The following is a 54,942-nucleotide window of genomic DNA, read 5'->3' as shown; positions in this document are numbered from 1 at the left end:
GACACGCGCCGTAGGGATTGTTGAACGAGAACAGGCGCGGCTCGATCTCGGGGATGGTGAAGCCGGACACCGGGCAGGCGAACTTTTCCGAGAACAGCATGCGCTCGGGCCCGCTCTTGTCGTGGATCTTTGCGGTCTTCTTCTTTTCCTCGGCCGGCGCCGCAGCGGGCGCATCGGCGAATTCGACGACGGCAAGGCCCTCGGCGAGCTTCAGCGCGGTCTCAAAGCTTTCGGCGAGACGCTGGCCGATGTCGGCGCGCACCACGATGCGGTCGACGACGACGTCGATGTCGTGCGGAAACTTCTTGTCCAGCGTCGGCGCTTCCGCGAGCTCGTGGAAGGTGCCGTCGATCTTGACGCGCTGAAAGCCCTTCTTGAGCCATTCGGCGAGCTCCTTGCGGTACTCGCCCTTGCGGCCACGCACGACGGGGGCGAGCAGGTACAGGCGCGTGCCCTCGGGCAGCGCCAGCACGCGGTCGACCATCTGCGAGACGGTCTGGCTCTCGATCGGCAGGCCGGTGGCCGGCGAATAGGGTACGCCGACGCGCGCCCACAAGAGGCGCATGTAGTCGTAGATCTCGGTGACGGTGCCGACGGTGGAGCGCGGATTCTTCGAGGTCGTCTTCTGCTCGATCGAGATCGCCGGCGACAGGCCGTCGATCTGGTCCACGTCGGGCTTCTGCATCATCTCCAGGAACTGGCGTGCATAGGCCGACAGCGATTCGACGTAGCGGCGCTGGCCCTCGGCATAGATGGTGTCGAAGGCGAGCGAGGATTTGCCGGAGCCGGAGAGGCCGGTGAACACCACGAGCTTGTCGCGGGGAATCTCGACGTCGATGTTCTTGAGGTTGTGCTCGCGCGCGCCACGGATCGTAATTGCGCGCAGGCTGGAGCCCGCGTTCTGTTGTTGGCGCTTCGCCTTGATCACTTCATCCATCCCGGTGGTCCCTAGGGAATCCCAAAGACGCGCAACCGCGCCAAGGGTGAAGGCGCGCTTTGCCCGGAACCGGGATCGGCGCCGATGGGGTTGTCAGCGAACGTAGGAAGAACAGCGACGGATTTCCAGTGCGAGTTGCGAATCGTCAACGGATTGTTGGCGTGCTGGCGGCATCTGGCAGCAGCAGGGCGTGCGGAACTGCGCTGAATGTACCGCCAAAACAAAAAGGCCGGCGCGAGGCCGGCCTTTCGTGACGATGTGACGTCGAAGCTCAGTACTTCGCCACGACCGGGCCGCCGAAGGTGTAGTTGAGGCGGACAGTGCCCATGTCGACGTCCTGCTTGATGCGGTCGATACGGTCGTTGACGCCGAGAACCGTAAAGCTGACATCGCGGCCGCCCATGAACAGATGGTCGTATTCGATCGCAACGGACCAGTTCGGCGCGAAGCCGAATTCGAGGCCGGTGCCGACCACGCCACCCCAACGCGTCTCACTTGCGCTGTCGATGACCACGCCGCCGAACAGGCCGTTGTATTTGGCGTGCGTGACGGCCGCGCCACCCTTCACGTACCAGAGCACGTTGTTCCAGGCATAGCCGACCTGGCCGGTGAACAGGCCGAGCGCATCGATCTTTGTCTGGTTGACCAGCGGCGCGAGCGCTGCGGGCGAGCTCGTGTTCGAGCCCTTCAGGTTGGCCCAGTCGCCCTGAGCTTCGAGGCCGAATACCCAGCTGGCCGACTGCCAGCGATAACCGATTTGGCCACCGACGAGGCCGCCGGTCGCATTGTGACAGCCCTCAGCGGTAACGGGGACGGCCACGCCGAGGACCGAGTTGAGATCCCAGCAGTTGCGGCTCGAGGCGCCGCCGCCGTTGAGGCCGATATAGAAGCCGGACCAGTTGTAGACCGAGGCCACAGCGATCGGCGCCTTGGTATAGGGGCGGGCCGCCAGGTCGGCCGCCGAGGCAGGTGCCAACGCGCTGAGTGCGAGCAAACTGGCTGAAGCCAGCACAATCCTCTTCATTTCAAATTCCCCAGTTTCGTTTCTCTTTGTCGGCAAAAAGCAGCGGACCTAACGACCCAACTGATGGCATTGCTTTACACTATTAAATCCAAAGGTTGTGTCACCGAGGCGCCACACCTCTCCAAAAACGCTAGCGAGCGGCTGGACTGGATACTTAGGCGCGAAAAACAAAAAGGCCGGCGCGAGGCCGGCCTTTCGTGACGATGTGACGTCGGTGGCGAAGCTTAGTACTTCGCGACCACCGGGCCCCCGAAGTGATAGTTCACGCCGACCTGCACGGTGTGGAAGTTGAGCGTGCCGGTGGGGAGGGCGCCCGAGAAGTAGGTCTCGCCGCCGAGGCTGCGATAGAGGTACTCGCCCTTGACCGACCACTGCGGCGCGAAGAACGCTTCGACGCCCGCACCGACGGTCCAGCCGGAGTGCCACTTGCTGTCCGACGCGGTCACGCCGAGAGCGGAGAGGCTGATCTTGTTGTCGATCCAGGCGTAGCCGCCGGTGCCGTAGAACAGGACGTTGTCGACGGCGTAGCCGATGCGGCCGCGCACGGTGCCCATTGCATCGGTCTTCGAGGTCGCGGTTGCGGTCACAACGCCGAAACCGGGGACGACAGAGGCGCCGGTCGCCGTAGCGCTGACGTCAGCCCAGGCGCCATCGGCCTCGACACCGAACACGACGTTGCCGGTCTGCCAGTTGTAGCCGGCGGTGCCGCCGACGAAGCCACCCTTCATCTTCGGGTCGCCCGAAGCGTTTTCCCAGGCGCCGCCGCCAACGATACCGATGTAGAAGCCGGTCCAGTTGTAGACCGAGGCCACAGCCACCGGAGCCTTCGTGTACGGGCGAGCCGCAAGATCGGCAGCCGACGCGGGGGCGGCAAGAGCGAACAAACAGGCCGAAGCCAACAAAACCTTCTTCATTTTCAACCTAATCCCAGTCCCAGTTTCTGTTGTGCCTTCCACGGTAGGGAAGGGCATCGGACGCTGCGGTCCAACTGATGTCGTGCTTACACCAGCAAAGCTGCAAGTTGTGTCTCTCAAAAGCCACAACAATCACAAAACGTAATGGTTACTGACTGATTGAATTGGAAGTCGCAGCAAAAAGGCCGGCGCGAGGCCGGCCTTTCGTCAGAAGACAAACTCTGCTTGCGATCAGTACCTGCCGATGATCGGGCCACCCCAACGGTAGTTCAAGCGGACGAGAGCCATATCGACGTCCTGGCGGACGCGTTCGGTCTGAACGAACGCGCCGGCGAAGTTGAAGTCGACGTTACGATCGCCAAGGAAGATGTGATTGTACTCGACGCCCACCGACCAGTTCGGGGCGAAGCCAAATTCGACACCCGCGCCGACCGTTCCGCCCCAGCGGGTTTCGTTGGCCGAACCGAAGACAGTGCCTGCACCCACGAATCCTGGCGCGACGATGAGGTCGTATCTGTCGTCCACTACGGCGGCGCCACCCTTCACGTAGAACAAAACGTTATTCCAGGCATAGCCGATCTGGCCGGTAATCAGGCCGAAGGCATCGATCCGCGTACGGTTCTGCTGACCCAGGGCAGTCGGGCTGATGTTGTTTCCGCTGAAGTCAGCCCAGTTACCCTGGCCTTCCACGCCAAACACCCAATTGGCTGACTGCCAGCGGTAGCCGACCTGACCACCAACCGTGCCGCCGGATGCGTCATGGCAGCCATCGGTGACCAGCGTGCCGACCACCGGTGTCACGAAGTCCCAGCAATTGCGGCTCGTACCCCAGCCACCGTTGATGCCGATGTAGAAGCCGCTCCAGTCGTAGATGGCGGCGACCATCGGCGGGGGAGCCTTGGTATAGGGGCGTGCAGCGAGATCCGCCGCGCTTGCGGGAGCCGCCAGGCTCAACGCCATTGCACCGATTGCACCAATCAAAATCTTATTCATTGCAGTCTCCCCAGTTTCGATCCGCTTCTTGAAATTTCCCGAAGCGGCCAATCAGGCGCGACGCCCATATGAACTTAATTCCAAGGCAAACGTAGCTTAAGCGGGAGGCAGAGTCCGTCGCCGAAATGCAACAGTCGCAAGGCAACTGCAACGTGTGTAACTTGATGAATGTTAAGTGCCTTTGGTCGTTTGCGGGAACCGGGAAAAGTTCCATCCAGCGCAAACTATGGTTCCATTCAGCGCAAACTATTTGGGCAGCACGTGGGTACCGTCCGGCCCAAACATTTCGCACGCGCACGAGCAGGAACAAATCTGGAACGGACCGGTGGCCGATGCTATATATGGGGATAACCTGAGGGCTGATGGGCTGATCGGTCCGCGCAAGCGTATAGGGTCGCCTCAACAGGTTGCAGAGGACCGCGGGGCGCGGTCGGGCCTTATGAATTCAGCGGCATTCGGAGTGGAGAGCGGCGATGGCGGGAAGCGTCAACAAAGTCATTCTGGTTGGAAATCTCGGCAAGGATCCTGAAATCCGCCGCACCCAGGACGGGCGGCCGATCGCGAATTTGAGCGTCGCGACCTCGGAGACCTGGCGCGACAAGAACAGCGGCGAGCGCAAGGAAAAGACCGAGTGGCATCGCGTCGTGATCTTTAATGAAGGGCTCTGCAAGGTCGCCGAGCAGTACCTGAAGAAAGGCGCCAAGGTTTACATCGAGGGCGCGCTCCAGACCCGCAAATGGACCGACCAGAGCGGCGTGGAGAAGTACTCCACCGAAGTCGTGCTCCAGGGCTTCAACTCGACGCTCACGATGCTCGACGGCCGCGGCGGCGGGGGAGGCGGCAGCTTCGGCGAGGAGCCGGGCGGCGATTTCGGCTCCTCCGGTCCCGTCAGCAGTGCGCCGCGCCGCGCCGTTGCTGCCGGTGGCGGTGGCCGCAACAGCGACATGGACGACGACATCCCGTTCTGAGCGTGGGGATAGATCGAAGTGAGTTTCGATCTGTTTGTCGATCGGTTCGAGAACGGACAATCGATCGGAGCAAGCACCGAGGAATTCGAGCGAGTTTTCGGGCCATTCGAGGTCGAAAGAGACGAGACTCGCTCGTTTCGGCGCCTTCGGTTTAGTGATCGGGGCGAAGCCGACGCCTACGTCAGCGGCGCTGGCGCCTGTATGTTTAATCATTTCGGCGGCGAAGAATTCTTCGAGCGCCTGTTTGAATTTCTCACCGAGACGGGCCGCGTTGCATACTGGCCCGGCGCAGACTGCGCGGCCGCAGTTGCGAACCCGATATCCCTTTCCCAGCTGCCGGCTGACATGCGGCGGAGCCTGCGGCCCGCTGTGGTTCACTCGCACTCCGAACTGATGCTGAGGATTTTAGCCTAGCCAGCAAATGTGTGGTTATTCAGCGTCGGGTCACTCGCGGCAGTCTCATTCGATCTGGCAGTATTGCTTGCCAATCTTTTGACGAAGCTTGGAATTCTAGCCTTCGTTGAGGTTCAGCTTGAGCTTTTTGACGCCGCTCGATGTTAGTGATATTAACTTCATGTTAATGATATTTACATCGCATGCGCCGGCGCGGTTGGCGCGATGATTGAAGGGCCCACTCATGAGCCTCGCGCCGCTGCTTCAGGCTGCTCCAGCGATCCCGCTGCATGCCTTTGCCGCCATGGCCGCCCTGGTGCTCGGCCTGGTCCAGTTCGCGGCTCCCAAAGGCACGCTGCCGCACCGGACGATCGGCTGGATCTGGGTGGTGCTGATGGCGGTCGTGGCCGCCTCCTCGTTCTGGATCCACCAGATCCGTCTGGTCGGACCGTTCAGCCCGATCCATTTCCTGTCGATCTTCACGCTGGTGGTGCTGCCGCTCGCGGTATGGCGGGCGCACACCCATCGCGTGGCCGATCACCGGCGCATGATGATCTTCATCTTCGCCGGCGCGCTGGTGGTGGCGGGCCTGTTCACGTTGCTGCCGGGGCGCATCATGCACCACGTGATTTTCGGGGCGTAAGGGGCGGTTTCGGGCGGCTCGTCCGGGCCCCGCCCAGGGCGGTGCCGGAGAGGGCGTAAGTCTCTGGAAAAACAGTCGGAAAAAGCGCTTCCCTTTACCCCCGCAAGGGTGGTTATCAGGGGCTCGATGCGCTATATGATTCCCAGATAAAACCTCACCGGATTTCCCCTTGGCTGACGACGACGACAAGCCCGGCGACCAGCCGGCGCAACCCTCGGATATTCGCCCCGTCTCCATCTTCGAGGAGATGAAGAAGTCCTATCTCGACTACGCCATGAGCGTGATCGTGGCGCGGGCGCTGCCCGATGCGCGCGACGGTCTGAAGCCGGTGCATCGCCGCATCCTGTACTCGATGAACGAGCAGGGGCACACACCCGACAAGAAATACGTCAAGTCCGCCCGCGTGGTCGGCGACGTCATCGGTAAGTATCATCCGCACGGCGACCAGTCGATCTACGACGCCATGGTCCGCATGGCGCAGGACTTCTCGATGCGCGTGCCGTTGATCGACGGCCAGGGCAATTTCGGCTCGGTCGACGGCGATCCCCCGGCCGCCTATCGATACACCGAAGCGCGCCTGACGAAGGCGGCGCTGGCTCTGCTGGCCGACATCGACAAGGACACCGTCGACTTCCAGCCGAACTACGACAACAACGAGACCGAGCCATCGGTCTTGCCGGCCAAGTTCCCGAACCTTCTCGTCAACGGCGCCGGCGGCATCGCGGTCGGCATGGCGACCAACATCCCGCCGCACAATCTCGGCGAGGTCATCGACGCCTGCGTCGCGCTGATCGACAACCCTGCGCTCACCATCGACGAACTCATCAACATCGTGCCGGGACCCGATTTCCCGACCGGTGGTGTCATTCTCGGACGCGCGGGCATCCGCGCCGCCTATCACCTCGGCCGCGGCTCGATCGTCATGCGCGGCAAGGTCGCGATCGAGACCATCCGCAAGGAGCGCGAGGCGCTCATCATCACCGAGATTCCCTACCAGGTGAACAAGGCGACGATGGTCGAGCGCATCGCCGAGCTGGTCAAGGAAAAGAAGATCGAGGGCATCGGCGACCTGCGCGATGAATCCGACCGCGACGGGTACCGCGTCGTCATCGAATTGAAACGCGACGCCGTGGCGGATGTGGTGCTGAATCAGCTCTACAGATTCACGCCGCTGCAGACGAGCTTCGGCGTCAACATGGTGGCGCTCGACAGCGGCCGTCCGCGGATCATGCATCTGAAGGACCTGCTGGCCATCTTCGTCGACTTCCGTGAGCGGGTCGTCACGCGGCGCACCAAGTACCTGCTCGCCAAGGCGCGCGATCGCGCCCATATCCTGGTCGGTCTCGCGATCGCTGTCGCCAATATCGACGAGATGATCCGCGTCATCCGCACCTCGCCCGACCCGACCACCGCCCGCGACACCCTGATGTCGCGCGACTGGCCGGCCCGGGACGTCGAGGACATGCTGACGCTGATCGACGATCCGCGTCACCGCATCAGCGCCGACGGCACGATCCGGCTGTCGATGGAGCAGGCGAGGGCCATTCTCGACCTGCGCCTTCAGCGCCTCACCGCACTCGGCCGTGACGAAATCCGCGACGAGCTCGACAAGCTCGCCGGCGAGATCGCCGATTATCTCGACATCCTACGCTCGCGCGAGCGCGTGCTGGGTATCATCAAGACCGAGCTTGCCGAGGTGAAGGCCGAGTTCGCCACCCCGCGCCGCACCGTGATCATCGAGCAGGAAGGCGAGGTCGAGGACGAGGACCTGATCCAGCGCGAGGACATGGTCGTCACCGTCTCGCACGCCGGCTATGTCAAGCGGGTGCCGCTGTCGGCCTATCGGGCGCAGCGCCGCGGCGGCAAGGGCCGCGCCGGCATGCAGACCCGCGACGAGGATTTCGTCTCGCGCCTGTTCGTCGCCTCCACGCACACGCCGGTGCTGTTCTTCTCGTCACGCGGCCAGGTCTACAAGGAAAAGGTCTGGCGCCTGCCGATGGCCGCGCCGAACGCGCGCGGCAAGGCGCTGATCAACATCCTGCCGCTGGAGCAGGGCGAGCGCATCACCACCATCATGCCGCTGCCCGAGGACGAATCGACCTGGGGCAACCTCGACGTGATGTTCGCGACGACAGGCGGCAACGTCCGGCGCAACAAGCTGTCCGACTTCGTCGACGTCCGCCGCTCCGGCATCATCGCCATGAAGCTCGACGAGAACGAGTCGATCGTCGACGTGCAGATCTGCACCGAGCGCGACGACGTGCTGCTGACCGGCGCCGGCGGTCAGTGCATCCGCTTCCCCGTCACCGACGTGCGCGTGTTCACTGGGCGTACCTCGATGGGCGTGCGCGGCATTGCGCTTGGCGAGGGCGACAAGGTGATCTCGCTGGCGATCCTGCGCCATGTCGAGACCTCCTCGGACGAACGCTCGGCCTACCTGAAGATGCGCCGTGCGGTGGCCGGCGAAGCCACGGCCGAGGAGCCGGCAGTGGACGCCGAGGCCGAGGAGACCTCCGGCAGCTTCCAGCTCGCCCAGGAGCGCTATGTCGAGATGTCGGCGGCCGAGCAGGTCGTGCTCACCGTCTCCGTCAACGGCTATGGCAAGCGGACCTCGTCCTACGAGTACCGCACCACCGGCCGTGGCGGCAAAGGCATCGTCGCCATGAGCGTCAACAACCGCAACGGCAACCTGGTGGCCTCCTTCCCGGTGGAGGACGCTGATCAAATCATGCTGGTCACCGACAAGGGCCAGCTGATCCGCTGCCCGGTCGAAGGCATCCGCATCGCCGGCCGCTCGACCCAGGGCGTGATCGTGTTCGACACCGCAGAGGACGAGCACGTCGTCTCGGTCGAGCACATCACGGAAGAGGCGGAGAGCGGGAACGGGGCGAACGGGGAGTAACGCGTAGCCCGGATGGAGCAGGAGGTCGGTGCGAAGCGCCGACCGACGGCGCAATCCGGGACCAGGTTTGTACCCGTAGCCCGGATGGAGCGCAGTGAAATCCGGGACCTCTGTGCGCCTGGCAAGAATCCCGGATTACGCTTGCGCTCCATCCGGGCTACGAACTTCCCTAGATCTCCAGCTCCGTGCCGAACTCCACCACCTGCTTGGTCGGCACGCCGAAGAACGCGGCCGAGCGTTCGGCGTTGCGTTGCAGGAAGGCGAACACGGTTTCGCGCCAGACCCACATGCCCGGGACGTCCTCGCGCGGGATGATGGTCTCGCGGCCGACGTAATAGGTGATGTCGGAGAGGTCGATGCCGGGCAGCTTGCCCTGGCGGCAGGCGAGCGTCAGCCCGTCATAGATCGTCGGGTTCTGCATGAAGCCGTAATGCAGGGCCACCCGGGTGATGCCCGGGATGATCTCGATCACCTCGGTGCGGTCCTCGTCGGTGATATGCGGCGATTCCTCGATCAGGACGGTGACGAGGACGATACGTTCATGCAGCACGTGGTTGTGATTGACGAACTGGGTCAGCGCCAGCGGCACGCCCCTCGCTGCGGATGCCAGGAACACCGCCGTGCCGGGCAGCCTGGCGCTGCACTTGTTGACCGCGGTCTCGATCAAATCCTCCTCGGGCTGGCGCAGTTTTCCGCGCGCGGCCTCGACCAGCTTCACGCCGGCGCGCCAGGTCAGCATCAGGAACGCGACGAGGGCCGCGAGCAGCAGCGGAAACCAGCCACCCTCGAACAGCTTGATCGAATTGGCCGAGAAGAAGATCACGTCGATCACGAAGAAGAAGCCGTTCACGGCAACCACGAGCCACGGCGAATAGCCCCACTGGATCGCGACCAGGGCTGCGAGCAGCGTGGTGATCGCCATCAACAGCGACACCGCGATGCCATAGGCGCCGGCCAGCGCATCGGAGGTGCCGAAGGAGAGCACGGCGCCGAGCGTTCCGGCGGCGAGCAGCCAGTTCACCAGCGGCACGTAGATCTGGCCGATCGCGTGGCTGGTGGTGTGGCGGATCTGCATCCGCGGCAGGAAGCCGAGCTGGATCGACTGCTGCGTTAGCGAGAACACGCCGGAGATGATGGCCTGCGACGCGATCACGGTCGCGACCGCGGAGAAGGCGACCAGCGGGTAATGCAACGCGTCTGGGCAGAGCTGGAAGAACGGGTTCTCGATCATGGAGGGATCGGTGATCAGGAGCGCGGCCTGGCCGAAGTAGTTCAGCACCAGCGCGGGCAGGCAGATGGCGAACCAGGCCAGCCGGATCGGGAAACGGCCGAAATGTCCCATGTCCGCGTACATGGCCTCGCCGCCGGTCACGGCGAGGAAGGCGGCGCCCAGGATGCCGAAGGAGACATGGAAATCCTGGTGGATCAGGAAGTCGAAGGCATAGAGCGGGCTCAGCGCCGCCAGCACCGCCGGCGCCTTGACGATGCCGTGGATGCCGAGCGCCGCGAGCACGAAGAACCAGGCCAGCATCACCGGTCCGAAAATGCGGCCGATGAAGCCGGTGCCCTGCTTCTGCATCATGAATAGGCCGATCAGGATGACGACGGTGACGGGCACGACGGCAGGTGCAAGCGAGGGCGCATCGACCTTGAGGCCTTCGATGGCTGATAGCACGGAGATCGCCGGCGTGATCGCACCGTCGCCGTAGAGCAGGGCGGCGCCGACGAGGCCGACCACCAGAAGATGCGCGCGCCAGGTGCCGGGTTGGGCGTTGCGGGCGTGGAGCAGGGCCAGCAGGGCGACGATGCCGCCTTCGCCGCGGTTGTCCGCGCGCAGGATCAAAAGCGCATATTTCAGCGAGATGATCAGCAGCAGCGCCCAGAGGATGAGCGATGCAATCCCCAGGACAGCATCGGGAGCGAGGGTAGCCCCACGGGCGGCCGCCTTGGCGGCTTCCTTCAGGGCATAGAGAGGGCTGGTGCCGATATCGCCATAGACCACCCCGAGGGCGCCCATGGTCATGGCAAGCGGCAGTGGATCAGGATGATGGCCGGAAGCGACTGCGGGCGTACTGGACAATGGCGACCCCCTGATGGGATCGCGCCCGGCGGGCCATTCCGACGGGCGCGAGCGTCACGCAGTCTGCGACGAGACGTCGCAAATATCCATGGGGTTTATCTTGTCGCCGATCTTGGGCTCGATCTTGAGCTCGATCTTGGAGGCTTACCTGACGCGAAACTGACAGACCCGGTTACGGGGTGCGGTCGGCCGTCACGAGGCGAACCACGCGAACGTCAGCCTTGGTGCCGGCACGGCGGAGGCAGGACGCTTCGAAATTCGGCCAGGACTGCTGCGAGCAATCGCGGCCGATGGAGCGGATATCGAGCCGATCGGCCTTGGCGAGCGGCTGCGGCACGCTGGCCTCGACGGTCGGGGCAAAGCCGGGCAGGAGGGTGAGGGCTGCGGCAACACACGCAGAGATGGCGATCGCTGAAAGAGCCTTGATCATTGACAGTCCCCTGTGATGCGGCCGCTACGCCCAGTATGCGGCCCGTCATTTGTTGGCCGGATTAGTAACCATGGCCAGTTTCCGGACGTCTTCGCGGACGCGGGAAATGGTTTCGTTCGCGCTCCGTTTTGTTTCGTGGCCGCCCCGAGGACGAAACAAAGCGGCCGTCGCCGACGCGGCAGGCGGGACATTTTTCGGGAAACGGCAGGGAACGGCAGGGAAACGGACATGGAACCAGCCCGGCTTGCCGGGCCGGGCCGGGCGCGGTAGGACGGGACCATGCCGCGCATTGCCTTCTACCCAGGTTCCTTCGACCCCATCACCAACGGCCATCTGGACGTGGTCCGGAACAGTGTCTCCCTGTGCGATCGGCTGGTGGTCGCGATCGGCGTCCATCCCGGCAAGAAGCCGTTGTTCTCAACCGAGGAGCGGCTCAAGATGCTCCATGACGTCTGCGGGCCGGTCGCGGCCCAAGTCGGCTGCACGCTCGAGGCCGTGACCTATGACGATCTCGCGGTCACCGCGGCGCGCAGGCACGGCGCGACTGTCATGATTCGGGGGCTGCGCGATGGCACCGACCTCGACTACGAGATGCAGCTCGCCGGGATGAACGGCGCTATGGCGCCCGACGTGCAAACCGTCTTTCTGCCGGCTTCTCCGGCGGTCCGCCCAATTACCGGCACACTGGTGCGCCAGATCGCCGCCATGGGCGGAGATATTTCGACCTTCGTGCCGCCGCTGGTCGCAAGTCTGCTCAAGGCCAAATTCGCCGGATAACGGCGCACCTCTTCATCTCACCTGATCCGGAGTTTTCATGATCCGTCGTCTCGCAATTCTTGCCACGATCTTTGCCGCGCTCTTCAGCGCGGTCCCGGCGGTGGCGCAGCAACTACCGGCGAACCTCGACAAGGCCAACGCGCTCGTCATCGACACCACCAAGGGCCGCATCGTCATCAAGCTCAGGGCCGACCTTGCGCCCCAGCATGCCGAGCGCCTCAAGCAGCTCGCGCGCGAGGGCTATTACAACAACGTGCCGTTCCATCGCGTGATGGATGGCTTCATGGCGCAGACCGGCGACGGCCAGAATTTCAACGGCACCGGCGGCTCGAAATACCCGAACCTGAAGCAGGAATTCTCCAAGGTGCACTTCGCTCGCGGCATCGTCGGCATGGCCCGGCGCGGCGACAGCGTCGACACCGCCAACTCGCAGTTCTTCATCATGTTCGCCGACGGCGGCAGCCTCGATAACCAGTACACCGTGGTCGGCGAGGTCGTGCAGGGCATGGACGTCGTCGACAAGCTGAAGAAGGCGCCGCCCGGATCAAGCAGCGGCACCGTCACCGATCCCGACAAGATGGTGAAGGTGCAGGTCGCCTCCGACATCAAATAAGAGGACGGGGCGATGGCGCGCTGCGGCAACAGGCTTCTGCTGGCTGCCGCGGTGCTGTTTCTCGGCATCTCCGGCGCGGCCGCCGAGGACGCGCAGGTCAACACCATCCAGGACATCTTCCGGCATCTGCGCACCTGCTGGAAGCCGCCGCCGCCCGCCAAGGCTCGCTCTATCGACATCACCGTCGTCGTGAGCTTTAACCGGTCCGGAAACATTCTGGGCCATCCGAGGATTACCTATGAATCCGCGGAGGCCTCCGACAATGACCGGCTGCAATACCGGATCGCGGTGATGGAGGCGTTGCAACGCTGCACGCCGATGCCATTTACCGATGCAATGGCCGGCGCCGCCGCAGGGCGTCCATTCGCGATCCAGTTCCGCAACCGGAAGACTTCACCTCCAACGCAAGAGAGACCAGCATGAGTGTCACCGAAAACACATTGATCCTCGAGACCACGCAGGGCCCCGTCACCATCGAGATGCGGCCCGACCTCGCGCCCGGCCATGTCGCGCGCATCAAGGAGCTGGTCCGCGAAGGCTTCTACGACGGCATCGTGTTCCACCGCGTGATCGAGGGCTTCATGGCGCAGACCGGCTGCCCGCACGGCACCGGCACCGGCGGCTCCGGCAAGAAGCTGAAGGCCGAGTTCAACAAGGAGCCGCATGTGCGCGGCACCACCTCGATGGCGCGCGCTGCGAGCCCGGATTCCGGCGACAGCCAGTTCTTCATCTGCTTCGACGACGCCCGTTTCCTCGACAACCAGTACACGGTGTGGGGCAAGGTCACCGAGGGCATGGAGAACGTCGACAAGATCAAGCGCGGCGAGCCGGTGCAGAATCCGGACAAGATCGTCAAGGCGCGGATGGCGGCGGACACCTGATCGGTCTGCGCCATATCAACGTGAACCAGAATCTCGATCTCGGCCACAAAGGCGGGAACGAGCGAGCTTAGGGTTGACGGCGAGTGCAGACTTGGCGTCAACCAGAATATTCGACAGTAGCTGGTTTGCGGAGGTCCTGCTTGATGTCAAAGCACTTTGCGATCGCTACTCAGGACATAAGACCTCTAGTTCCGGGAAAGGGGGCGTGTGTGGCCTCCGATCGCATTACTGTCGCCGGTAAGCGCGTCGGCTTCATGTACCGCGAGCCCGCCGACAATGCGTCCGACAGCGGTTGGCGCTTCTTTTCAGGCGAGGAGAGCCAGGACTTCACCGACGATCCGAATAATTTCGAGATCTACGATGTGAACACGATCGCCAACTACGATCCTGACATCATACCGTTTCTGGATGCGCCTGCTTACTCGGCCTTCGAACGTCAGTCGGCATCGTCGGCGTTCGTCCGCGCGGACTTTCCCGGCTGATGCAGGCCGATCCTGCCGTATGATTGATAACCAAACTGAAGAAGACTGCCCACCGTTATTCCCATGCGCACCGACCTCTTCGATTTCGACCTGCCCGCCGAGCGCATCGCGTTGCGCCCGGCGAGCCCGCGCGACTCCGCGAAGATGCTGGTCGTGGAGCGCGGCGCGCTGCGCGACCAGATCATTTCCGAGCTGCCGCAATGGCTGAAGCGCGGCGACCAGCTCGTCGTCAACGACACCAAGGTCATCGCAGCGCAGCTCAAGGGCCGCCGCATCGGCCGCGAGACCGAGCCGAAGATCGAGGCGACGCTGATCAAGCGGCTCGACGGCTCGCGCTGGCAGGCGCTGGTGAAGCCCGCCAAGAAGCTCATTGCTGGCGACCGCATCCGCTTCGGCAACGAGGGCAAGGTCTGCCTGCTCGGCCATCTCGACGCCGAGGTCGAGGCCAAGGGCAGCGAGGGCGAGGTGACGCTGTCGTTCTCGTTCCACGGCCCGGCCCTGGACCAGGCGATCGCCGATCTCGGCAGCCCGCCACTGCCGCCCTATATCGCCTCCAAGCGCACGCCCGACGATCAGGACCTCGCCGACTACCAGACGATGTTCGCGGCCAACGAAGGCGCTGTTGCCGCGCCCACAGCAGGGCTGCATTTCACGCCCGCGCTGGAGCAGGCGCTGCGCGAGCGCGGCGTCGGCCTCAACCGCGTGACGCTGCATGTCGGGGCAGGGACGTTCCTGCCGGTGAAGGTGGAGGACACCGCAGGCCACAAGATGCACGCCGAGTGGGGCACGGTCCCGGCCGAGACGGCGGAGCGGCTGAACGTTGCGCGGAAGAACGGCGGGCGCATCATCGCGGTCGGCACCACGTCGCTGCGGCTGCTTGAAAGCGCAGCAAGCGAGGACGGCACCATCCAGCCGTTTGCGGCCGAGACGTCGATCTTCATCACCCCCGGCTATCGCTTCCGCGCCGTCGATATTCTGCTGACCAACTTCCACTTGCCGAAGTCAACGCTGTTCATGCTGGTGTCGGCATTTTCAGGGCTGGAGACGATGAAGCAGGCCTATGCGCACGCGGTCGCGGAAGGCTATCGGTTCTATTCGTACGGCGATGCGTGCCTGCTGTTTCGGGCAGAGCCGTAGGGTGGGCAAAGGCGCGTAGCGCCGTGCCCACCATCTGTCCGCATACTTCGGGTCGATTGGTGGGCACGCTTCGCTTTGCCCACCCTACGACCGGTCGGCTTACGCCATCACCCGCTGCGGGAGGAGCTCCGCAATCTGCACCGCGTTCAGCGCGGCACCCTTGAGCAGCTGATCCGCCGCCACGAACATCGAGATCGAATGCCCACTGGGATCGCTGAGGTCCTTGCGGATGCGGCCGACCAGGACGTCATCCTGGCCCGAGGCGTCGATCGGCATCGGGAAGTAGTTCTTGGCGCGGTCGTCGATCACCTTCACGCCGGGCGCCTGGGCCATGATGGCGCGGACCTGGTCCTCGGTGATCGGCTTTTCGCATTCGAACGTGATGGCCTCGCAATGGGCGCGCAGCACCGGCACGCGTACGCAGGTGACGCCGATGGCAATCTTCTCGTCCTCGAAGATCTTGCGGGTCTCCTTGATGACCTTGGTCTCTTCGTCGTTGTAGCCGGTCTCGGGGTCGACCGCGGTGTTGTGGTTGAAGAGATTGAAGGCGTAGGGGTGCGGCATCACCTTGGGCGTATAGACCTGCCCGTTGAGATTGGCGCGGGTGGACTCGACGAGCTCCTCCATCGCGGCCGCGCCGGCGCCGGAGGCCGCCTGGTAGGTCGAGATGATGACGCGCTTGATGCGGTTCTTCTGATGGATCGGCCAGAGCGGGACCAGCGCGGTGATCGCGGCGCAGTTCGGGTTGGCGATGATGCCCTTGTGGTCGCGGATGCGGTTGGCGTTGATCTCGGGGATCACCAGCGGCACGTTCGGATCCATCCGGAAGGCGGAGGAGTTGTCGACCACGACCGCGCCGGCCTTGACCGCAACTGGCGCGAACTTCTTCGAGATGCTGCCGCCGGCGGAGAACAGGGCGATATCGACGCCCTCGAAGGCGCGTTCGGTCAATTCCTCGATGACGACGTTTTGGCCGCGGAATGACACCGTCTTCCCGGCCGAGCGGGCACTTGCCAGTGCCTTGAGCTTGCCGACGCGGAAACCACGCTTGTCCATGGTGGCGATGAATTCGGCGCCCACCGCACCGGTGACGCCGACAATCGCGACGACGGGATCGTTACTCACTTTGTCCTCCATTGCGTTGAAATCCAGACAACAAAAAAGCCCCGGACCAGAGGGCGGGGCTTCGGTAGAGCTGATGCGTTTCAGTCGACGACTACGCGCGCACGCCTCCCCGGGCCCCGAAGGCCGTGGTGGTTTTGGTCGTGCGTTTGGTGGTCGTGAACATGGCGGCGACTTATGCGGGAGAGTCTTGCGCCCGTCAATGGCTTTTCGGCGGGATCGTGGCCGTCGGCCGGGAGCCGTGTCTATTTCGTCCGGGCGCCCGGCGGCTCGAGGATGACCTCCTTGAGGTCGTCGCCGCTGATCACGACGATCGCGAAATTGAGCCGGCCGCGTTCGCGCACGAGGCCGCCGCTGATCGCCTTGCCCGAGGCCGCGCGCTCGGCGACGCGTACGGCGTCGGCAAGGCCGTGCCTGATCGTGCCAAGCGCTGCGAGATTGTCGCGGTCTTCGTGGTCGAGTTGGGCGAGGGGGAGGGCGGCTTCGCCGCCGACGAGCTCGCCGGTCGCGGCATTGATGGTGTGGCGCCAGATCCGGTCGTTGTGCAGGGTCTTCACCCGGTAGACCGGCACGCCGGAGGCGCCGTCAAAACTCACGTCCGCCGTCATGGCGCCGGCATGGCGGGACTCTGCGATGGCCATGGCCTGGCTGATCGAGATCGACGAGCCGCGGAAGCGCTCGATCTCGCGGCTGACCGCTTGGCGGTCGGCCTCGGCGTCGCCATCTGTCTCGCTGTGAAGGGCGGTGGGTGTTCCGCCCGCCGAGACGACTGCCCGCGCCGGCGCTGCAATGAGCAACCCGGAGAGGGCGATCGCGAATGTCTGCTTCCAGCCTTTAAGAGCGGGCACTTTGATAATCTCCATGCTGAGAGCCGTGTTTTATCGGCCGTTGGCTTGGATCGTCTTGAACAGAAGTGCGCGGCCGACCATGGGCAACGGTCGGCCGCCGAACGTTGCAACGGGCTGTACCCACTGCTGCGATCGTAAGAGCGGAACGAACCCCTTTTGGGGCTGGTTAAAAACGGGTCCGAACCGCATAACAAAACCATACCGTATCGTTTTATTCTGGTCAATCGGATCCACGTCCCATCCTGGGCGCAGATCGTAAAGTTCACGCAAATGTCAGCGGGTCGGACGACGCCGTTGCGGGCCTTTGACGGCGTCTCTTGACGTTTCCTGGACGCGGTCGGCGGGGCCCAGCGCACCGGCCAGGAACAGCTTGATCGCCGTGCGCATCCGCTTTTCAGCGGACTTCAACTCCAGGGCCGTTCCGAACGTCGCCATGCGGTGGGTGTGACCGACGACGACGTCGAGAAACACTTCCGCGGCGATGGTGGTGTCGTCGACGTCGAGCGCGCCTTGCGCCGCCAGGTGGTCGAAGAAGCGCGCCGTCGTGGCAACGGCCTTGAGCCAGCCTTCCTCCATGCCGAGCTTGGCGACATCGGGGAAGTTGATGGCCTGTGACGTCATCATGCGGCTGAAGGCGACGGCATCGGGCCCGCAGGTGAAGCTCAGCATCTCGCGCCCGATCTCGACCAGCCGCTGCTCGACGGGGATGTCCGAGGCGCTGCTGAGCTGCGTCTCGGCGGCCGCCGACAGCGGCGCAAGCCAGCGCGCGATCTCGCGCCTCAGCACGGCGGCAAACAGGCCGCGCTTGTCGCCGTAACGGGAATAGACGGTGGGCTTGCTCACCCGCGCCGCTTCCGCAACCGCATCGAGCGAGGTGGCGTCGAAGCCGCGATCCAGGAACAGGCGTGTGGCGACCTCGATCAGCCGCTGGTCGCGCTCGATCGCGGCGGTCTTGGTCGGCCGGCCGCCGCGCGATTTCGGCACCTCGCGCCGTGCTGCTGCCGGTCTTGTCTTGGTCGCAGTCAATCCCATGCCCGATGATTCCTGCGCGGTCGTGACATCAGTCATTGCTCTATAACGCGCAGCGGCCGGGGCGTCATCGCGATTCTGGCCGAATTGGCCGTATCGTCAACGGTCTCGATACGACCTCGTTCCGCCACCGGGGTCTCATGGCAGCGCCGAAGTCCAGGCCTGGCCCGCGGCCGCCTTCTCATATCCGTACTGATACAGCGCCCGCATATAGGCGGTGTCGAATCCTTCCGAGGGCGGAGCGGGGTAGTCGCGCGCGATGTAGGAGAGATGGAAGCCGAGGTGGTTGCGCCTGGCGAAGTCATAGGTCGAGAAGATGATCGAGCGGGTCTGCGACTGGGTGATTGCCGACAGGCTGCGCGAGGCGACATCGACAGTGCTGTTGGACACGAGCTCGAAGTTGCGTTCGATCTTCTTGTTGACGAGGATGTAGATGTCCATCCTCGCGCTGCCCGGCAGGTGGCTGCCCTGGAACAGCAAGGCTTCCGGCAGCGTCAGCACCGGGGCGGTCACGCCGCCGTCGACGTGCATCTCCTGAAACCTGCGGCCCTGGCCTTCGGCGTCGATCATGATCGGTGGAAACACCAGGGGAATGCTGGCGGAGGCCGCCATCACGTCGCGAAACAGTTTGAGCGCCTCGGGCGTGCCGACCTCCGCGATCTTGCCCATGTTCCAGATCGCGGTCCGCTGGGTGTCCAGATCGGTCGTCACGATCAGCAGCCGTCGGCCCTTGGCGTTTTCGCGCGCGACTTGTGCCATGATCTCCGGCCCGACATAGCGGGCGACGAGCTCGCGCAGGCGTGTATTGCCGAACAGGCCGGATCCGAACAGCACGCGTATGATGCTGGGATCGTTCAGGAGGCTCTCCGCGATGCCGCTGGTGTAGACCTCCTTCAACGTGTCGTCATATTGCGAGCCGAGAAAAGCAAAGGGCGCGATCAGGCCGCCGGTGCTCACGCCCGAGACGACCGAGAAGGTGGGACGGGTTCTGGCCGCGGTCCAGCCGTTGAGCACGCCGACACCATAGGCGCCGTCCGCACCGCCCCCGGAGAGCGCCAGATAGGACTTCGCCGCGTTGCCGTTGTCCTTCTCGAAGCTGAACTTCGTGACGGGGTCGTCGGCGTAGCGCCGCAGGCCGTCGATATCGAGCACGCGCGACGTGCTGGCCTCGGCGGCGGTATAGGGCGTGCGGGGCAGGGAGGTGCAGGCGCCGAGCGCCAGGCTGCAGGCGAGGACCAGGAACCCGATCAGGCGGGCGCCTGTCTGCCTGCCCCGGCCAGTGAAGGGGCGGACATTTCAGTCGAATGTGAAGGGAAAGGCATCGTCGGTGGCTGGCGATCACACATCTACCGCCGCCGGCAAACTCGCCGCGGCATCTCGTCCAGCCCCCACGCTAAAACTATACGGTATCGTTTTGTTTAACAAGGTGGCGGAGACGATATCGGGGGCCATTTGTGTCCCAGACTGAGGCACAGGCCGGCCGAAGTGCGGTCCCGCGGGTTGATCGGCCTTCCCCGACACGCAATAAGCACCGCCATGAATCGTCCTGACGCAGCTCTTCCCAATCATTTCGAACTGCTCGCCACCGATGGCGCCGCACGCACCGGGCGCCTGACCACGCCGCACGGCGTGGTGCGGACGCCGGCCTTCATGCCCGTCGGCACCGCCGGCGCCATGAAGGGCATGCACTGGCGCGAGGTGCGCGATGCCGGCGCCGACATCGTGCTCGGCAACACCTATCATCTGATGCTGCGCCCCGGCGCCGAGCGGATCGCGGCGCTCGGCGGCTTGCAGCGGTTCACCGGCTGGAACGGGCCGATGCTGACGGATTCCGGCGGCTTCCAGGTGATGTCGCTGGCTGACTTACGCAAGGTCAGCGAGCACGCCGTCACCTTCCGTTCGCATATCGACGGCGCCAAGGTCGAGCTGTCGCCGGAGCGCTCGATCGAGGTGCAACGTTTCCTCGGCTCCGACATCGCCATGCAGATGGACGAATGCGTGCGGCTGCCCGCCGAGCACGCCGATATCGAGCGCGCGATGCAATTGTCGCTGCGCTGGGCCGAGCGCAGCAAGCGCGCCTTCGAGAGCGCGCCGGACGGTTACATGCTGTTCGGCATCGTGCAGGGTGGCGACGTGCCGCAGCTTCGTCATGCGAGCGCGCAAGGGCTCGTCGCGATCGGCTTCCACGGCTATGCGATCGGCGGCCTCGCCGTCGGCGAGCCGCAGGCGGTGATGCTGGCGATGATCGACGAGACCGCACCGATGCTGCCGAAAGAGCGGCCGCGCTATCTGATGGGCGTCGGCACGCCCGACGACATCCTCGAAGCCGTGAAGCGCGGCATCGACATGTTCGATTGCGTGATGCCGACGCGGAACGGCCGGCACGGCGTTGCCTTCACCCGCTTCGGTCAGGTGAATCTGCGCAACGCGCGCCATGCGGACGATCCGCGTCCGCTCGACGAGGAAAGCTCATGGCCGTCGACGCGCAGCTACGCGCGCGCCTACCTGCATCATCTCGTCAAGGCGGGCGAGACGCTGGGGGCAATGCTGCTGTCCGAGATCAATATCGCCTACTACCAGGCCCTGATGCAGGGCATCAGGGACGCGATCGCACACGGAACGTTCGACGAGTTCTATCAGCGTACGCGCGAGGATTGGGCGAGGGGCGACATCGCCCCGCGCCAGGTCGACTGAGGGTCAGTTGCACACGATCCGGTGCTTGACGGCATGCTTGGTCACGAAGCCGTAGCCGCAATTGTCGCAGGTCCAGAGATAGCTGATCATGTGGTCCGAGACGTAGGCGGATGCTTCGGCGGCGACCATGGAGTCGGCGCAGACCGGACAGGTGGGCAACTCGCTGCAACGCGGACCGCGGTTCGCCGCGACGGTCGACAACACTTCAGCAACTGCTGACATCGTGGTGACCTCCCTGCTTTGAGACGTAAGTCTAACATAAGCAGAATCACTTGACGAGATCGCAACACAAAAGCGTTGGTTTTCTGATAATTACAGCTCACGTGATTTTGCGATGCAGCGTATTTAACATGTGCCGCATTGCTGCTTGCGTGTCGCCGCAAGCTGTCTCTAACTGCGTAAGAGCTGCGATCAGCGCGCCAATTGTCGTCACAGGGAGTTCATCATGGACGCATCGTCCACCGCGGGTGCAACGCACCAACCCGGCCGCGGCCGGATCTATGATTCGATTGTCGACGCTTTTGGCGACACGCCGATCGTGCGATTGCGCCGGCTGCCGGGCATGCACGGGGTGAACGCGACGATTTTGGCAAAACTTGAATATTTCAATCCGGCCGCGAGCGTGAAGGACCGCATCGGCGCGGCCATGATCATCGCCATGGAGAAGGCCGGGATCGTCAAGCCGGATACCGTGCTGATCGAGCCGACCTCCGGCAATACCGGCATCGCACTCGCCTTCGTCGCCGCATCGCGCGGGTACCGGCTCAAGCTGGTGATGCCGGAATCCATGTCGATCGAACGGCGCAAGATGCTGGCCTTTCTCGGCGCCGAGCTGGTGCTGACGCCGGCCGCCCAAGGCATGAAGGGCGCGATCGCCGCCGCCGAGGAGCTTGTGAAGACGACGCCGAACTCGGTGATGCCGCAGCAGTTCAAGAACCTCGCCAATCCCGAGGTGCACCGGCGCACCACCGCCGAGGAGGTCTGGAACGACACCGGCGGCAACATCGATTTCTTCGTCGCCGGGGTCGGCACCGGCGGCACGATCACCGGCGTCGGCCAGGTGCTCAAGCCGCGCAAGGCCTCGTTGCGGGTGGTGGCGGTCGAGCCGGAGGAGAGCCCGGTGCTGTCAGGGGGACAGCACACGCCGCACAAGATCCAGGGCATCGGCGCGGGCTTCGTCCCTGATATCCTCGACCGCTCCGTGATCGACGAGATCATCAAGATCAACTCGACCACGGCGATCGAGACCTCGCGCGCATTGGCGCGGCACGAGGGCATTCCGGGCGGCATATCCTCGGGCGCCGCGATTGCCGCCGCGCTCCAGATCGGCAAACGGCCGGAAGCTGCGGGAAAAACCATTCTGGCGGTGGTGCCGTCCTTCTCCGAGCGGTATCTTTCGACGGCTCTGTTTGAGGGAATCTAGGACATGGCGGATCAACCGAGGCGGCCGCGCACGCTTGGCGATGCGCGGTCGGAGGCCGAGGCGGCGTTCAAGAAGGTAACCGCCAAGGTCGCCGTGGCGCCGCCGAAGCCGAACGTGGCGCCGGGGATCAAGGAGCAGGTCACGCTGCGCATCGACCAGGACGTGCTGGAGTTCTTCCAGGAGGGCGGCCCCGGCTGGCAGGACCGCATCAACGAGGCGCTGCGGAAGGCGGCGGGCAAGTAGGCTGCCGCCGGATCTGGTTGGTCGTGCGAAGGCCGATGCGCCCAGGATCCGCGCAGCCGGCTCAGAGGACCTGCGACAGAAACCGCTGCGTGCGCTCGTCCTTCGCCGCCGTAAACAATGTTTCCGGCGGCCCGTGCTCGACGATCACACCGCGATCGGTGAAGTAGACGTGATCGGCGACCTCACGTGCGAAGTTCATTTCATGGGTGACGAGGAGGCACGTCATTCCATCCTCGGCAAGCTCTCGGATGGTCACCAGAACCTCCTTGACGGTTTCCGGGTCGAGGGCGGCCGTGACTTCGTCGAACAGCATGATGTCCGGCCGCATCGCCAGTGAACGGGCGATGGCCACGCGCTGCTGCTGTCCGCCCGAGAGTTCGCCAGGATAGCTGTCCTCCTTTCCTGCGAGCCGCACCTTGGCGAGCAGCGCTCGGGCGCGCGCCTCGACCTCGGCACGTTTCTGGCCGAGAACATGGATCGGCGCCATCATCACGTTCTGGAGCGCCGTCTTGTGCGGGAACAGGTTGTACTGCTGAAATACCATCCCGACCTTGCGCCGAAGCGCCAGCTTGTCGAGCCTGGGATCGGTGACCTCGATGCCTTCGATCTGAATGCTGCCGGACGAGATCGGCTGGAGGGCATTGATACAGCGGATCAGCGTGGACTTACCCGATCCCGACGGGCCGATGATGCAGATCACCTCGCCCTTCTTCACCGACAGGCTGATGCCTTTCAGAACCTCGAGAGCGCCGAACGACTTTCTGACGTCGACGCATTGGACGATGGGCTGATCCGGAGTCCAGGTCGCGACCATGCTCTGCTCCCTCAGCGCACGCGGAATCGACGCTCAAGACGAGCGGTCCAGAGGTTGATCGGATAACAATAGAGAAAGAAGCACAGCAGTGCGAAACCGTAGAGCGGCGCGAACAGTTCCGGTCTGCCGCCTTCGGCAGCATGCACCTGCGCCGTCAGCGTCAGCATTTCCGAGACGCCCACGATCGATGCAAGCACCGTCGCCATCGCGACAAGGGCATAGATGTTCATCCAGGGCGGCAGCATTCGCTTGATGCATTGCGGCAGCATGATCAGCCACATGGTCTGGCGTCGCGTGAACGACAGCGATTCAGCCGCCTCCCATTGCGTCGACGGAACGGACCGCACCGCTCCGCGTACGACCTCGGCGACGTTCGCCATGACGGGCAGGGCGAAGCCCACCGTTGCCTTGATCCAGTCCGGCAAAGGGACTGTCGTGTTGAAGATGGTGATCTGGAAGGGCACCAGAAACATGACGAAGAACAGCAACACCAGCCAGGGCGCGTTGCGGAAGAATTGGGTCACGAACCAGCTGGCGGTGGCGAGCAACCGGTACTGTGACAGCAGGGCCAGACCCAGGCCGAGACCGGCGACGGTGCCCAGCAGCATGGCGAGCAAGGAGATCAGGATGTTGAAAGCGAACCCTCGCAGCAGGAGCGGCGACCATTTCACGATGACCTGAAGCGGGGACAGCATCGTCGGTGCGGTCTGCGCCCATGCCGTGGACGCAGCCATCACGGCGCAGAAGCAGAGGATCGCGGCGGATAGCGGGCTGATCCGAACGGACGTCCGGGTCGGCGCGAGACGATACGGCAGAAGGACGGCAAGCCTGTGCACGGGCTCGGCGGTCTTCATCGGACATACCCCGGAATGTGCATTGCCCGCTCCCAGCGATGCATCAACCAGACGAGGACACCTACGAGGATGCCATAGGTCGCAAGCAACACGACCATCATTTCGAAAACGTTCTGTGATTCCGACCAGATCTGCTTGACCGCATACAGCGTCTCGGGAACGGCGATCGCGTAGGCAAGCGTGGTCGTCTTGAGCAGGTTGACGAGGTTGTTGTTCAGTGCGGGAAGGCAGACGCGAATGGCCAGCGGAAGAACGATGTGGATGTAGGCTTTGATGCGTGTGTAACCCAGCGCCTCGGCGGCTTCCACGGTCGTCCTCGGCACGGCCTCGATGCCGGACCGGAAGATCTCCACGTTGAAGGCGGCGGCAAACAGTGACAGCGAAATGATGGCCCATTGAACGTTGCTCAGCAGTGGAACGCGCATGCCCGCCGTCTCGACGGCCGGAAGCATGGTGCCGAGCCCGAAATAGAAAAAGAAGATCTGGACCAGCGGTGGCGTGTTGCGGAAGACCACGACGAAAATATTGACGGCCAGCTGCAACAATCTGGACGGGCTACCCTGCATCAAGGCACCTGCCGCGCCAATGACCAGGCTCAGCATGATGGTCGTGACGCTCAGAAACAGCGTCATCTTCAGTCCGCCGAGATAACGATCCCAGTCGTACGCATCGTAGAATACGGAGAAATTCAGCCCCGTCGATTCATAGAGGCGCTGAAACCAGTTGCCGATTGCCTGCATCTTGCGCGACACCGAATTGTTGAGGCAATCACCTCGGATCAGTGCATTGGCTTGACCTCTTCGGAGCGCAAGATGGATCCAGCGCTCCGCTTCACACGCCTATTTGTCCTTGTATTGCTCGTGCATGAGGAGCGAATACTCGGTCGGCGTAATGCCCCACTTCTTTTCCGCTGCCACGATGAAGCCCGTCTTCATCCAGTCCTTTGTCGTATCTTCGAGCAGCTTCTGAAGGCTGGCGTTCTCGAGCGCGACGGCGATCATCCACGGTGAAGGCAGAACACCTTTCAGGGGCAAGTCGTAGTCCGTCTTCCACTCGTCCTCCAGCAACTTGCCTTGCAGGAAGGTCTGATCGTAGACATAGCCGATGCAATTGCCCTGCTTCATGGCGAACAGAGGCTTCTCCGATCCGTCAAACGCAACAATCTCGGGGCCGTAGGATTTGGCAACGTCCTTGTTGTACCAGGCGCCCGACGTTGCACATACGGGCTTTCCCTTGAGCTCGGCCCAGTCCTTGATGCCGGCCTTCTTGTTGAGAAGTATGTTCACATAGTCGGAATAATACAGAGGCTCGATGGCTTGAACGACGCGGCGGCGTTCCGGCCTGTCCGACATGGTCGCGATCAGCAGGTCAACCTTTCCCTGCTGAAGAAATTCGATTCTGTTGGACGCCGCGACCGGAACGAGCTCGAGCTTGACTCCGAGGCGCTTGGCAATATCGGCGGCAAGATCCGGCTCGATGCCGACCACGTTTCCGGTGGGATCGCGGTATCCAAAAGGTTTGTAGTCTGCCTTGACGCCGACGTTCAACGTGCCGCGCTGCTTGATGGCATCGACGCCATCGGCTGCTTGGGCAGTGCCAAGCATCAGCAGCGCCGCGACTCCTGTCATCATGGAATGGACAATGTCTCTCATCGGATGAAGCCTCCAGGATTTAAATCACGACGCGCGTTGCGCGCGCTTTTTTTGGATACAAGGCTCGTGCCAAACGTCACGAAAAGCGGGAGATGGAGAATGGGCTGAGGTCGATCGCGCTTCGACCGTCGGTCACCATCCCGGCCACGACATTGCCGATACCTGCCGAGTGCTTGAAGCCGTGGCCCGAGCACGCCGAGACGACGCAAATCCTGTCCTGGTCGGGATGGCGGTCGATGATGAAGCCCCGATCGGGCGTCACCGTGTAGATGCAGGCAGCCGCCTGCGCGACGCGCGGTGTGGCGCCGGCGAGCCGCCCCGCCACGTGCTTCCGGTACATTTCAGCCGATTCCGCGGGATCGACGGTGCGGTCGATGGTGTCGGCCGTCGTGTTGGTCTCGTACTGCTCGGTCGCGACTTTGAGGCGACGATCGCCAGGCAATGGCGGAAAGCCGTAGAGGTAGTCGACATCCGTCGCGCCGTGCATCCAGATGAACACAGGGGCGTTGGCGCGATACGCGCTGGTATCGTCGAGCTCGTACCAATGCAGCACCTGTCGCTTCACCGTAAGCACGCGATCGAACGGCGCGCCGAGCAGGTGGGCATTCCAGCCGCCTGCCGACACCACCACCTGGTCCGCCTCGAATGTGCCTGAGGACGTTTCCACCCGAACGGCCGAGCCTCTCTGCACGATCGAGAGAACCTCGACTCCCGTGCGGATCGTTGCGCCGAGCTGCTCCGCGCGCGTCAGCTGCGCCTTGATGCAGCGCTCCGGAAAAACGTATCCTCCGCCGGGTTCGTAATAGGCCTTCTCGTTCCCCTCGAGGTTCAGGAATTGCGGGAAGCGATGAGCCACCTCTCGCCCGTCGATCACTTCATGCGCGATGCCGAAGTCACGCGCGGCTGCAATCGAACGTGCGACGAAGTCCGGCTTGCCGTGGTGCGACGTCTCGCCGACACCGGGCGCCATGACGACGAGGCCACATGGGTTCAGCAGCTCGGCAGACGTCTCGGCCTCGAGCTCACGCCAGATCCGGTGGGTATCCAGCACCAGGGGCACGTAATCGCGGCCTTCACCGACCGCCTGCCGGGTGATGCGGGTTTCGCCGTGGCTGGATCCCATCACGTGGGGCGGGGCGAAGCGATCGAGGCCGACCGCCTTTGCCCCTCGCTTGGCCAGTTGATAGAGGGCCGCGCTGCCCATGGCACCGAGGCCGATCACCAGAATATCCGCTTTCTCGCTCATCGATCGGGAACTGCTTAATTGTTAGGACGATCAGAAGTCTGCTTTCGGATGCGGCTCTCCTACAAGGATAATTCATATAATGAAGCCAATTTGCATGTTAATATGACTTCTGCTTAAGCTATGGATATGACGCCACCCATTCCAGACTTGCGAAGCTTGCAGATTGTCGCTGCCGTCGCGGAGTCCGGCAGCATGCTTCAGGCGTCCCGTCAGTTCGGGATGACGCAATCAGCGGTCTCTCAGGCTGTGCGGCGGGCCGAGGCCGCGATCGGCGTGGCGTTCTTCAACCGCAGCCGGAGGCCGCTTACACTGACGCGGGCGGGCCGCATCCTTGCTGGCCGGGTTCGCGATCTGAATCGCGACTTTGACGCATTACTCGGCGCACTCCGGGAGGCAGCGAAACTGCCCGAGCGTGTCGATCTGAGGCTCGGCCTCATCGACTCCTATGCCGCCACGGTCGGCGCGCACCTCGTCAAGGAGCTCATGACGGGCGAGGTCGCACTGAGTCTGTCCGTTTGGTCAGGCCTTGCTCACTCGCATGCCGAGGCGCTGGTTCACCGAACGATCGACGCGGCGATCACATGCGATGCGATGGATGACCTGTATGATATCGAGCGCTTCCCATTCTATCGCGAGCCAAATCTGCTGGTGGTGCCGCGCGGCATGGAGGCCGAATTTGCCGGCCTTGATCTGCGGGAGATCCTCGCTCGACATCGCCTGGTCCGGTACAGCGAACGCTCCTATGCGGGCGCTCAGGTCGAGCGTCATCTGAGCCGCCTGGGGATTCGCCCGCCACGGGCCTTTGAGTTTGACACCTCGGACAGCTTGGTCGCGATGGTCGCGACCGGTATGGGCGTGGCGATCACCACGCCGCTGTGTCTGTTGCAGGGGCTCGCTCACGCTGCCCAGGTCAGCGCGCTCCCGCTGCCGGGCCCTGGATTTTTTCGCGAAGTGCTTCTGGTGACCCGCCGGGGAGATCTGTCGTCACTGGCGCCGCGCATCGCAGAGATGGCTCGGACGAGCATTACGACGCAGGCGATGCCGCGTATCCGGACGCTCGTGCCCTGGTTCACCCAGGATTACTAGACCGGCATGAAAAAGCCCGGCGCGAGCCGGGCTTTTGTATTCGGGGTCTGAGCTCGCCTCAGCGGCGGAACATGCCGCCCATCATGCCGCCGACGACGCCGCCGACGAAGGCCGCGCCGGCTGCATCGCCGGCGTTGTTGCGTTGGGGAGCTGGTGCCGGCGCCGGCGCGCTGCTGCCTGCGGGGGCGCTGGCGGCGCGCCGAGCCGCCTTCTGGCTGTTGTCGCTCGCGGTCGGCGGGCCAGCCACGACCTCCGAGAGCAGCGCCTTGTGCTGAAGCTTGTTGAGGTAGCCGGACGAGGGATAGCCGCGCGCTGCCTGCCAGCGCTTGAGCACCAACCGGGTTTCGTCGCTGAAGACGCCAGTCTGCTTGGTATCGAAGCCGAGCCCGGAGAGACGACGCTGCACGTCGCGGCGCTGGTTCTTGTCGAGGCCGATCTGATCCTCGGTGAGCTGGCTGGCATCGTCGGTGAAGGTGGCGGGATCGACGCCTGCGTTGAGCGTGCGGGTCGTCGTCGACGGTCCACTCTTGATCGCCGCAAGCCGCGCCAGCGCCAGCGCCTTGAACTGGCCGTTCGGATAGGCGGAGAGATAGGCGTTGAGCTCTTCCGGCTTGTTGGATTCCTTCACCGAGCGCCAGTACTCGAGCTCGACACCATCGGAGCTGCCGGCCGCCGCCGCCGGCACGCTGCCGGAAGCGGTCGGGGCGGCATTGGCGACCTGGGTCGTCGGAGCCTGGTTGAGATAGACGGCGCCGATCAGGTTGGTGTGGCCCCAGGGAAGCTGGCCCTTGTGGGTCTCTTCATTGACCTGGGCGCGGACCGACGTCATCGCCTGCTGGATCTCGATGCCGGGCTTGGTGATGTTGTCGATCAGCGCGCGGGTGAACGGGCTGTTGTTGCCCTCCTGGCCGTCGAGCGCGGTCTGGCCGGGGCCGGTTGCGAACGCGATCAGCGTGCCTTCGCCGGACTTCATCTCGGCAAGGCCGCTCTGCACGTTGACGCTGCGGGTCGCGGAGTTCGACTTGATCTTGGCGGCGAACGGATTGTCGCGGCAGGCATCGAGGAAGACGAGCTTGACCTTGGCATCGCCCATGGTCTGCTCGAGTGTCAGGTCGATGTTGATGGCAGCGCCCAGCTTGACATCCATCTCCGACTTGATGTCGGCGTCAACCGGCAGGAGGTAGTTGGTGCCGCCGACGGCGATGCCGTGACCGGCATAGTAGAACAATGCGATGTCGGAGCCCTGCGCCTTGCGGCCGAAGTCGAGCAGCTTTTCCGTCATCTGGTCGCGGCTGAGATTGGACCCTTCGATCACATCGAAGCCGACGTTGCGCAGCGTCGCGGCCATCGTCTTGGCGTCGATCGGCGGGTTCGGCAATTGCGCGACGTTCTTGTAGGAGCCGTTGCCGACGACGAAAGCAACACGGCGGTCGGCCTTCGCGGCACTGACCGACAGTGCCATGCACATCAGCGCGGCGACGAGGGTGAGATAACGCATCTGAAATCCCCAGAATCGAATTGCAGGCAGCAACAAATTGGCGGCGAACCTACACGAAAACGCCCGGCTTCGCGCTAGCGAAACGACGGTTCGCCCAACCCATTGCTTCGTGGCCGAATGTGCACGATGGAAGCCCCCTTCCAACGTGATCGAGATCACTCTCGGCCACTTTGTTTTTGTCGCGCGAGGCGGCCCGCAGGTTCACGGCGCGCGGTCGGGAGCCGGGGGCGCCGGTTTCAGATTCAGGAGGTTGCCGAACAGGATCAGCGCCGCCCCGAGCACGGTCCAGCCGTCGAGCCGCTCTGAATACAGCAGCCAGCCGGCGGCGGCGGTGAGGGGAACCCGCAGGAAGTCCATCGGGACGACCACCGTCGCGTCCGCGTAGCGCATGGCGCTGGCGAGGCAATAATGCGCGAACGTGCCGCAGACCGAGATCACGGCCACCCAACCCCAGACATAAGTGGGCGGCCAGGCCCAGACATAGAGCGTCGGCAGGAAGCCTGCGACCGACTGCACGACCAGCATCCAGAACAGGACCGCCAGCGCGCTCTCGGTGCGGGTGAGCGATTTGACCAGGGCCATGGACACGCCGAAGCCGACCGCCGCGCCGAGCGCGATCAACTGGCCTTGATTGATCTCGCCGGCCGCGGGCCGCACGATGACGATCACGCCGACGAGGCCGAGCACGATCGCGGCGATCTTCCACGATGTCATGCGCTCGGACAGGAAGCTGGCGGCGAGGATTGCGGTCCAGATCGGCATCGTGAACTCGATCGCTACCACCTGGCCGATCGGAATCAGCGTCAGCGCGAAGAACCAGCCGAGCTGCGAGACGTAGTGGATCAGATTGCGTGCGATGTGCTGGGGCAGGCGCGTGGTCCTGAGCGTCGCGAAGCCGCCGGCGCGCCGGATCATCGGATAGAGCAAGCAGAGGCCGATCAGCGAGCGGACCTCCTGGACCTGGAAGACGTTCATCTCGCGCACGGCCTCGCGGCCCGCGACCGCCATCACCAGCGTCAGCGACAGCCAGCCGGCCATCCACAATGCAGCCATCGTTTTTGACGGAGGGGTGGTCATTGGCGCGGGATGCAGAAGGCAAGGGCGTTGGAGGGCAGGCTGGTATCCGCGACATCAATACGGTTTGCAACGGCCAAAACTGCGGATGCAGCGATGCGCGGGTGCGTGCTAAGGGAAGCTCAACGAGCGAAATGGGAGAAACAGCTCATGCGTATCTTGCAGCCGGCCGAATGGAAAAAACCGCGCGGCTTTTCCCATGGCGTCGTGGTCGAAGGGCCGGGCCGCTGGGTGGTGCTGGCCGGACAGACCGGCGGCGACGAGGCGGGCGACTACGCCCCTGACATGGCGGCGCAGGTCGGGGCCGCGCTGAAGCGGATCATCAAGCTCCTGGGCGAGGCCGGCGCCGGCCCCGAGCACATCGTCCGTCTGACCTGGTACCTGACCAGCCGCAGCGAATATGTAGCCGCAGCTGCCGGCATCGGCGCGGCCTGGAAGGAGACGCTGGGGCGCAATTTTCCGCCTTCGACGCTGCTCTACATCGGAGGCCTCGTGGACGACCGGGCCAAGGTCGAGATCGAGGTGACGGCGTTCGTTCCGAACACATAAAAAAATCGATCCGGCGCCGGCGCCGGATCGATTGTGATGTGCTGTATCGGCTTAGCGCGACAGCGAGATGTTGGCGCCGCGGAACTGGCTGTCGGCCCTCAGCGAGACCGTCTGCTTGGTGCCGCTCGTCCTCATCGCGAGGTTGGCGTTGAAGCCGGCCGCGCTGACGAGCAGCTCGTAATTCCCGCCGCTGCCGCGACCCTCGAGCGAGCCGCTGATATTGCGGCTGGCTTCGCTCCAGCTTCCGGTGATGGCGCTGCCCTCGGCCCTGAGGTTGGCTCCGAGGTTGAACTTGTAGGCGTCGCTGGCGCAGGTCAGCGACATCTCCATCGTAGGCCCGATCGGAGTGTATTTGGCGCGGCAGCGGATCCGTTCGGTGGAGCCGTCATCCAGGGTGACGGTGCCGCCGCCGCTCCAGCTGCCCGCGAGCGGGGCAAACGGGCCGGACTGGGCCTTGCTTTCAGTGTTCGCGAACGCTGCCGAAAGCAAAACGGCGGCCGCGATCAGCAGCCGCCGGCCTCCGGCGCGAGCCTCAGTTGGTTTATTGGCGCGATGCTTCCCACCGCCCGCTGCACGGTATGCCTGCAGATGCTCCATTCCACTTCCCCGATCCGGCGTTGCCGCTGAGTTGACCGTTGGCATATGCACCATTGATCGAAACTTTCACAAGACCCTCCCGGCCGATGGTGCCGGAAACGTTAGCGCCGGGCGCGGTGATCTTGCCGTCGGAAACCGTAAGCATGGAGCTCGCGGTCGGTTCGCAGGAGCCGGACTTGGTCACGATGGTGACCTGCCAGTTGCCGTCATAGGGGGTCTGGGCGAAGGCGGAGGCGGCGAGGGTGCCGGCGAAAACTGAAGCGGCACAGAACGCCGCGATGCGACCAAAACGCATGAATTCCGTCCTTGAATTTGTCTGATATGCTGACGCTTATTCGGGCGAAATGTGACGGAAATTTGTTGCGATGCCAAATCGAAAATTGTTCCTGTGGAAACAATGGTTTATTTGTGTTTTTAGTTTCGATTTTTCAAGCAGAATCAATGCGGCTTCACGTTAAGGGTAAACGTCAGGACAGACTCGGCGCGGAGGTCGCGAACTGCTCGTCCTGAACCTTGGCCGGCAACGCCTTGTGGACTTTGACGTAATCGATCACGTCGGCCAGCAATTTGAGCCCGAGCGGGGCGAGCGCGCGCTCCCAGAGCTCGCGGGCGGTCTCGCCCTTCCTGACGAAGCACCATTCCTGCGCGGCGATGGCGCCGGCGTCCATGCGGTCGGCGAGATGATAGATCGTGCCGCCGGCGACCGGATCGCCTTCCTTGATGGTCCATTCCACGGCGGCCTTGCCGCGGTGACGGGGCAGCAGCGAGGGGTGATAGCCGATCCCTCCGAACCTGGCCGCCGCGAGCGCGTCCTTTCCGATCCGGGCATGGCTGTGAGCGGTGATGATCAAATCGGTGTCGGGCGCGATCTCGGAGGCGACCACCAGCTTCGGATTCGCCTGCACCACCACCTCGATGCCGGCCGCCCTGGCGGTCGCGGCGAGGCGGTCCTCGGCATCGGCCACCACGACCCGCGCGATCGACACGCTGTGCTCCCGGAGCATGTTCAGGGTGGTTACGCCGAAATGGCGGGAGCCGACGAGGGTAATGCGCATGGGTGTCCGATCTGTCTCGCAACTGCGTCATACCCCCGATAACACGTCAGGGCGCCGTGTCACCACCCGCGGGCCATTTGCGCCGGTTATCAACAATGCGCCGGGCGCGGGACACGATGAATTGCACGATTGCGCGGCCGACCGTTCCGCGCCTACGCCTGCCGGCCGTATGACCGCTACAGCGCCGAGCGCAAAGTGCCGCGGATCTATTTCTGCGTTACCGACCAGCGTTGCCGTACGGCCACGGTCGGGCCGGAAGTGATGGATACGACGGTTCCTGTGTTTCATTTCGAACAGAAGGAATCCATCCCGCCGCTAGAGTGGCCATACCGGGGCTGGCGACATTTCAACCCTATCCATTTTCGAACCCGGCTTTGGCCGCTGGTCTCATCGCCAGCGGCCTTTTCATGCTCGGCGATCGAGAAATCGTCTGACGGTAATACGTTCTCAACCAGCCTGGCGTATCGACGAATCCGTCGCGGATTTGTATTGCGTACCGCGACACCGAAAATGTCCCGCCGGCGTGGGTGCGCCGCGCGGGCCTTTTCGCCGGGACCGATTTCATGCCGAGCGCGATTGAGCAGATCGTCGACATCTATGTCCGACTGAAGAACCGGCGCGGCCTCGACCAGCTGATGATGCACCGGCAACGGCTCGCGGTCGATTTGAAGAGCAGGTCCGGCTATGATTTCAGCCTGCCGATCAGCCAGATCGACGAGGAGATCGCGATCATCGAGGCGGGCCTCAGCCGGCTGAAGGCGGGGAATCCTGCGGCGCTTTAGCGCGCCTAGGAGCGCTTCCCGCCGTCGATCACCGTGAACAATGGCCGGGCCTTGGTCGGTTCGACCAGCAGTTCGTCGACCATGGCGCTCGCGGCCTCGACATACTTCCGTGTCGGCTTGTCCAGGGGCCTCAGCGCCTCGTCGTCGAGCGCGACCTTGGCGGCCTCGACCAGCTTGCGCATGCGCTCGGCATGGTCGTCGCCCGCGGTCAGCGTCGCGCGGGCCAGCGAGCGCAGCACGAACAGCTCGCCTTCGAGGCGGAGCAGGCGGTCGTTGAGCCTGGTGAGGACGGCGTTGAGGTCGGCCATGGCGCACGTTCGTTGCGGAAGATCCATCCTGATCTAGCGGCGATCGGTGAACGGAGTGCAAACGGCATCGACGCAATTGGGGCGATCCCCTTCAGGCCGCGTTCCGCGCCAGATAGTCGCGCGCGAAGGCGAGGTACCAGTCGAGGCAGGCGGGATTGGCCATCGCCTCCTTGTTGATGACCTTCTCGACGGGGTGGCCGAGCAGCAGCTTCTTGATCGGCAGCTCCTGCTTCTTGCCCGACAGCGTGCGCGGGATCTCGGCGACGGCGAAGATCTCGTTCGGCAGGAAGCGGCGTGACAGGCCGGCCTCGATCGCCTTGTTGATCTTGGAGCGCATCGCGTCGTCGAACGCGACGCCGTCGCGCAGTACCACGAAAAGCGGCATGTAGCTGTCGCGGCCGAGATATTCGAGGTCGACGACGAGGGAGTCCAGCACCTCCGGCAGCGCCTCGATCGCGGAATAGAGCTCGCTCGTGCCCATGCGCAGGCCGTGCCGGTTGATGGTGGCATCGCTGCGGCCATAGATGATGCAGGAGCCGTCCGGATCGACCTTGAGCCAGTCGCCGTGCCGCCACACCGGCCCGCGGCCGCTGCCGTCGAAATTGTCGGGATAGGTCTCGAAATAACTGGAGCGATAGCGCGCATCGCCCTCGTCGTTCCAGAAGTAGAGCGGCATCGACGGCATCGGCTCGGTGCAGACGAGCTCGCCGACCTCGCCCGTGACGGCGCGGCCCTGTTCGCTGAAGGCTTCGACGGCGGCGCCGAGCAGGCGGCACTGCATCGCGCCGGGCGTCTGCGGCAATTCGCGGTTGCCGCCGATGAACGCGCCGGCGAAATCGGTGCCGCCGGAAATGTTCGCCCACCAGATGTCCGCCTGCGCCTTGCTGCCATTGGTCTTCGACAGAGCCGCGAAGCGGTCGTTGAACCAGGCTTGCGTGTCGGCGCTGAGCGGCGAGCCGGTCGAGCCGAGACAGCGCAGCCGCGACAGATCGCCGGCGGCGGCGAGATCGATTTCGGCCTTGGCGCAGTTGGCGAAGAACGCCGCGCCCGCGCCGAAGAAGGTCGCCTTCGACTGCGCCACGAAGCGCCACAGCGTGGTCCAGTCCGGCTTGTCCTTGGTGCCGCCGGGGCTGCCGTCGAAGATGCAGCAGGTGGCGCCGCTGAGCAGGCCGCCGACTTGCGAATTCCACATGATCCAGCCGGTCGAAGAGTACCAGTGATAGCGCTCGCCGAAGGAGTTCTGGTGATAGGAGCAGCCGATGTCGTTGTGCAGGCCGAGCAGCGCCAGCACCACGATGACGATGCCGCCATGGCCGTGCACGATCGGCTTGGGCAGGCCGGTGGTGCCGCTGGAATAGACGATCCAGAGCGGATGTTCGAACGGCAGCCAGGCCGGCTCGAACGCGTCGATCGCAGCGCTGGTCCTTGCGACAATCTCGGAGAGCAGGGCATCCGGTGCGGCGGCAGCATCAGCCTCGCTGTGCAGGATGACATGCTCGAGCGTGGGCAGCGATCGCCGCAGCTCGGCGACAATGTCGCGCCGGTCGTGCTGCCGGCCGGCATAGGTGACAGCGTCGCAGGCGATCAGCACTTTGGGTTCGATCTGCTTGAAGCGATCGATCACGGCGGGCGCCGCCATATCGGGTGCGCAGACGCTCCAGACCGCACCTAAGCTGGCGGTCGCGAGAAATGCGATGATGGTCTCGGGGATGTTGGGCAGATAGGCCGCGACGCGGTCGCCGGGCTTGATGCCGTTATCCTTCAGATGCAGCGCGAGCGCGGCCGCCTTGCGCCGCAGCTCCGGCCAGCTCGTTTCCCTCAGCCTGCCGTCCTCGCCGCCGCTGACGATCGCGGGCAGTCCAGCGGCGTCGGCCGCCTCGACATGCCGGAACACCTGCCGGGCATAGTTGACTTGTGCGCCGGGAAACCAGACCGCGCCGGGCATCTTGCGCTCGGTGATCACCGCCGCGAACGGCGTCGGCGATTGCAGATCGTAATAATCCCAGATGCTGCGCCAGAAACCGTCGAGATCGCGCACCGACCATTGCCGCATCTCCTCGTAGCTGCCGAAGCTGAAGTCGCGCTGCTCGGCGAGCCAGTTGCGATAGAGCGCGATCTGGGGAACGAAGGGTGCGGTCATTGCGTGTCGCGTTGGATTGCGGGGAAGGGGAGTTTAGCCGGCGACGGGACGCAGCAGAAGCCGGAGTTCGCGCAGCTGGTATTGACGAGATCATGGATCGCGGTCCTCGAAAGGACGACGTCGGTAGAACGCTACTGTTCAACATCGTCATTGCGAGCGCAGCGAAGCTCGTAGCCCGGATGGAGCGAAGCGCAATCCGGGGAGGTCGCGCAATGCGGCGACAGCGGTCCCGGATTTCGCTGCGCTCCATCCGGGCTAAGACACACCTGTAAAGCTGTCGCCTACCACCCAACTCCCGCCCATCGCCGTCCAAACACCGGCGGCTTCGTCTTCACGGCTTGCCAGCCGAAGAAGTGATGCTTGCCGGACCATGCGTGCACCACGCCGCTGCAGATTCTGCACTTGAAGCTGCCGGAATGCGCCTCGCTGTGCTCTTCCCTTGTCGCGGTGTAGTTCATGCTGCAACCCGCGCAGGTGAATTCTTCGGTCGTCCAGATGCTGTTGGCCATTGCAAACTCAGTGTCCCCAGATGCTTGGCGAGAAGGGTACGAGCGAGCCTTTGCACCGGCGTAAACCGGTCGGCGGAAATCCGGTTAATCACCGTTAGCCAAACCCGTCTTCGGACGCAGATCTTGCAGGATTTTCCCGGGTCGCGGAGCGCCGGTCAGTCCAAGTCGCGCCGCCGACGGGTCCAAGCGCGCGCCTGATCCGGCAGCTAGATTTCACCCGGGTCGCCTCGGTTGGAAGGCGCATCAATGGGGGTGAGATCATGGGGACGAAGCTCGTTTTGACGGCTGCGCTGTTGTCGCTGGCAACGCCGGCATTCGCCGCGGATATCATCGCACCCGCGCCGGTGAAGGCGCCGGTGGCGGCTCAAATCTTCAGCTGGACCGGCTTCTACATCGGCGCGCATGGTGGCGGCGCCTGGAGCAAGTGGACCGGCATCGACCCGGCCGATCCGACGGCGACCTGGAGCTCGGTCACGGCCAGCGGCGGCGTGGTCGGCGGCCAGATCGGCGGCAACTACCAGATCAGCAATGTCGTGCTGGGCCTCGAGGGCACCGGCGCCTGGTCCAGCGTCACGCAGCAACAGCCCGTTTGGCGGCGGCGCCGGCTTCATCTTCTCGTTGAAGAACGACTATATCGCCACGGTGGCCGGCCGCTTCGGCGTCGCCTTCGACCGCGTGCTGCTCTATGCCAAGGGCGGTGCGGCCTTCACCCGGGACAAATACTACGTGAACAATGGACTTGCCGGCGCACTCGCCGGTTCCGCCTCGGGCAGCTTTAACCGCACCGGCTGGCTCGCCGGCGGCGGCGTCGAGTGGATGTTCATGCCGAACTGGTCGGTGAGGGCCGAGTACAACTACATGAGCTTTGGCGCGATCACCGAACAGCCGGTGACGACAGGCAATCTGGTGGCGACGCCCGCCAACGTGAAGCTGAACATCCAGACCGGAACGGTGGGCGTGAACTACCACTTCTAGCCGCGCCGGCGTCGCCGCAGAATCAGTCGCAGGTCTGGTCAGGCCGCTTGTCCCGGTCATGTGTCCCGGGTACAGGCCCGGGCGCGAGCCCGCCTCGTCTTGACGCCCGGCCCGGGGCTGGCAATAACGGCTTGCCCGTGCAAGAGCCGGAACCCGCGTCGATGCCGCAAGGAAGGTCGTGCCCGTGAAAAGTCTCCGTCAGCTCCTGACGGGAGAGGACATCATCCAGCTCGTGATCCGGCTCGGCCTGCTCGCCCTGCTGATCATCTGGACCTTCCTGATCATCCGCCCGTTCGTGCCGATCCTGGCCTGGAGCGGCGTGCTCGCGGTCGCGTTCTACCCGGCCTTCAGCTGGGTCGCGAAAATCCTCGGCGGGCGGCCCAAGACCGCGGCGGCGATCCTCACCTTGATCACGCTCGGCATCGTCATCGGCCCTGCAACCTGGCTCGGCATCAGCGCGGTGGACGGCGCGCGCGAACTGGCGCACCAGCTCGGTACCGGCGACCTCGCGCTCCAGTCGGCGCCGGAGCAGCTGAAGTCGTGGCCGATCGTCGGCCCGTGGCTCTACGAACTCTGGGACCAGGCCTATACCAACATCCGCGCGGTGCTGCGGGAAGTGGCGCCGTATCTCCAGCCGCTGGCGGGGCCGCTCTTGTCGCTCGCGGGCGATGCCGGCGTCGGCACGCTTCAGTTTCTGGTCTCGGTGTTCGTGGCCGGCTTCCTGTTCCCGCATGGACCGAGACTGGTTGCGGCCGGCCGCGGCTTCCTGTTTCGCATCGTGCCCGAACAGAGCGAGCATTTCCTGGGGCTCGCCGGCGCGACCATCCGCGCCGTGGCGCAAGGCGTGATCGGCGTCGCGATCGTGCAGGCACTGCTCGCCGGCATCGGCTTCAAGCTCGCGGCCGTGCCGAGCGCCGGCCTTCTCGCCTTCCTCGTGCTGCTGCTCTCGATCGTGCAGATCGGCGCCTTCCTGGTGCTGCTGCCGGTGATCATCTGGATCTGGACCGCCAAGGACGTCACCACGGCGCTGCTGCTCACGGTGTTTCTCGTCCTGGTCGGCTTCATCGACACGATGTTGAAGCCGCTCGTGATGGGGCGTGGCCTGACCACGCCGACCATCGTGATCTTCGTCGGCGTGATCGGCGGCACGCTCGCCCATGGCATCGTCGGCCTGTTCATCGGGCCGATCATCCTGTCCGTGGCCTGGGAGATGATGATGGCCTGGATCAGGACAGAGGACCGCGCGGAGGCGGGCGCGAGGGCGGGCGAAGGCTGATCTCGCGCCCTCGAACGGCGCGATCTGCCCGCCGTGTCGCAGCTGGTCCGACGGCCCGCGGCCTGTGATCAGGGCGCGTCCCGAACTTGTCTATCCGACTAGACAAGTTACGATCAGGACGATTCTATTTTCGATTGCGGCAGTAATGGCGAAGTCTTCCAAGCTGGTCGCCGCCAAGCGCGGCAAGGTATTGTTGGTCAGACGCCGGTCGGACGGCCTGTGGATGTTCCCGGGCGGCCGCAAACGCGCGCGCGAGTCCGAGAAGGACTGCCTGCGGCGGGAGATCAAGGAGGAGCTGCCCGAGCTGAAGCTCGGCAGGATCAGCCTCTGGAAGGAAGTGAAGGCCAGGAACAAGCGCTCCGGCCGCAAGATGAGCGATGCGATCTTCATCGCCAAAGGCGCCAAGGGCAGGCTCGCGATCGGCGACAAGAAGGAGATCGACCGCGCCGCCTGGCAGAAGCCGCGCGGCATCCGCCTGACCCCGACCTCGCGCTATATCCGCGACCGCCTGTTTCCGCGGAAGCGGCAGCGGTAAGCCAAAGCACGATGAGATCAGGTTTGATCGTCGCGGCAACGGAGGTGCGCTCGCTCTCACGCTCTTGTCCGCCGAAGCCTTGGCGAAGGCTGGGAGGTCGAACGAGCCAGCGGCCAATCAATTCAACCTATGGCCGTTTCGCTTTAGTCCTCCCGGTCCACCGAACGGCCCCGCCCGGCGAATGATCGCGCCGCGCGCGGCTCCGGCGCGACGCGCCTTGCCGCCTCGGCCTCGCGCTGCTCCTTGCGGGCCTTGCGCGCATTGCGCATTGCGCGCCTGACGAAAGGGTGCTGCGAATCCTCGGCGAAGAACAGCACCACCTCGCAACTCGGACATTGCCTGGAATAGCCGTCCTGCAACCGTCCCGCGCGATCGCGGAACACGGACTTGCAGCGCGTGCACTGAATCTGGACGAAACTCATACGCGACCGACAATGACCGATGGAAATGGATCGTCAGGTGATCGCAAATGTCTGAAGAAAGCCTGAAGGCTTTGGCGGCATTCCGAGAGGTCTCGTCGCAGCCAATGTCGTGCGCACGAACGCGATGCTCGCAAAACGCGGCCAGGCGTCATCGGCCCGTCGCGACTGGCGGCGCGGGGAGCCCGTTGGAGCTGTCAATCAGCCAACCGCTATTGCTTGGCCGCGATCGTGTCCAGGCAATGGTTGAGAAAGGCGGTGCGATCCCTCGGTAGCACCTTCTCCAGATCCGCCTTCAGCGCGCATTCGCGTTGCCGCAACTGCTCGGCGCGGCGCTTCTCGGCCGCCTCGCGGTATTCAGGGGCAACCTTGTTCGGATCGACCAGCGGCTGCGAGCGGGCGGGGGCCGTCGCAAGGAGTGCGATGGCGGCGATGAAAATGAATGGTTTCAAATGAGCCTCCGTAAAATGGGGCATCCTAGCGCGCGGCGTGTGCAGGTTCAAACCGGAGGCGCGGTACCCCGTTCCGCATTGATCGGGCCGCGCCAACAACCAACAAGGCGTGTGAACCAGTTCACACGCGCGCGGCGCATTCGCTGCTATGAAAGCGTCATTGCCTGACCAATTCATATTTTGACGAAACACCCCAGCGTCCAAGCGCTGGGGTTTTTCGTGCCGGCCATGCGAGGAGGGCGCGCTCGATCGCAGCAGCCCTTGGATCCAGAGAAGCCGATCCCGCGCCGCGTCGGAAGCGGCGAGTTCCCCGTCCGTAGGGCGATCAACAGCCAAAGATTTCGGGAGCGCAATGGCGCTCCAAACGTTGCCACGAGGCGTGCGTTGGCAGGGCAAATCCCATATGCATGGCGGCGAGCAGCGAATCGACAATGCGGCGGCTCGCGTTCGGTGGGTGACAGTTTACGACCAGAGACGGATTCAAGTGAGGCTTACCAAAAAGGCGAAGGCGACCAAGACATCGCCAAAGAAAGGCAAAGGGTCGCAGCGCGCCACGATCTCGTCTTCGTCGCCCCTCGGTTCGATGGCGCTCCATCTGCTTGCACAATGGAAGCAGTCCGGACGCAGCGGCATCGTTTTTCTCGCCGAGAGCGAGAACAGGGCGGAGCGGCTCGGCAGCGTCATTCACGCGCTCGATCCCTCCTGCGAGGTCCTGGTGTTTCCGCGATTGAACACTTTGCCGTTCGATCAGCTCGAGCCGTCCCACGAACTCGCAGGGCGCAGAGCCTCCGTGCTACGACGCCTCGCAAAATCCAGGAAGCCGCTCTTTCTGGTCTCGACGGCGGAAGCCGTGATGGAGCGCCTGCCGCCGCCTGCGAGCCTGTCGCGCCTGAGCGTGAGCTTGAAGGTGGGCGGCGCGTTTTCCGAGCGCGACCTGCGCGGGCGCCTCGAAGCCCTGGGATACGATCTGGAGGACGAGCCGGACTATCCGGGCGGAGCCCTGTTTCACGGGCAGACCTTCGAGATATTTCCCGCGGGCGCGCTGGGGCCGTTCCGGATCGAGCATTCAGGCCGCGCGATCAGCCGGATCGTGGCGTTCGACCCGAAAGAGCACGACATCATCTTCGAGACCAGCGAGCTTCTCGTCGACCCCATGTCGGAGCGGCTCGGCTTCGCCGGCAAACGCGGCAAGCGCGCGACGCTGTTCGACTATTGCGGGCGCGCCAAATGGATCGCCGATGCAGGCGTCCCGCTGCACGTCGACGGCTGGCTGAGCACGATCGAGGAGACCGCGCCTCGTGCGGAGAGAGAGCGCGAATACATCGGACGGCGCGACTGGAAGCAGCTCTCCAGGGGCATGAAGGTGTTGCCGCGGACGGCGTCCTTCCAGCCCATCCCGGAGTTTTCGAAGCTGACTTCCGCCAGGAAGGCGCTCCGTGCCTTCGTCGAGGAGACGCGGCGGGCCGGTTCGCGGCTGATCCTGGTCGCGGCGCAGGAGGACGACCTGCGCGTGATGGAGCGGATGAGCGGCGTCAAGGCGCCGCGCTGCGCGGACTGGGACGCGGCGGCGCGCGGGCGGGGCGGCGATGCGGCGCTTCTGGCCGATCTCGATGCGGGTTTCGTCGTGCCGGGGAAAAAGTCTCTCGTTGTCGTGACCGCGTCCGACGTGCTCGGCAGCCGGGCGCATCATCCGCAGCCGATGGCGCGGGCCTGGAGCGCGGCCTTCGACCATGCCGACGTGCCCGAGCAGGGCACGGTGGTCGTGCATCTCCAGCGCGGCCTTGCCGTGCTCGACGGCCTGCAGACCGTGAATACGGGCGGCGGCGCGCTGCGCGAGATGATCCGCCTGGTGTTCGCGGGCGACAACGCGGTTCTCGTGCCGCCACCCGATCTGGCCCTGATGTGGCCCTACGCGACCGAGCCGGGCAAGCTGGCGCTCGACAAGGCGGACGGCAGCTCCTGGTGGGCCCGCCGCACCGAGGCCGAGCGCGAAATCCAGATCGCCGGCAAGGCGCTGGCCAAGCACATCAGCCAGCGCCGAAGGCGGCGCGCCGAAAAGCTGGTTCCGCCGGGATCGGCCTATGAGAAGTTCGTCGCGCGCTTTCCTTATTTCACGACGATCGATCAGGCCAAGGCGATCCGCGACGTGCTGGATGATCTTGCATCCGGCCATCCGATGGACCGGGTGATCTGCGGCGATGTGGGATTTGGCAAGACCGAGGTGGCGCTACGGGCCGCCGCCGCCGTGGTGCTGTCGGGCAAGCAGGTGGCGATCGCGGTGCCGACGACGGTGCTGGCACGCCAGCACGTCGCAACGTTCCAGAAGCGCTTCGCCCCGTTCGGCATCGAAGTAGGAAACCTGTCGCGGGCGACTTCCGGCGCGGAGCTGCGGGAGACCAAGGAGGGACTGCGCAGCGGCCGCATCAAGGTCGTGGTCGGAACGCAGGCGCTGGGCGCGAAGGACGTGAAGTTCGACGATCTCGGCCTCGTCATCATCGACGAGGAGCAGCATTTTGGCGCGGCGGAGAAGGTCAGACTTTCCAGCCTTGCCAAGAATGTCCATGTGCTGATGATGAGCGCGACGCCGATCCCGCGCACGCTGGCCGCCGGCCTTGCCGGCTTCCGCGACCTCAGCGTGATCGCCTCGCCACCGGTGCACCGGCTCCCGGTCGCAACCAGGATTGCGCCGCTGTCGGATGCGGCCATTGCGTCGGCGTTGCTGCGCGAGCAGCGGCGCCACGGCCAGAGTTTTCTGATCTGTCCGCGCATCCAGGATCTGGATCCGATGCTGGCGCGGGTGCAGGCGGTGGCCGGCGATCTTCGCATCGTGTGCCTGCACGGCAGACTGGCTGCCGACGAGATCGACGACCGCATGATGAGCTTCGTCGAGGGCAGGGCCGACGTCCTGCTCGCGACCAACATCGTGGAGAGCGGCCTCGACATTCCGCGTGCGAACACCATCGTGGTCTGCTGGCCCGAGAAGTTCGGCCTTGCCCAGCTGCATCAGCTGCGCGGACGGGTCGGCCGTAGCGGCATCCGGGCGTTCGCCCATTTGCTGACCGAGACGAATTCCGGGCAGTCCGAGAAGCGGCTGGCCGTGCTCGAGGAGTTCAGCCGGCCCGGCGCCGGCTTTGCCATCAGCGAGCGCGATCTCGATCTCAGAGGTGCGGGCGACCTGTTTTCCGAGCAGCAATCCGGCCACGTCCAGGTGTTCGGGCCCGTGCTCTACAGCCACCTGCTGAAAATGGCCTCGGAGAAGGTCGATGAGGAGCGGGCCGCGGTGTGGGTGCCCGACCTGAACCTGCCGGTCGCGGACATGCTGCCCGAGACCTATGTGCACTCCGAGCCCGTGCGGCTCGAACTCTATGCGCGCGCCGCAAGATGCGGCAGCGAGGACGACCTCGTCGACCTCGAAGAGGAGACCTCCCGCCGCTTCGGCCCGCTGCCGAAAGTCGCGCGCGATTTCTTCGCCGCAGCGAAGCTCAGGCTCGAATGCAAGCGAAGGGGCATCATCCGGCTCGACGTCGGCCTCGGGGCGGTGGCCGCAACGTTCCTGCCCGGACGGTTGCGGAAGTCGAGAGGAAAGTCACTCCAGCGCGACGGCGATCGCGTCGTCTATCACAGCCAGATGCGCGATGCGCCGTTCGAGCGGGTGGAGGAGTTGTTCGAGGTGCTGGACGAGACGTGAGGGGCGGACGCGCCAGATGAACCTGGCCAAGTGCATCGGCCAGATGAATCGGCCAAGTGAATCAGACAGGTGAATCAGGCAGGCGGAGCCTGTCACTTCGAGGCGTGGTCGATCTTGTGCCCCAGATGCCCGGTGTCGTGATCGCGGCGCAGCTGGCTCAGCGACGTCTCGTTCAGCTGAAGCAGGACCTCGCTGAGCTGGGTCGCATCGGGATAGCCGGCCGCAAAACCCTTTCCGTAGATCTTGCGCAACGTGCCAACCAGCGTGTTGCCGTGCTTCTTGCTGATCCCGCCATCCTTGTCCCGATGGCGAGCGTCCAGGCCCGATTCCTTCATGGGTCTCTCCCTGTGCGGCGTCTTCAGCGCCTGGAGAGAGCGTGCTCCCAAATGGGTCGATTGGCAACGGCGCGGCGCGCCGGCGTCGAGCGCCGGTTCGTGCCATCGGGTGGCGAAGGCGGAGTGGCTAGGCGGCCTGCTCCTCAAACGAGGTGTATATCCGGCCGGTCGGATCAACGATCTGGACGTCCCAGCACCCGTCCTCGACCAGCTCCCTGGCCTTCTTGAGGGCGGCCGCAAGTGACAGCCGCTTCAGGCTGACGACGCCTGCCGTGTCGAAACCGTTGATTTCAAACATGCCGCTCCCTCCTGTTTTGCTGAATCTTACACTGTTTGAGGGTGTTGTCTCGCGGCTTTGTGGCGCTTCGATGCCGCCTGCTCCATGACCCGTTCCATCGGATGGACCCCGTAATCGGCCGGGGTGGCTGGGCCAGCCAGGTGGCCACGTCGCTAACGTGGAATTAATCCAAAAAGCTCACAATTTTAGACAGTTGTGTAGATGGGTGCTGCGTAAAGGAGGCGTCGCGAGGACGTTTCGGCGACGGCTTCCTTTTGCTCGCTCATTTGAGGTCGATACACGTGACCACGACATTCGAAGCGCCAGGCCTCGTCGAACAACTCGACCCTGCAGCACTTGCAGCCGCCGCAGCAGCATCCGAGCCCGCAGCCGCGGAAGCTCCAGTCCCGGTCAGGCGTTCCAGCCGGAAATCGCTCCTGGCATTGTCGGTGTGCGCCCTCGCCATCAACGGCTCGGCGGCGATCTATACGTCGCCATCCGATTTTTCGTCGCTGAATATCGGCAGTCTGGCCGAGCTGCTTCCGCGCCGGGAGGCTGCCGCGCCAAAGCCGGATCCGGTTGTCGCCGCCTTGAAGGATATCCAGTCGGCCCAGCAGCAACACACGGCTTCGCTGCAGGAGAACAGCCAGGCACTGCAGCAAAATGCAGCTCTGCTGCAGCAGGATTCAATGGTGCTCCTGTCGCTGCGACAGAGCATCACGGACGAACGGGTCGATGTGAGGAAGATATCTTCGCAATTGTCCACGCTGATTGCGAAGGTGGACTCGCTGCAAGGTGCAATGATGTCGGATGTCACATCCTCCATCCGAAGGGCGAACGCTCGCTATGGACTGTCCGCAGCGATGCGCAAACGGATGGTCCGGCAACCGCAATCCGTCGGGCCTGTTTCGGTGGGAGGAGCTCCGCTGAGTACGCCGGCTACGGTTTCGGCTCCGGAGAGCTGAGGATAGGGCCAGGCAAGGCGCTTGGGATGACTGACCTTCCAGCTCACGCTGGCGGGTCTTCCGGTCATGCCAAGCAGGCCATGATGGCGAGCACGACGTCGGCGCCCAGGTCGCCCGAGTACATCGTGAAAAGGATGCCGGCTCCAACAACAACAGCAAGGATTTTGAGAACGATCATCTTGAGATCCCCTCGTGAATGACGGGAGACTGCGCGCGGATTGTTTCCTGAGTGCTTCGCGTGATGCGGTAAACGGTTTCATTCACCGAGACGTTATCCGTGAGGGGCTGCCCGGCTCGGAAGGGCCGCAACAGGGAACCGCTGCGGTCCCTAGCTCGTTCGGTCGTTCGTTGCGCAAGAGTTTGCCGTTCCTGTCCGGAAGACTACTGCCAATGTTGGGAAACGAACAGAACGGCGCTCCGAGCTGTGAGTAAGCTTGGACCTGCTTGAGCTTCCCCAAGGTCCAAGCACCCACGGCCCCGGCCTCAACGCCCACCACGACACCCCACGGCCGGGGCCGTTTTTCCCCTCTATCGATATCCCATCGCCGGTGTCGGCAGCCCGTCCCTATTGAAGTCTGGCCGGACGTCAGCGCCGCGCTCGCCGCAGGCAGTGCAGATGAAGCGCCGCTCGATGTCGGACAGCCGCACGTCATCTGGCCAGCGGTTCGCGCTTAGCGCGGTAGAATGTCCGCAGCGGTAGTCAGCGCAATTGATCAGAACGCCCCGGACGCCCTTCTCACGCATCTCGCCGAAGGTGATCTTCACCGGGCGGCCATCGACGCAGGTTGGAATCGTCCGCTTTATCGGGCGAGGCATCCCGCCAAAAATGGTGCCGCATGCGCGGAGTCAAATTATCGGAAATTCCGGTGACAGTGCACTTAACGGGGCAGAATGCGCATTTGGTTGAGTGCACTGTCACCGTAACTCGGGCGAACGAGCGGGACGAGGATGCGTTACTGAAGACCATCGATCAGCATCCGCGCAAAAGCCGCCGCGATGTCGGCAAGCTGCTCGGGATGAGCGACAGCCGCGTGTACCGGCTCGCGCAAAAGCTGGAGCAACAAAAGCTGATCCGTTCAGAGCGCAGCGGTTGGACGTTGACCGGTGCCGGCGAGCGGGAGCTTAACGCCATGGATTCGCGTGGTTCAGGGGTGAACCAACCACCGCAGCGACAGGGTCATTTTGCGCCGCCGACGTAGGCTTCACAATCGTTATCGCCGGGCCCAGCCTATCAAGAAGCCAGTGGCCTTGTTTCTGAAGGCAGAAAGGGTAGGAGCCGCGAGCACACCCCGAAGCGGATCCATAATCGCGATGTAGTCGGTATTGTCCCGCTGAATGCCATAAGCGACGACTACATGAGCTGGGTTTTTCCCTTTCATTACTATGTAGACATGGTTCCCGGACGTCGCCACCAGAGGAAACATCTTTTCGTATACATAGTCGAACGTGAGGTCGGCTCTGTCGATTTCCTCGTATTCCATGTTGATCGAGAGGCTGTTTGCTATCTCATCGAAGTACCCGAGATCGAGCGCATTTCCATTGCAGTACATCTGAAACATTTGGATGATTGAGCTATATGACCAACTGACCCCGCGAGTGGCTTCAAGCCAGGAGCTAAGGGCGCAAGCCCAACATACGGGCAGTGAAACTTCGTCGTCGCCAGTTCCTATCGATGGTTGCTTCACAATTCGGGGTTTCGATAGACGATACGTGACCATCTGATACCCTCATTTCCGACAGCATGATCCTTTGCCGGATCAAAGCCTGTGATAATGTGTCTTCATTGTTGCTGCTAAGTTCAAGCGCGCGCAAGAATTGTATTGCCGCCGACCCGTCGCGGGACAGTTGAACCATAAACAATTGCCTGCGTGAGACCCGAAGCCGTTCTTCAATCCGCGCCACTCTTCGGCGTTGTCGCACTTCGTTTCAATCGCTTTCAAACGCGCTCACGATATTTAATCACGGGGTCTGAATTTCAACTGCTTGCATTGCTTTGCATATTTGATGTGAAACCGAAATGTCACTTTCGGGGGCCACTTTAGGGCCACATGGCGCAATTCGCGCCGGATTTTTGCAGATGAAAACGGGACCTAAATGCACCGTCTGCGCTCATGACGAGCGTTGGCGGATCGAACTGTTGCGTGCGGGCGGCGCCTCGCTCGACAGCCTGGCTACGAAGTTCGGACTGTCCAAGGACGCGGTCGGGCGACATTGGCACAATCACGTCAGCGCCGACATGAAGGCGTCCTATCTCGTCGGGCCGGCACAACTCGCCGACCTGGCCGCGAAAGCAGCGGACGAGGGCGCCTCCGTGGCTCTGTGCTTCAGCGAGCCGGGTGGGGCGCCCGTAGTGGCGAACAGCAACTTCAACCGGCCGATCCTGTATCCGAGAGCGGGGGTGGTGTGATGGCGCGTGGTGGAATCCAGAAGTTAAGCTTTGAGTTGGGCGCAGTGTGCACCTAGACCTTCGGCACGCCCGTGCCGAGCACTTGATGAAGCAATGCGAGCACGCCTTGTGCAACGAGACTGCCCGATGCTTTTACGATCACCTCCTGCAGTCGCTTGAGGGCTAGGCGCAGTAAGCTGGTGTCTTGATTTTGAATTTGAGCTTCGATGGCAGCCAGAGCTTGAGCCAGCTCTCTGCCGTCGACGCCTTCATTCGTGAGCGTGTGCGTATGTGCCTTGACCTGCGAGACCAAATTCCTAACGCGTTCGATACTTAGAGGTGCATGCGTTATATCGCCCGAATGAATCTCGGCGCCGATGTTGCCGGTCATTGAATGGATGGTATCCACGTTGATGATGGAATGAACCTTCCAGCGCGCTCTAACTCGATCGCCCAATCGAGAACGAGGTTGCGAACTGCATCAAGTATCCCGGCGAATGCTGAGTGCGGTATTGAGCAGCCGCCTTGTGTGAGTTGGGTGCCATTATGCTTCGATAGTGATTTCAGGATGTCGGCGGAATATTGTTTGATGAATTCGCCTGATGTCTTTGATAACAGGCTTTCTAATCTCGCTACGGAGTCCCCAACCGACGCAATGCGCAGAAACGGATTGGCACAGAAAAATGGCGCGCGATCTAATGATCGAAATGGTGGGCGGCGAGCCTGCGAAGCAGCTTCAGGAACAGTTCGCCTAGTTTACCTCAGCGATGGCCCGCCAGTTCACGCTAGCGGGCCACAATCGGCGTACAATTTTGGATTGTGCGACTAAGTTGTAGGTGCTACTTTTTCCCGGCTATGTGGAGCGAAATACTATTTCGTATAGCCGTTATCTGTTTAGGGCTCACACCTGTCGTGGCTCTAGCAGTGCTGACGTTCTGGAAGTAAGGCCGCCTCAGGTGGCGGTCAGTTTCAACATGGCGGGCCTACTCTTGGGCGCGATAGCCCGGGACGGCGAGCAGCTCTCTGATCCGTGCCACCTTCTTTTTGGCGCTGCTCGGTCCCTCTATGGTCTTCCGGATGTCCTCGACCAGACCCTCTAATCTCAGTCGATGCGCGCGGTCAGCTTCGCGGCGGCTGGCATCTGCAATCTCATCGAGAGCAACCATACGGCGAGTATTGCCGATTTTTCCCGATGCGTCAAAGCGCCGTTGGCGGACCCTGACCTGATCGGCTCCTCGAAAGGCCGCCTAAGCCCGCCTTCATCTGGTCCGCTTCACGCTGTCCGCGATTGCGCGTTCAACTTCTGAGGCGAGAACCGTCAGGTGATCAGCCAACTTCGTAAAAAGCTCTCGCTTCTTCGGGTCAGTCGCCAAGTCACGGATGAGGGCGCACTCAGCGGCATCTGTGCGGAGCTTTTCCAATTGAGCCTGCATGTCTTTCATTGCAGTTACTCCGTTCCCTGAGGGGAACCGTACTGCCAAGGTGTGAAAGCGAACAGAGCTGAATGCCGAATTTCCTAGGCTCGGGTCGCTGGATCGACGCAGTCCAGCACCTCCAGCGGCCCCGGCCTTCCTACCCCCTAGAGCCACGGCCGGGGCCGTCCTTTAAGTGGCTAACGATAGCCCCAGCCACCGAAAGGCGCTTTGGCGTTCCAGTCGAAGTCCGGCCGAACGTCGGCACCGCGAGTGGCAGACAAATCGCGGCTCGAGATCCGATAGCCTTACTTTGTCAGGCCAATGGTCGGCATCCAAGGCAACGTGATGGCCGCAATGGCAATAGACCAGCACGCCGCGCAAGCCCATCTCCCGCATCTCGCCGAAGGTGATCTTGACCGGGCGGCCGTCAACGAGCGTGGTCGTTTGGCGTCGGACAGGAGGAGGCATGCCGAGATCAAAGCGGTATCGTGAGCGCCTTGCAAATTATCGATTCCTAGCGGCTCGAGAAGCGCGCGAGCTACTGCCGGTCGTGGGTGTGGAGAGCCGCCGTTATTCGATCCCGGCGTCGTGCTGTTGGGCCTTCATGACGACTAGCAGCAGGCCGGTGACGGCGAGTGCAAGCAGCAGTAGGAGGGCGCCTCCGCCGATCATGAGTGCGGTCATGGTCGGTTCTCAGCGAGTGTGCACGGTGTGTGCATGCCCGGGAATCGGACTGCGATTTTGCTTTGATGTTTTGGGATTAAGTCTTTGATTTAGTTTGGTGAGCGCGCTGGGGCTCGAACCCAGGACCCCGTGATTAAAAGTCACGTGCTCTACCGGCTGAGCTACGCGCTCCCATGGCCGCTGATGGCTTCAAGAGATCACCATCGTCTTCGGTCATTTCGAGAAGCATGTCTTGCCGCAGCGCTTAAGCTCGCGTCGCGGGGAAAAACCGGCTGTTTCCGGATCATGCTTTCGGCCCGCGCTGTGTAGGGGGATGGGGCGCTGAGGTCAATAGCGCGGGTGGCTGCCGAAACTCTTGGCAGGAGCGCGGATTTGCTCGCGGTGTCCGCAGCTTAAGCCGGAATTTTCAACCCGATTGGCGGCCGCTATCCACGCCGAACAGCGCCGGTGGCTTGCCGGTGCGGAGGTTTCACCCGCGCCGGCAGGCGTTCGTACCGTCAGTTCGCCTCGCGCCGGACCTCGTTCGGCACGGCTTGCGACGTGCCGGCGGGGGTCGGCAGTGCGACCGGGCGCAGGCCGATCAGCTCGGCGGTGCGGATCGCGCTGTCGCGCCAGAACTGGAACGAGTTGATGCGGCTGAGCTCGAGGATGGCGATCGCCACCGCCGCCAGGAACGGCAGGCTTTGCAGCACCAGCACGCCGGCGAAGATGTAGATCTCGGTGATCTGCCTGAAACTGTTGGAGGCGATCAGCACGCCGGCGCCGATCAGGAGCAGGGCGCCGATCACGGCCTCCCAGAACGCCTGGAACTCGATCGACATCCTGGACAGGCCGCCCTTGGAGGTGCGCGCGAACGCGATGTGCTCGGTGATCAGTCCCTGCGCCACCGCGCGCGACACCGTCCATTGCACGCTCATCGCCGCGATCATCGCGCCCAGCATCTGGCCGGGTTTGATCGCGACGCGCGCGCGGTACATCGACAGGAAATGCGCCAGCGAGACGATGAAGGCGCCGATGATCGGCAGCGTCAGGATCTTGTCGGGGATGGCGATGTCGGCAAAGGCGACGATCGGCACCCAGACGAGGTTGAGCAGCGCCACGACCACGCCGAGGCTTTCGGCGCCGAGCCAGTTCAGCCAGCCGAGGCCATATTCGCGCTTCTGGTCCGGCGTCAGCCGGCTCCGGCCGGGCAGGAAGTGGCGCCAGTGCTTCTTGACGATCTGGAGGCCGCCATAGGCCCAGCGGTGACGCTGCTTCTTGAAGGCCTCGTAGGTGTCGGGCAGCAGGCCCTGGCCGTAGCGGTGGTTGGTGTAATGCGTGACCCAGCCGAGTTCCTGGATCGCAAGGCCGAGATCTGAGTCCTCGCAGATCGTGTCGCTCGACCAGCCGCCGGCCATGTCCATCGCGGCGCGTCGGATCAGGCACATCGTGCCGTGCACGATGATGGCGTTCGCCTCGTTGCGCTGGACCATGCCGATGTCGAAGAAGCCGGCATATTCGCCGTTCATGATGTAGTGCATGATCGACAGATCGCCGTCGCGATGCTCCTGCGGCGCCTGCACGAGGCCGACGCGCGGGTCGGCGAAAGCCGGCACGAGGTCCTTCAGCCAGTCAGGGTCGACGACATAGTCGGCATCGAGGATGCCGATGATCTCGGCATCGACGGCGGTGCGGTCCATCGCGATGCGCAGCGCGCCGGCCTTGAAGCCCTGCACCTTCTCGGCGTTGATGAACTTGAAGCGTTCACCGAGCGCGCGGCAATGGTCCTGGATCGGCTGCCAGAAGGCGGGATCCGGCGTGTTGTTGATGATGACCACGCATTCGTAGTTCGGGTAGTTCAGCCGCGACAGCGCATCGAGCGTCTGCTTGAGCATCTCGACCGGCTCGAAATAAGCGGGGATGTGGATCGAGACCTTCGGGTAGTAATTTTCGGGAACGTTCTCGACCGGCTTGCTCTTGGCGAGCAGCCGCTGCGGCGGCCGGCCGAAGGCCACGGCCGCGATCTCGTCGATGCGCGCCATCGCGATCAGCACCAGCGGAACAAGCAGGATCATGCCGAGCGTCAGCGCGAACGCCGAGCCGAAGATGAAATAGTGGCCGTTCCAGAACGCGAACACGGTGGCGGCCCAGGCGCCGACGCCGTTGGCGGTTGCCGACAGCAGGAACGCCTGCTTGGCGGTCGGCTGCTGCAGCCGCAGGATCGGCAGCGACAAGAGGATGCCGACCAGCAGCGCGATCGTCATCAGCTTCCAGTAGTCAGGATTCTCCACCGGGCCGGTCCAGGCGAATTTCGGCTCGCGGCTGGCGTTGAGGATGCCCCAGTACGGACCGACGCCGCCTTCGAAGAACTTCCAGGGCTGATCGATCGCCTCGACGATGTTGTATTCCATGCCGATGGCTTCGGCGCGGCTGACGAAGTTGCGCAAGGTCAGCGCCTGCTGGAACGGACCGGGGTCGGCGTTGCGCAAATTGTAGCCCGCGCTCGGCCAGCCGAATTCGGCGATCACGATGCGCTTGCCCGGGAACAGGTTGCGCAGCAGGTTGTAGCGGTCGACGGCCTGGTCGACCGCCTGGTCCGAGCGGAAGTTTTCCCAATAGGGCAGCACGTGGGCGGCGATGAAATCGACGTTGGATGCGAGCTCCGGATTGTCGCGCCAGATGTTCCAGATCTCGCCGGTGGTCACGGGCACGCGGACCGCGCTCCTGACCCGCTTGATCATCTCGATGAGGTCTTCGACCTTCTGCTCGCCGCGATAGATCACCTCGTTGCCGACGACGACGCCGTTCACGTTGCTGTTCTTGCGGGCAAGCTCGATAGCGGCCTTGATCTCGCGCTCGTTGCGATCCTTGTCCCTGTCGATCCAGGCGCCGACGGTGACCTTGAGGCCGAACTCGGCCGCGATCGGCGGCACCAGTTCCACGCCGCCCGTCGACGAATAGAGGCGGATCGCGCGCGTCATGGTCGACAGCGTCTTTAGGTCGGCGCGGATTTTCTCCACCGTCGGGGTGTTGTCGATGTCGGGGTGGGCCGAGCCTTCGAACGGCGCGTAGGAGACGCTGGGGAGCAGCCCCCTGAAGTCGGGCGCAGGTTCCCTATCGCGCAAGACTCCCCAGATGCCCGCGTGGAGCACTGACACGAGCAACAGAACGGCGGCGACAACGCGCATCGCGGCTAAACCAAAAGGGGCTGAGGTGGCAGGGCAGCGGATCTGACCCCGAGATCCGACCGAGTCCGCGGCAAATGGAGCATACCTCTGCCGCGCGGTTTCACAACTGTCATGGCCTCATGTCCTTACGAGGGCATGGCCTTTTTCGAAAAACGCGCGGCAGTGCCAATCGTTTCTTTGGCCGATCGTTCCTGAACGAAGGCTGAAGCGACCCGCTGCTATTTCTGGGGCGCCGGCGTCGGACTTGCCGCAGGCGCGGGGCTCGCTGCGGGCTGTGGTGCCGGCGCATTGCCTGCTGTCGGCGCTGCCGGCTGGGAGGCCGCGGCGGCTGCCTGCTGCGGCTGGGAGGCCGGATTGATCCAGCAGGCATGCACACGGCTGTCCAGGGTCTCGGCGACCTTGGGATCGATCTGGCCGCCGAAGCGGGTCAGGCAGCGGAAGGCGGCCTGGATGTGGCCGCCGGGGCAGCCGAAGCGGTCGTAGAGGTCGAGATGACGGAACGCGGTATCGAGGTCGTCCCGCCACATCAGCCGCACCACGCGCCGGCCGAGCCAGACGCATTCGGGGTTGCCGGCCGGGCCGTTGATGACCTGGGCGGCTTCGGCGAACTCGTCGGTGCGGCGCTGGTTCTGGGCGGCGTCCTTGGCGGCAGCGTCGGCGGGCTGGGCAGCGGCCTTGCCCTGGTCGGGGGCGGGCGTGCCGCTCTGGGCGGAGGCGCCAGCGAGACCAGCCAGGGCCAGAAGAGAGGTGACGGCCAAGGTGGCGGCGAACTGCCGCAGGACCGCATTTCGTGACTGACGCACCCGTTGCCGCATGAATTCCCCAACTTCTCCGCTGACCGCCCGCGTCAGGATCCCGCGGACGCGCCGGTGATGGCGTCCAAATGGGTCTCCAATGCGGCGGAAAATTCCCGGCGAGTTGCATGACCTGTATTTCGAATTTTGTCCAGCAAAGTCACGATCCTAGGCCTCTGTCGAACGGCCGCAGGTAAATTCCTTGGGGGAGGGAGGGATCCGCTTCGGGCCACCCCCCTTGGCAGACGGCGCGCGAGCAGGTAATCGACGGCGCTTCGCGGAGGACGGAACCGATTTCACTTCGTACGCCACTGGCGCTTCTCCTCGTTTCACTGGGTGCAATTGCTGCCGTGTGGTGGTGGCTGGCCACGCCAATCACGCTCGCGCGCGCCCCGATCGATCCCGCCGACAAGGTTCAGTGCGTCTCCTATGCGCCGTTCCGCGGCGAGCAGTCGCCGCTGGACGCATGGACCCATATCGAGGCCGACCAGATCGAGCAGGACCTGCGCCAGCTCAAGGAGATCACCGACTGCGTCCGCACCTATTCGATGGAGAACGGGCTCGACCAGGTTCCGGCGATCGCCGCCAAGGTCGGAGGGCTCAAGGTGCTCCAGGGCATCTGGCTCTCCAGCAACCGCACCAAGAACTTTGAGCAGGTCGCGCTCGCCGTTCGCCTCACCAAGGAGTTCCCCGATATCATCACCGCGCTCGTCGTCGGCAACGAGGTGCTGCTGCGCGGCGAGATGACGACGGCCGATCTCGTCTCCATCATCCGCTCGGTGAAGCCGCAGGTCCGCGTGCCCGTCACCTATGCCGATGTGTGGGAGTACTGGCTGAAGAACCGCGAAGTCTACGACGCGGTCGACTTCGTCACGAT

59 protein-coding genes, 1 tRNA gene and 1 pseudogene (2 of these 61 running past the window's edge) are annotated in these 54,942 nt (G+C 63.7%); 24 read left to right on the top strand and 37 right to left on the bottom strand.

Translation table 11 applies throughout. The features are described from left to right. The 4 genes from uvrA to XI08_RS36020 all read right to left on the bottom strand — a co-directional run. On the bottom strand, window positions 1-937 hold the 5' portion of the coding sequence (gene uvrA, locus XI08_RS36035; RefSeq protein ID WP_027546635.1) for an excinuclease ABC subunit UvrA. 2,039 nt of this gene lie to the left of the window's left edge; 937 of the gene's 2,976 nt are visible here — the first part of the coding sequence; it begins with the start codon at window positions 935-937; the stop codon falls past the left edge of the window. Window positions 938-1,208: 271 nt separating this feature from the next. Further along, on the bottom strand, window positions 1,209-1,961 hold the full coding sequence (locus tag XI08_RS36030; protein WP_271578052.1) for an outer membrane protein: 753 nt from the start codon (window positions 1,959-1,961) through the stop codon (window positions 1,209-1,211). Between the two features lie 224 nt (window positions 1,962-2,185). Further along, window positions 2,186-2,875 (bottom strand): outer membrane protein, encoded by a 690-nt coding sequence (locus tag XI08_RS36025; protein WP_027546636.1) that lies wholly within the window; start codon window positions 2,873-2,875, stop codon window positions 2,186-2,188. A 231-nt stretch (window positions 2,876-3,106) separates the two neighbouring features. After that, complete coding sequence (locus XI08_RS36020; protein ID WP_271578051.1) at window positions 3,107-3,868, bottom strand: outer membrane protein; 762 nt, start codon at window positions 3,866-3,868, stop codon at window positions 3,107-3,109. Between the two features lie 473 nt (window positions 3,869-4,341). Between XI08_RS36020 and XI08_RS36015 the strand changes: the two genes are divergently transcribed. From XI08_RS36015 to gyrA, 4 genes are all read left to right on the top strand, one after another. Beyond that, window positions 4,342-4,836, top strand: coding sequence for a single-stranded DNA-binding protein (locus XI08_RS36015; RefSeq protein ID WP_271578050.1), 495 nt, complete (start codon window positions 4,342-4,344; stop codon window positions 4,834-4,836). Between the two features lie 18 nt (window positions 4,837-4,854). Beyond that, window positions 4,855-5,250: a hypothetical protein gene (locus tag XI08_RS36010; RefSeq protein ID WP_271578049.1), complete on the top strand. Its 396-nt coding sequence runs from the start codon at window positions 4,855-4,857 to the stop codon at window positions 5,248-5,250. 223 nt (window positions 5,251-5,473) lie between these two features. Continuing rightward, a complete protein-coding gene (locus XI08_RS36005; protein ID WP_271578048.1) occupies window positions 5,474-5,872 on the top strand; it encodes a DUF2306 domain-containing protein in 399 nt (132 codons plus the stop codon). 169 nt (window positions 5,873-6,041) lie between these two features. After that, window positions 6,042-8,774, top strand: a complete 2,733-nt coding sequence (gene gyrA / locus XI08_RS36000; protein ID WP_271578047.1) for a DNA gyrase subunit A — start codon at window positions 6,042-6,044, stop codon at window positions 8,772-8,774. Between the two features lie 169 nt (window positions 8,775-8,943). Here gyrA and XI08_RS35995 read toward each other — a convergent pair whose 3' ends face one another. Both XI08_RS35995 and XI08_RS35990 read right to left on the bottom strand, forming a co-directional pair. Then, window positions 8,944-10,797: a potassium transporter Kup gene (locus XI08_RS35995; protein ID WP_271578172.1), complete on the bottom strand. Its 1,854-nt coding sequence runs from the start codon at window positions 10,795-10,797 to the stop codon at window positions 8,944-8,946. Window positions 10,798-11,026: 229 nt separating this feature from the next. Continuing rightward, window positions 11,027-11,284 carry a hypothetical protein gene (locus tag XI08_RS35990; RefSeq protein WP_027546641.1) on the bottom strand — a complete coding sequence of 86 codons (258 nt, stop codon included), beginning with the start codon at window positions 11,282-11,284 and terminating at the stop codon, window positions 11,027-11,029. A gap of 279 nt (window positions 11,285-11,563) precedes the next feature. Between XI08_RS35990 and coaD the strand changes: the two genes are divergently transcribed. The 6 genes from coaD (at window position 11,564) to queA (ending at window position 15,174) form a co-directional block, all read left to right on the top strand. Further along, window positions 11,564-12,061 (top strand): pantetheine-phosphate adenylyltransferase, encoded by a 498-nt coding sequence (gene coaD, locus XI08_RS35985; protein WP_027546642.1) that lies wholly within the window; start codon window positions 11,564-11,566, stop codon window positions 12,059-12,061. A 37-nt stretch (window positions 12,062-12,098) separates the two neighbouring features. Next, on the top strand, window positions 12,099-12,674 hold the full coding sequence (locus XI08_RS35980) for a peptidylprolyl isomerase (protein ID WP_271578046.1): 576 nt from the start codon (window positions 12,099-12,101) through the stop codon (window positions 12,672-12,674). Window positions 12,675-12,686: 12 nt separating this feature from the next. Further along, window positions 12,687-13,097, top strand: coding sequence for a hypothetical protein (locus XI08_RS35975; protein ID WP_271578045.1), 411 nt, complete (start codon window positions 12,687-12,689; stop codon window positions 13,095-13,097). Beyond that, on the top strand, window positions 13,094-13,555 hold the full coding sequence (locus XI08_RS35970; RefSeq protein ID WP_027546645.1) for a peptidylprolyl isomerase: 462 nt from the start codon (window positions 13,094-13,096) through the stop codon (window positions 13,553-13,555). Before XI08_RS35975 ends, XI08_RS35970 begins: the two co-directional genes overlap by 4 nt. A 209-nt stretch (window positions 13,556-13,764) precedes the next feature. Beyond that, window positions 13,765-14,037: a DUF2185 domain-containing protein gene (locus XI08_RS35965; RefSeq protein WP_271578044.1), complete on the top strand. Its 273-nt coding sequence runs from the start codon at window positions 13,765-13,767 to the stop codon at window positions 14,035-14,037. A 63-nt stretch (window positions 14,038-14,100) separates the two neighbouring features. Continuing rightward, complete coding sequence (queA, locus tag XI08_RS35960; protein ID WP_271578043.1) at window positions 14,101-15,174, top strand: tRNA preQ1(34) S-adenosylmethionine ribosyltransferase-isomerase QueA; 1,074 nt, start codon at window positions 14,101-14,103, stop codon at window positions 15,172-15,174. Between the two features lie 99 nt (window positions 15,175-15,273). Here queA and XI08_RS35955 read toward each other — a convergent pair whose 3' ends face one another. The 4 genes from XI08_RS35955 to XI08_RS35940 all read right to left on the bottom strand — a co-directional run bounded on the left by XI08_RS35955 (window position 15,274) and on the right by XI08_RS35940 (window position 19,424). Continuing rightward, complete coding sequence (locus XI08_RS35955) at window positions 15,274-16,311, bottom strand: aspartate-semialdehyde dehydrogenase (protein ID WP_271578042.1); 1,038 nt, start codon at window positions 16,309-16,311, stop codon at window positions 15,274-15,276. A 230-nt stretch (window positions 16,312-16,541) separates the two neighbouring features. Continuing rightward, the gene (locus XI08_RS35950; RefSeq protein WP_271578041.1) at window positions 16,542-17,144 is read right to left on the bottom strand and encodes a PepSY domain-containing protein; all 603 of its coding nucleotides are present in this window, start codon (window positions 17,142-17,144) and stop codon (window positions 16,542-16,544) included. 273 nt (window positions 17,145-17,417) lie between these two features. After that, on the bottom strand, window positions 17,418-18,176 hold the full coding sequence (locus XI08_RS35945; RefSeq protein ID WP_271578040.1) for a TetR/AcrR family transcriptional regulator: 759 nt from the start codon (window positions 18,174-18,176) through the stop codon (window positions 17,418-17,420). Between the two features lie 135 nt (window positions 18,177-18,311). Next, window positions 18,312-19,424: a patatin-like phospholipase family protein gene (locus XI08_RS35940; RefSeq protein WP_442869896.1), complete on the bottom strand. Its 1,113-nt coding sequence runs from the start codon at window positions 19,422-19,424 to the stop codon at window positions 18,312-18,314. Between the two features lie 285 nt (window positions 19,425-19,709). On the opposite strand from XI08_RS35940, the gene tgt reads away from it, so the two are divergent. After that, on the top strand, window positions 19,710-20,867 hold the full coding sequence (gene tgt, locus XI08_RS35935) for a tRNA guanosine(34) transglycosylase Tgt (protein ID WP_271578039.1): 1,158 nt from the start codon (window positions 19,710-19,712) through the stop codon (window positions 20,865-20,867). Between the two features lie 3 nt (window positions 20,868-20,870). Here the strand turns inward: tgt and XI08_RS35930 are convergent, their stop codons facing one another. Further along, entirely contained in the window at window positions 20,871-21,089 is a 219-nt protein-coding gene (locus tag XI08_RS35930) for a hypothetical protein (RefSeq protein WP_271578038.1), read from the bottom strand. Between the two features lie 223 nt (window positions 21,090-21,312). On the opposite strand from XI08_RS35930, the gene cysK reads away from it, so the two are divergent. Both cysK and XI08_RS35920 read left to right on the top strand, forming a co-directional pair. Continuing rightward, window positions 21,313-22,290 (top strand): cysteine synthase A, encoded by a 978-nt coding sequence (gene cysK, locus XI08_RS35925; protein WP_271578037.1) that lies wholly within the window; start codon window positions 21,313-21,315, stop codon window positions 22,288-22,290. Between the two features lie 3 nt (window positions 22,291-22,293). After that, the gene (locus XI08_RS35920; protein ID WP_271578036.1) at window positions 22,294-22,533 is read left to right on the top strand and encodes a BrnA antitoxin family protein; all 240 of its coding nucleotides are present in this window, start codon (window positions 22,294-22,296) and stop codon (window positions 22,531-22,533) included. A gap of 61 nt (window positions 22,534-22,594) precedes the next feature. Here XI08_RS35920 and XI08_RS35915 read toward each other — a convergent pair whose 3' ends face one another. The 5 genes from XI08_RS35915 to solA form a co-directional block, all read right to left on the bottom strand. Then, complete coding sequence (locus XI08_RS35915; protein WP_271578035.1) at window positions 22,595-23,347, bottom strand: amino acid ABC transporter ATP-binding protein; 753 nt, start codon at window positions 23,345-23,347, stop codon at window positions 22,595-22,597. Between the two features lie 11 nt (window positions 23,348-23,358). After that, a complete protein-coding gene (locus tag XI08_RS35910; protein ID WP_271578034.1) occupies window positions 23,359-24,201 on the bottom strand; it encodes an amino acid ABC transporter permease in 843 nt (280 codons plus the stop codon). After that, on the bottom strand, window positions 24,198-24,941 hold the full coding sequence (locus tag XI08_RS35905) for an amino acid ABC transporter permease (RefSeq protein WP_271578033.1): 744 nt from the start codon (window positions 24,939-24,941) through the stop codon (window positions 24,198-24,200). Before XI08_RS35905 ends, XI08_RS35910 begins: the two co-directional genes overlap by 4 nt. A 99-nt stretch (window positions 24,942-25,040) precedes the next feature. After that, a complete protein-coding gene (locus XI08_RS35900) occupies window positions 25,041-25,853 on the bottom strand; it encodes a transporter substrate-binding domain-containing protein (protein ID WP_271578032.1) in 813 nt (270 codons plus the stop codon). 76 nt (window positions 25,854-25,929) lie between these two features. Next, the gene (gene solA, locus XI08_RS35895; RefSeq protein WP_271578031.1) at window positions 25,930-27,099 is read right to left on the bottom strand and encodes an N-methyl-L-tryptophan oxidase; all 1,170 of its coding nucleotides are present in this window, start codon (window positions 27,097-27,099) and stop codon (window positions 25,930-25,932) included. A 120-nt stretch (window positions 27,100-27,219) separates the two neighbouring features. Between solA and XI08_RS35890 the strand changes: the two genes are divergently transcribed. Beyond that, window positions 27,220-28,185 (top strand): LysR family transcriptional regulator, encoded by a 966-nt coding sequence (locus tag XI08_RS35890; RefSeq protein ID WP_333928979.1) that lies wholly within the window; start codon window positions 27,220-27,222, stop codon window positions 28,183-28,185. 58 nt (window positions 28,186-28,243) lie between these two features. Here XI08_RS35890 and XI08_RS35885 read toward each other — a convergent pair whose 3' ends face one another. Continuing rightward, the gene (locus XI08_RS35885; RefSeq protein WP_271578029.1) at window positions 28,244-29,683 is read right to left on the bottom strand and encodes a caspase family protein; all 1,440 of its coding nucleotides are present in this window, start codon (window positions 29,681-29,683) and stop codon (window positions 28,244-28,246) included. Window positions 29,684-29,884: 201 nt separating this feature from the next. Next, complete coding sequence (locus XI08_RS35880; protein ID WP_271578028.1) at window positions 29,885-30,760, bottom strand: DMT family transporter; 876 nt, start codon at window positions 30,758-30,760, stop codon at window positions 29,885-29,887. A 147-nt stretch (window positions 30,761-30,907) separates the two neighbouring features. Here XI08_RS35880 and XI08_RS35875 point away from each other — a divergent pair, with 147 nt between their 5' ends. Next, window positions 30,908-31,306: a RidA family protein gene (locus XI08_RS35875; protein ID WP_271578027.1), complete on the top strand. Its 399-nt coding sequence runs from the start codon at window positions 30,908-30,910 to the stop codon at window positions 31,304-31,306. Between the two features lie 51 nt (window positions 31,307-31,357). Here XI08_RS35875 and XI08_RS35870 read toward each other — a convergent pair whose 3' ends face one another. The 3 genes from XI08_RS35870 to XI08_RS35860 all read right to left on the bottom strand — a co-directional run bounded on the left by XI08_RS35870 (window position 31,358) and on the right by XI08_RS35860 (window position 32,958). Beyond that, a complete protein-coding gene (locus tag XI08_RS35870) occupies window positions 31,358-31,903 on the bottom strand; it encodes a hypothetical protein (protein WP_271578026.1) in 546 nt (181 codons plus the stop codon). Continuing rightward, window positions 31,848-32,198 carry a hypothetical protein gene (locus XI08_RS35865; RefSeq protein ID WP_084302540.1) on the bottom strand — a complete coding sequence of 117 codons (351 nt, stop codon included), beginning with the start codon at window positions 32,196-32,198 and terminating at the stop codon, window positions 31,848-31,850. Before XI08_RS35865 ends, XI08_RS35870 begins: the two co-directional genes overlap by 56 nt. 172 nt (window positions 32,199-32,370) lie before the next feature. Continuing rightward, window positions 32,371-32,958 carry a formyltransferase family protein gene (locus XI08_RS35860; protein ID WP_271578025.1) on the bottom strand — a complete coding sequence of 196 codons (588 nt, stop codon included), beginning with the start codon at window positions 32,956-32,958 and terminating at the stop codon, window positions 32,371-32,373. A 563-nt stretch (window positions 32,959-33,521) separates the two neighbouring features. Between XI08_RS35860 and XI08_RS35855 the strand changes: the two genes are divergently transcribed. Continuing rightward, on the top strand, window positions 33,522-33,740 hold the full coding sequence (locus XI08_RS35855) for a hypothetical protein (protein ID WP_027546667.1): 219 nt from the start codon (window positions 33,522-33,524) through the stop codon (window positions 33,738-33,740). A gap of 5 nt (window positions 33,741-33,745) precedes the next feature. On the opposite strand, the gene XI08_RS35850 is transcribed toward XI08_RS35855, so the two are convergent. The 3 genes from XI08_RS35850 to XI08_RS35840 all read right to left on the bottom strand — a co-directional run bounded on the left by XI08_RS35850 (window position 33,746) and on the right by XI08_RS35840 (window position 36,697). Continuing rightward, on the bottom strand, window positions 33,746-34,048 hold the full coding sequence (locus XI08_RS35850; protein ID WP_027546668.1) for a hypothetical protein: 303 nt from the start codon (window positions 34,046-34,048) through the stop codon (window positions 33,746-33,748). A 91-nt stretch (window positions 34,049-34,139) separates the two neighbouring features. Further along, on the bottom strand, window positions 34,140-36,188 hold the full coding sequence (locus XI08_RS35845) for an acetoacetate--CoA ligase (RefSeq protein WP_271578024.1): 2,049 nt from the start codon (window positions 36,186-36,188) through the stop codon (window positions 34,140-34,142). Window positions 36,189-36,469: 281 nt separating this feature from the next. Beyond that, complete coding sequence (locus tag XI08_RS35840; RefSeq protein WP_027542918.1) at window positions 36,470-36,697, bottom strand: hypothetical protein; 228 nt, start codon at window positions 36,695-36,697, stop codon at window positions 36,470-36,472. A gap of 528 nt (window positions 36,698-37,225) precedes the next feature. On the opposite strand from XI08_RS35840, the gene XI08_RS35835 reads away from it, so the two are divergent. The 3 genes from XI08_RS35835 (at window position 37,226) to XI08_RS35825 (ending at window position 39,483) form a co-directional block, all read left to right on the top strand. Continuing rightward, complete coding sequence (locus XI08_RS35835; RefSeq protein WP_271578023.1) at window positions 37,226-37,672, top strand: outer membrane protein; 447 nt, start codon at window positions 37,226-37,228, stop codon at window positions 37,670-37,672. Between the two features lie 178 nt (window positions 37,673-37,850). Beyond that, on the top strand, window positions 37,851-38,948 hold the full coding sequence (locus XI08_RS35830) for an AI-2E family transporter (protein ID WP_271578022.1): 1,098 nt from the start codon (window positions 37,851-37,853) through the stop codon (window positions 38,946-38,948). Between the two features lie 145 nt (window positions 38,949-39,093). Further along, window positions 39,094-39,483: an NUDIX hydrolase gene (locus tag XI08_RS35825; RefSeq protein ID WP_027542915.1), complete on the top strand. Its 390-nt coding sequence runs from the start codon at window positions 39,094-39,096 to the stop codon at window positions 39,481-39,483. Window positions 39,484-39,626: 143 nt separating this feature from the next. On the opposite strand, the gene XI08_RS46470 is transcribed toward XI08_RS35825, so the two are convergent. Both XI08_RS46470 and XI08_RS35815 read right to left on the bottom strand, forming a co-directional pair. Then, window positions 39,627-39,803 (bottom strand): hypothetical protein, encoded by a 177-nt coding sequence (locus XI08_RS46470; RefSeq protein WP_371089943.1) that lies wholly within the window; start codon window positions 39,801-39,803, stop codon window positions 39,627-39,629. A gap of 311 nt (window positions 39,804-40,114) precedes the next feature. Then, the gene (locus XI08_RS35815; protein ID WP_271578021.1) at window positions 40,115-40,354 is read right to left on the bottom strand and encodes a hypothetical protein; all 240 of its coding nucleotides are present in this window, start codon (window positions 40,352-40,354) and stop codon (window positions 40,115-40,117) included. A gap of 583 nt (window positions 40,355-40,937) precedes the next feature. On the opposite strand from XI08_RS35815, the gene XI08_RS35810 reads away from it, so the two are divergent. After that, window positions 40,938-44,042, top strand: coding sequence for a DEAD/DEAH box helicase (locus XI08_RS35810; RefSeq protein WP_271578170.1), 3,105 nt, complete (start codon window positions 40,938-40,940; stop codon window positions 44,040-44,042). A gap of 92 nt (window positions 44,043-44,134) precedes the next feature. Here the strand turns inward: XI08_RS35810 and XI08_RS35805 are convergent, their stop codons facing one another. Further along, window positions 44,135-44,377 (bottom strand): hypothetical protein, encoded by a 243-nt coding sequence (locus XI08_RS35805; RefSeq protein ID WP_092181558.1) that lies wholly within the window; start codon window positions 44,375-44,377, stop codon window positions 44,135-44,137. Window positions 44,378-44,504: 127 nt separating this feature from the next. Beyond that, entirely contained in the window at window positions 44,505-44,675 is a 171-nt protein-coding gene (locus tag XI08_RS35800) for a hypothetical protein (protein ID WP_271578020.1), read from the bottom strand. Between the two features lie 275 nt (window positions 44,676-44,950). Here XI08_RS35800 and XI08_RS35795 point away from each other — a divergent pair, with 275 nt between their 5' ends. Beyond that, window positions 44,951-45,619, top strand: a complete 669-nt coding sequence (locus tag XI08_RS35795) for a hypothetical protein (RefSeq protein ID WP_271578169.1) — start codon at window positions 44,951-44,953, stop codon at window positions 45,617-45,619. Between the two features lie 528 nt (window positions 45,620-46,147). On the opposite strand, the gene XI08_RS35790 is transcribed toward XI08_RS35795, so the two are convergent. Next, window positions 46,148-46,384 (bottom strand): hypothetical protein, encoded by a 237-nt coding sequence (locus tag XI08_RS35790; protein WP_442869891.1) that lies wholly within the window; start codon window positions 46,382-46,384, stop codon window positions 46,148-46,150. 71 nt (window positions 46,385-46,455) lie between these two features. Here XI08_RS35790 and XI08_RS35785 point away from each other — a divergent pair, with 71 nt between their 5' ends. Continuing rightward, window positions 46,456-46,818, top strand: a complete 363-nt coding sequence (locus XI08_RS35785) for a winged helix-turn-helix domain-containing protein (protein ID WP_271578018.1) — start codon at window positions 46,456-46,458, stop codon at window positions 46,816-46,818. Between the two features lie 12 nt (window positions 46,819-46,830). Here the strand turns inward: XI08_RS35785 and XI08_RS35780 are convergent, their stop codons facing one another. Then, window positions 46,831-47,178 (bottom strand): hypothetical protein, encoded by a 348-nt coding sequence (locus XI08_RS35780; protein ID WP_271578017.1) that lies wholly within the window; start codon window positions 47,176-47,178, stop codon window positions 46,831-46,833. A gap of 518 nt (window positions 47,179-47,696) precedes the next feature. Here XI08_RS35780 and XI08_RS35775 point away from each other — a divergent pair. Further along, window positions 47,697-48,026 (top strand): hypothetical protein, encoded by a 330-nt coding sequence (locus XI08_RS35775; RefSeq protein ID WP_271578016.1) that lies wholly within the window; start codon window positions 47,697-47,699, stop codon window positions 48,024-48,026. Between the two features lie 52 nt (window positions 48,027-48,078). On the opposite strand, the gene XI08_RS35770 is transcribed toward XI08_RS35775, so the two are convergent. From XI08_RS35770 to XI08_RS35745, 7 genes and pseudogenes are all read right to left on the bottom strand, one after another. Beyond that, window positions 48,079-48,396: a hypothetical protein gene (locus XI08_RS35770; RefSeq protein WP_271578015.1), complete on the bottom strand. Its 318-nt coding sequence runs from the start codon at window positions 48,394-48,396 to the stop codon at window positions 48,079-48,081. Beyond that, on the bottom strand, window positions 48,393-48,662 hold the full coding sequence (locus XI08_RS46465; protein ID WP_442869895.1) for an AbiTii domain-containing protein: 270 nt from the start codon (window positions 48,660-48,662) through the stop codon (window positions 48,393-48,395). Before XI08_RS46465 ends, XI08_RS35770 begins: the two co-directional genes overlap by 4 nt. A 602-nt stretch (window positions 48,663-49,264) precedes the next feature. After that, entirely contained in the window at window positions 49,265-49,447 is a 183-nt protein-coding gene (locus XI08_RS35765; protein ID WP_271578014.1) for a hypothetical protein, read from the bottom strand. A 170-nt stretch (window positions 49,448-49,617) separates the two neighbouring features. After that, window positions 49,618-49,888 (bottom strand): annotated as a pseudogene (locus XI08_RS35760) (hypothetical protein). Between the two features lie 311 nt (window positions 49,889-50,199). Next, window positions 50,200-50,275 (bottom strand) — tRNA-Lys (locus tag XI08_RS35755). 326 nt (window positions 50,276-50,601) lie between these two features. Beyond that, a complete protein-coding gene (locus tag XI08_RS35750) occupies window positions 50,602-53,271 on the bottom strand; it encodes a glycosyltransferase (protein WP_271578013.1) in 2,670 nt (889 codons plus the stop codon). Between the two features lie 218 nt (window positions 53,272-53,489). Then, complete coding sequence (locus XI08_RS35745) at window positions 53,490-54,086, bottom strand: beta-1-3, beta-1-6-glucan biosynthesis protein (RefSeq protein ID WP_271578012.1); 597 nt, start codon at window positions 54,084-54,086, stop codon at window positions 53,490-53,492. A 329-nt stretch (window positions 54,087-54,415) separates the two neighbouring features. Between XI08_RS35745 and XI08_RS35740 the strand changes: the two genes are divergently transcribed. Continuing rightward, window positions 54,416-54,942, top strand: partial view of a glycoside hydrolase family 17 protein gene (locus XI08_RS35740; protein ID WP_271578011.1) — the beginning only. The gene runs 1,033 nt beyond the window's last position; only the first 527 of its 1,560 coding nucleotides appear in the window; it begins with the start codon at window positions 54,416-54,418; its stop codon lies off the right edge, out of view.

The sequence above is a fragment of the Bradyrhizobium sp. CCBAU 11361 genome, assembly GCF_028128935.1.
In the GTDB taxonomy this organism is placed as follows: Bacteria; Pseudomonadota; Alphaproteobacteria; order Rhizobiales; family Xanthobacteraceae; genus Bradyrhizobium; species Bradyrhizobium niftali.
This window is presented reverse-complemented; position numbering and strand designations above follow the sequence as displayed.

Bases quoted from the DNA above. Each gene is read 5' to 3' on its own strand.
- XI08_RS36030 (WP_271578052.1), bottom strand. From the start codon at position 1,961: ATGAAGAGGATTGTGCTGGCTTCAGCCAGTTTGCTCGCACTCAGCGCG.
- XI08_RS36025 (WP_027546636.1), bottom strand. From the start codon at position 2,875: ATGAAGAAGGTTTTGTTGGCTTCGGCCTGTTTGTTCGCTCTTGCCGCC.
- XI08_RS36020 (WP_271578051.1), bottom strand. From the start codon at position 3,868: ATGAATAAGATTTTGATTGGTGCAATCGGTGCAATGGCGTTGAGCCTG.
- XI08_RS36015 (WP_271578050.1), top strand. From the start codon at position 4,342: ATGGCGGGAAGCGTCAACAAAGTCATTCTGGTTGGAAATCTCGGCAAG.
- XI08_RS36005 (WP_271578048.1), top strand. From the start codon at position 5,474: ATGAGCCTCGCGCCGCTGCTTCAGGCTGCTCCAGCGATCCCGCTGCAT.
- XI08_RS35995 (WP_271578172.1), bottom strand. From the start codon at position 10,797: ATGACCATGGGCGCCCTCGGGGTGGTCTATGGCGATATCGGCACCAGC.
- XI08_RS35990 (WP_027546641.1), bottom strand. From the start codon at position 11,284: ATGATCAAGGCTCTTTCAGCGATCGCCATCTCTGCGTGTGTTGCCGCA.
- coaD (WP_027546642.1), top strand. From the start codon at position 11,564: ATGCCGCGCATTGCCTTCTACCCAGGTTCCTTCGACCCCATCACCAAC.
- XI08_RS35980 (WP_271578046.1), top strand. From the start codon at position 12,099: ATGATCCGTCGTCTCGCAATTCTTGCCACGATCTTTGCCGCGCTCTTC.
- XI08_RS35975 (WP_271578045.1), top strand. From the start codon at position 12,687: ATGGCGCGCTGCGGCAACAGGCTTCTGCTGGCTGCCGCGGTGCTGTTT.
- XI08_RS35970 (WP_027546645.1), top strand. From the start codon at position 13,094: ATGAGTGTCACCGAAAACACATTGATCCTCGAGACCACGCAGGGCCCC.
- queA (WP_271578043.1), top strand. From the start codon at position 14,101: ATGCGCACCGACCTCTTCGATTTCGACCTGCCCGCCGAGCGCATCGCG.
- XI08_RS35955 (WP_271578042.1), bottom strand. From the start codon at position 16,311: ATGGAGGACAAAGTGAGTAACGATCCCGTCGTCGCGATTGTCGGCGTC.
- XI08_RS35945 (WP_271578040.1), bottom strand. From the start codon at position 18,176: ATGGGATTGACTGCGACCAAGACAAGACCGGCAGCAGCACGGCGCGAG.
- tgt (WP_271578039.1), top strand. From the start codon at position 19,710: ATGAATCGTCCTGACGCAGCTCTTCCCAATCATTTCGAACTGCTCGCC.
- XI08_RS35930 (WP_271578038.1), bottom strand. From the start codon at position 21,089: ATGTCAGCAGTTGCTGAAGTGTTGTCGACCGTCGCGGCGAACCGCGGT.
- cysK (WP_271578037.1), top strand. From the start codon at position 21,313: ATGGACGCATCGTCCACCGCGGGTGCAACGCACCAACCCGGCCGCGGC.
- XI08_RS35920 (WP_271578036.1), top strand. From the start codon at position 22,294: ATGGCGGATCAACCGAGGCGGCCGCGCACGCTTGGCGATGCGCGGTCG.
- XI08_RS35915 (WP_271578035.1), bottom strand. From the start codon at position 23,347: ATGGTCGCGACCTGGACTCCGGATCAGCCCATCGTCCAATGCGTCGAC.
- XI08_RS35910 (WP_271578034.1), bottom strand. From the start codon at position 24,201: ATGAAGACCGCCGAGCCCGTGCACAGGCTTGCCGTCCTTCTGCCGTAT.
- XI08_RS35905 (WP_271578033.1), bottom strand. From the start codon at position 24,941: ATGCAGGCAATCGGCAACTGGTTTCAGCGCCTCTATGAATCGACGGGG.
- XI08_RS35900 (WP_271578032.1), bottom strand. From the start codon at position 25,853: ATGAGAGACATTGTCCATTCCATGATGACAGGAGTCGCGGCGCTGCTG.
- solA (WP_271578031.1), bottom strand. From the start codon at position 27,099: ATGAGCGAGAAAGCGGATATTCTGGTGATCGGCCTCGGTGCCATGGGC.
- XI08_RS35890 (WP_333928979.1), top strand. From the start codon at position 27,220: ATGGATATGACGCCACCCATTCCAGACTTGCGAAGCTTGCAGATTGTC.
- XI08_RS35885 (WP_271578029.1), bottom strand. From the start codon at position 29,683: ATGCGTTATCTCACCCTCGTCGCCGCGCTGATGTGCATGGCACTGTCG.
- XI08_RS35880 (WP_271578028.1), bottom strand. From the start codon at position 30,760: ATGACCACCCCTCCGTCAAAAACGATGGCTGCATTGTGGATGGCCGGC.
- XI08_RS35875 (WP_271578027.1), top strand. From the start codon at position 30,908: ATGCGTATCTTGCAGCCGGCCGAATGGAAAAAACCGCGCGGCTTTTCC.
- XI08_RS35870 (WP_271578026.1), bottom strand. From the start codon at position 31,903: ATGGAGCATCTGCAGGCATACCGTGCAGCGGGCGGTGGGAAGCATCGC.
- XI08_RS35865 (WP_084302540.1), bottom strand. From the start codon at position 32,198: ATGCGTTTTGGTCGCATCGCGGCGTTCTGTGCCGCTTCAGTTTTCGCC.
- XI08_RS35860 (WP_271578025.1), bottom strand. From the start codon at position 32,958: ATGCGCATTACCCTCGTCGGCTCCCGCCATTTCGGCGTAACCACCCTG.
- XI08_RS35855 (WP_027546667.1), top strand. From the start codon at position 33,522: ATGCCGAGCGCGATTGAGCAGATCGTCGACATCTATGTCCGACTGAAG.
- XI08_RS35850 (WP_027546668.1), bottom strand. From the start codon at position 34,048: ATGGCCGACCTCAACGCCGTCCTCACCAGGCTCAACGACCGCCTGCTC.
- XI08_RS35845 (WP_271578024.1), bottom strand. From the start codon at position 36,188: ATGACCGCACCCTTCGTTCCCCAGATCGCGCTCTATCGCAACTGGCTC.
- XI08_RS35840 (WP_027542918.1), bottom strand. From the start codon at position 36,697: ATGGCCAACAGCATCTGGACGACCGAAGAATTCACCTGCGCGGGTTGC.
- XI08_RS35835 (WP_271578023.1), top strand. From the start codon at position 37,226: ATGTCGTGCTGGGCCTCGAGGGCACCGGCGCCTGGTCCAGCGTCACGC.
- XI08_RS35825 (WP_027542915.1), top strand. From the start codon at position 39,094: ATGGCGAAGTCTTCCAAGCTGGTCGCCGCCAAGCGCGGCAAGGTATTG.
- XI08_RS35810 (WP_271578170.1), top strand. From the start codon at position 40,938: ATGGCGCTCCATCTGCTTGCACAATGGAAGCAGTCCGGACGCAGCGGC.
- XI08_RS35805 (WP_092181558.1), bottom strand. From the start codon at position 44,377: ATGAAGGAATCGGGCCTGGACGCTCGCCATCGGGACAAGGATGGCGGG.
- XI08_RS35800 (WP_271578020.1), bottom strand. From the start codon at position 44,675: ATGTTTGAAATCAACGGTTTCGACACGGCAGGCGTCGTCAGCCTGAAG.
- XI08_RS35785 (WP_271578018.1), top strand. From the start codon at position 46,456: ATGCGCGGAGTCAAATTATCGGAAATTCCGGTGACAGTGCACTTAACG.
- XI08_RS35780 (WP_271578017.1), bottom strand. From the start codon at position 47,178: ATGTTTCAGATGTACTGCAATGGAAATGCGCTCGATCTCGGGTACTTC.
- XI08_RS35775 (WP_271578016.1), top strand. From the start codon at position 47,697: ATGAAAACGGGACCTAAATGCACCGTCTGCGCTCATGACGAGCGTTGG.
- XI08_RS35770 (WP_271578015.1), bottom strand. From the start codon at position 48,396: ATGACCGGCAACATCGGCGCCGAGATTCATTCGGGCGATATAACGCAT.
- XI08_RS35765 (WP_271578014.1), bottom strand. From the start codon at position 49,447: ATGAAAGACATGCAGGCTCAATTGGAAAAGCTCCGCACAGATGCCGCT.
- XI08_RS35750 (WP_271578013.1), bottom strand. From the start codon at position 53,271: ATGCGCGTTGTCGCCGCCGTTCTGTTGCTCGTGTCAGTGCTCCACGCG.
- XI08_RS35745 (WP_271578012.1), bottom strand. From the start codon at position 54,086: ATGCGGCAACGGGTGCGTCAGTCACGAAATGCGGTCCTGCGGCAGTTC.